Annotated in this window: 48 protein-coding genes and 2 pseudogenes (1 of these 50 running past the window's edge); 21 read left to right on the top strand and 29 right to left on the bottom strand. The window is 71.8% G+C overall.

Translation table 11 applies throughout. From position 1 onward, the window contains the following. Positions 1 to 539 precede the first annotated feature (539 nt). A complete protein-coding gene (locus IF37_RS0110345; protein WP_079165650.1) occupies positions 540 to 2,786 on the bottom strand; it encodes an MMPL family transporter in 2,247 nt (748 codons plus the stop codon). 406 nt (positions 2,787 to 3,192) lie between these two features. Here IF37_RS0110345 and IF37_RS0110350 point away from each other — a divergent pair, with 406 nt between their 5' ends. After that, positions 3,193 to 4,338 (top strand): sensor histidine kinase, encoded by a 1,146-nt coding sequence (locus tag IF37_RS0110350; protein ID WP_253915720.1) that lies wholly within the window; start codon positions 3,193 to 3,195, stop codon positions 4,336 to 4,338. A 3-nt stretch (positions 4,339 to 4,341) separates the two neighbouring features. Then, positions 4,342 to 5,058, top strand: coding sequence for a response regulator transcription factor (locus tag IF37_RS0110355; protein ID WP_030739610.1), 717 nt, complete (start codon positions 4,342 to 4,344; stop codon positions 5,056 to 5,058). A 122-nt stretch (positions 5,059 to 5,180) separates the two neighbouring features. Here IF37_RS0110355 and IF37_RS39220 read toward each other — a convergent pair. The 5 genes and pseudogenes from IF37_RS39220 to IF37_RS0110380 all read right to left on the bottom strand — a co-directional run. Beyond that, positions 5,181 to 5,546, bottom strand: a pseudogene (locus IF37_RS39220) (HAMP domain-containing protein); the annotation flags it as partial. 492 nt (positions 5,547 to 6,038) lie between these two features. Next, positions 6,039 to 6,371, bottom strand: a pseudogene (locus IF37_RS45645) (transcriptional regulator); the annotation flags it as partial. Between the two features lie 28 nt (positions 6,372 to 6,399). Further along, on the bottom strand, positions 6,400 to 6,975 hold the full coding sequence (locus IF37_RS0110370) for a TetR/AcrR family transcriptional regulator (RefSeq protein ID WP_030739614.1): 576 nt from the start codon (positions 6,973 to 6,975) through the stop codon (positions 6,400 to 6,402). 146 nt (positions 6,976 to 7,121) lie between these two features. Continuing rightward, the gene (locus IF37_RS0110375; protein ID WP_253915721.1) at positions 7,122 to 7,640 is read right to left on the bottom strand and encodes an ATP-binding protein; all 519 of its coding nucleotides are present in this window, start codon (positions 7,638 to 7,640) and stop codon (positions 7,122 to 7,124) included. Positions 7,641 to 8,015: 375 nt separating this feature from the next. Then, the gene (locus IF37_RS0110380; RefSeq protein WP_030739617.1) at positions 8,016 to 8,489 is read right to left on the bottom strand and encodes a nuclear transport factor 2 family protein; all 474 of its coding nucleotides are present in this window, start codon (positions 8,487 to 8,489) and stop codon (positions 8,016 to 8,018) included. A 1,091-nt stretch (positions 8,490 to 9,580) separates the two neighbouring features. On the opposite strand from IF37_RS0110380, the gene IF37_RS0110395 reads away from it, so the two are divergent. Continuing rightward, positions 9,581 to 9,997, top strand: a complete 417-nt coding sequence (locus IF37_RS0110395; protein ID WP_030739623.1) for a hypothetical protein — start codon at positions 9,581 to 9,583, stop codon at positions 9,995 to 9,997. Positions 9,998 to 10,202: 205 nt separating this feature from the next. On the opposite strand, the gene IF37_RS39230 is transcribed toward IF37_RS0110395, so the two are convergent. Together IF37_RS39230 and IF37_RS0110410 are read right to left on the bottom strand one after the other, a co-directional pair. Next, positions 10,203 to 10,457, bottom strand: coding sequence for a hypothetical protein (locus IF37_RS39230; protein ID WP_052845073.1), 255 nt, complete (start codon positions 10,455 to 10,457; stop codon positions 10,203 to 10,205). A gap of 1,324 nt (positions 10,458 to 11,781) precedes the next feature. After that, positions 11,782 to 12,420 carry a helix-turn-helix transcriptional regulator gene (locus tag IF37_RS0110410; RefSeq protein ID WP_030739629.1) on the bottom strand — a complete coding sequence of 213 codons (639 nt, stop codon included), beginning with the start codon at positions 12,418 to 12,420 and terminating at the stop codon, positions 11,782 to 11,784. A gap of 140 nt (positions 12,421 to 12,560) precedes the next feature. Between IF37_RS0110410 and IF37_RS0110415 the strand changes: the two genes are divergently transcribed. Continuing rightward, a complete protein-coding gene (locus IF37_RS0110415) occupies positions 12,561 to 13,547 on the top strand; it encodes an alpha/beta fold hydrolase (protein ID WP_030739631.1) in 987 nt (328 codons plus the stop codon). A gap of 429 nt (positions 13,548 to 13,976) precedes the next feature. Here the strand turns inward: IF37_RS0110415 and IF37_RS44430 are convergent, their stop codons facing one another. The 3 genes from IF37_RS44430 to IF37_RS0110435 form a co-directional block, all read right to left on the bottom strand. Further along, complete coding sequence (locus IF37_RS44430) at positions 13,977 to 14,120, bottom strand: hypothetical protein (protein WP_158727319.1); 144 nt, start codon at positions 14,118 to 14,120, stop codon at positions 13,977 to 13,979. A 420-nt stretch (positions 14,121 to 14,540) separates the two neighbouring features. Continuing rightward, positions 14,541 to 15,059 carry a hypothetical protein gene (locus IF37_RS40770; protein ID WP_052845075.1) on the bottom strand — a complete coding sequence of 173 codons (519 nt, stop codon included), beginning with the start codon at positions 15,057 to 15,059 and terminating at the stop codon, positions 14,541 to 14,543. A gap of 88 nt (positions 15,060 to 15,147) precedes the next feature. After that, the gene (locus IF37_RS0110435) at positions 15,148 to 16,293 is read right to left on the bottom strand and encodes a hypothetical protein (RefSeq protein ID WP_079165651.1); all 1,146 of its coding nucleotides are present in this window, start codon (positions 16,291 to 16,293) and stop codon (positions 15,148 to 15,150) included. A 182-nt stretch (positions 16,294 to 16,475) separates the two neighbouring features. Here IF37_RS0110435 and IF37_RS44435 point away from each other — a divergent pair, with 182 nt between their 5' ends. Beyond that, positions 16,476 to 16,622 (top strand): hypothetical protein, encoded by a 147-nt coding sequence (locus IF37_RS44435; RefSeq protein ID WP_158727320.1) that lies wholly within the window; start codon positions 16,476 to 16,478, stop codon positions 16,620 to 16,622. Between the two features lie 110 nt (positions 16,623 to 16,732). After that, positions 16,733 to 18,043: an SUKH-4 family immunity protein gene (locus IF37_RS0110445; RefSeq protein ID WP_030739639.1), complete on the top strand. Its 1,311-nt coding sequence runs from the start codon at positions 16,733 to 16,735 to the stop codon at positions 18,041 to 18,043. An 803-nt stretch (positions 18,044 to 18,846) separates the two neighbouring features. Here IF37_RS0110445 and IF37_RS0110455 read toward each other — a convergent pair. The 11 genes from IF37_RS0110455 to IF37_RS0110505 form a co-directional block, all read right to left on the bottom strand. Beyond that, positions 18,847 to 19,857 (bottom strand): aldo/keto reductase, encoded by a 1,011-nt coding sequence (locus tag IF37_RS0110455; protein ID WP_030739641.1) that lies wholly within the window; start codon positions 19,855 to 19,857, stop codon positions 18,847 to 18,849. 429 nt (positions 19,858 to 20,286) lie between these two features. Next, entirely contained in the window at positions 20,287 to 21,297 is a 1,011-nt protein-coding gene (locus tag IF37_RS0110460) for a medium chain dehydrogenase/reductase family protein (protein WP_253915722.1), read from the bottom strand. 76 nt (positions 21,298 to 21,373) lie between these two features. Beyond that, positions 21,374 to 22,681: an aspartate aminotransferase family protein gene (locus IF37_RS0110465; RefSeq protein WP_052845076.1), complete on the bottom strand. Its 1,308-nt coding sequence runs from the start codon at positions 22,679 to 22,681 to the stop codon at positions 21,374 to 21,376. Further along, on the bottom strand, positions 22,668 to 24,116 hold the full coding sequence (locus IF37_RS0110470) for a trehalose-6-phosphate synthase (RefSeq protein ID WP_030739647.1): 1,449 nt from the start codon (positions 24,114 to 24,116) through the stop codon (positions 22,668 to 22,670). The genes IF37_RS0110465 and IF37_RS0110470 overlap by 14 nt, the downstream gene beginning before the upstream one ends. Positions 24,117 to 24,136: 20 nt before the next feature. Further along, the gene (locus IF37_RS0110475) at positions 24,137 to 25,078 is read right to left on the bottom strand and encodes a sugar nucleotide-binding protein (protein ID WP_030739649.1); all 942 of its coding nucleotides are present in this window, start codon (positions 25,076 to 25,078) and stop codon (positions 24,137 to 24,139) included. A gap of 82 nt (positions 25,079 to 25,160) precedes the next feature. Then, entirely contained in the window at positions 25,161 to 26,318 is a 1,158-nt protein-coding gene (locus IF37_RS0110480; protein ID WP_030739651.1) for a sugar phosphate nucleotidyltransferase, read from the bottom strand. Next, positions 26,312 to 27,277 (bottom strand): sugar phosphate isomerase/epimerase, encoded by a 966-nt coding sequence (locus tag IF37_RS0110485; protein ID WP_030739653.1) that lies wholly within the window; start codon positions 27,275 to 27,277, stop codon positions 26,312 to 26,314. The genes IF37_RS0110480 and IF37_RS0110485 overlap by 7 nt, the downstream gene beginning before the upstream one ends. Beyond that, positions 27,274 to 28,356 carry a BadF/BadG/BcrA/BcrD ATPase family protein gene (locus tag IF37_RS0110490; RefSeq protein ID WP_030739655.1) on the bottom strand — a complete coding sequence of 361 codons (1,083 nt, stop codon included), beginning with the start codon at positions 28,354 to 28,356 and terminating at the stop codon, positions 27,274 to 27,276. The genes IF37_RS0110485 and IF37_RS0110490 overlap by 4 nt, the downstream gene beginning before the upstream one ends. Continuing rightward, positions 28,343 to 29,239, bottom strand: a complete 897-nt coding sequence (locus IF37_RS0110495) for a carbohydrate kinase family protein (RefSeq protein ID WP_030739658.1) — start codon at positions 29,237 to 29,239, stop codon at positions 28,343 to 28,345. The genes IF37_RS0110490 and IF37_RS0110495 overlap by 14 nt, the downstream gene beginning before the upstream one ends. Beyond that, positions 29,232 to 30,434: a 3-dehydroquinate synthase gene (gene aroB, locus IF37_RS0110500; protein ID WP_253915723.1), complete on the bottom strand. Its 1,203-nt coding sequence runs from the start codon at positions 30,432 to 30,434 to the stop codon at positions 29,232 to 29,234. Before aroB ends, IF37_RS0110495 begins: the two co-directional genes overlap by 8 nt. A gap of 240 nt (positions 30,435 to 30,674) precedes the next feature. Continuing rightward, entirely contained in the window at positions 30,675 to 32,531 is a 1,857-nt protein-coding gene (locus IF37_RS0110505) for a BTAD domain-containing putative transcriptional regulator (protein WP_052845077.1), read from the bottom strand. A 473-nt stretch (positions 32,532 to 33,004) separates the two neighbouring features. On the opposite strand from IF37_RS0110505, the gene IF37_RS0110510 reads away from it, so the two are divergent. The 7 genes from IF37_RS0110510 to IF37_RS46345 all read left to right on the top strand — a co-directional run bounded on the left by IF37_RS0110510 (position 33,005) and on the right by IF37_RS46345 (position 40,479). Further along, the gene (locus IF37_RS0110510; RefSeq protein ID WP_063886377.1) at positions 33,005 to 34,153 is read left to right on the top strand and encodes a hypothetical protein; all 1,149 of its coding nucleotides are present in this window, start codon (positions 33,005 to 33,007) and stop codon (positions 34,151 to 34,153) included. A 384-nt stretch (positions 34,154 to 34,537) separates the two neighbouring features. Beyond that, entirely contained in the window at positions 34,538 to 35,746 is a 1,209-nt protein-coding gene (locus IF37_RS40775; RefSeq protein ID WP_030739665.1) for a pitrilysin family protein, read from the top strand. Between the two features lie 8 nt (positions 35,747 to 35,754). Beyond that, entirely contained in the window at positions 35,755 to 36,597 is an 843-nt protein-coding gene (locus IF37_RS0110520) for a hypothetical protein (RefSeq protein ID WP_030739667.1), read from the top strand. After that, positions 36,594 to 37,577, top strand: a complete 984-nt coding sequence (locus IF37_RS0110525) for an ABC transporter ATP-binding protein (protein ID WP_030739669.1) — start codon at positions 36,594 to 36,596, stop codon at positions 37,575 to 37,577. The genes IF37_RS0110520 and IF37_RS0110525 overlap by 4 nt, the downstream gene beginning before the upstream one ends. Positions 37,578 to 37,621: 44 nt before the next feature. Next, the gene (locus IF37_RS0110530; RefSeq protein ID WP_052845079.1) at positions 37,622 to 38,407 is read left to right on the top strand and encodes an ABC transporter permease; all 786 of its coding nucleotides are present in this window, start codon (positions 37,622 to 37,624) and stop codon (positions 38,405 to 38,407) included. Beyond that, entirely contained in the window at positions 38,404 to 39,240 is an 837-nt protein-coding gene (locus IF37_RS0110535) for an ABC transporter permease (protein WP_030739673.1), read from the top strand. Before IF37_RS0110530 ends, IF37_RS0110535 begins: the two co-directional genes overlap by 4 nt. 105 nt (positions 39,241 to 39,345) lie before the next feature. Next, complete coding sequence (locus tag IF37_RS46345; protein ID WP_052845080.1) at positions 39,346 to 40,479, top strand: hypothetical protein; 1,134 nt, start codon at positions 39,346 to 39,348, stop codon at positions 40,477 to 40,479. 335 nt (positions 40,480 to 40,814) lie between these two features. On the opposite strand, the gene IF37_RS0110545 is transcribed toward IF37_RS46345, so the two are convergent. Further along, positions 40,815 to 41,750 (bottom strand): SDR family NAD(P)-dependent oxidoreductase, encoded by a 936-nt coding sequence (locus IF37_RS0110545; RefSeq protein ID WP_106981748.1) that lies wholly within the window; start codon positions 41,748 to 41,750, stop codon positions 40,815 to 40,817. A 14-nt stretch (positions 41,751 to 41,764) separates the two neighbouring features. Beyond that, a complete protein-coding gene (locus IF37_RS0110550) occupies positions 41,765 to 42,490 on the bottom strand; it encodes an SDR family oxidoreductase (RefSeq protein WP_030739677.1) in 726 nt (241 codons plus the stop codon). 130 nt (positions 42,491 to 42,620) lie between these two features. Between IF37_RS0110550 and IF37_RS0110555 the strand changes: the two genes are divergently transcribed. The 8 genes from IF37_RS0110555 (at position 42,621) to IF37_RS0110590 (ending at position 50,965) form a co-directional block, all read left to right on the top strand. Then, on the top strand, positions 42,621 to 43,562 hold the full coding sequence (locus tag IF37_RS0110555; RefSeq protein WP_052845081.1) for a LysR family transcriptional regulator: 942 nt from the start codon (positions 42,621 to 42,623) through the stop codon (positions 43,560 to 43,562). A gap of 156 nt (positions 43,563 to 43,718) precedes the next feature. Beyond that, positions 43,719 to 44,096 carry a hypothetical protein gene (locus IF37_RS0110560; RefSeq protein WP_030739679.1) on the top strand — a complete coding sequence of 126 codons (378 nt, stop codon included), beginning with the start codon at positions 43,719 to 43,721 and terminating at the stop codon, positions 44,094 to 44,096. 312 nt (positions 44,097 to 44,408) lie between these two features. Further along, on the top strand, positions 44,409 to 44,948 hold the full coding sequence (locus IF37_RS0110565; protein WP_030739680.1) for a GNAT family N-acetyltransferase: 540 nt from the start codon (positions 44,409 to 44,411) through the stop codon (positions 44,946 to 44,948). 75 nt (positions 44,949 to 45,023) lie between these two features. Beyond that, complete coding sequence (locus IF37_RS0110570) at positions 45,024 to 46,391, top strand: MFS transporter (RefSeq protein ID WP_253915724.1); 1,368 nt, start codon at positions 45,024 to 45,026, stop codon at positions 46,389 to 46,391. Between the two features lie 161 nt (positions 46,392 to 46,552). Next, positions 46,553 to 47,659, top strand: coding sequence for a hypothetical protein (locus IF37_RS0110575; protein WP_030739683.1), 1,107 nt, complete (start codon positions 46,553 to 46,555; stop codon positions 47,657 to 47,659). A gap of 143 nt (positions 47,660 to 47,802) precedes the next feature. Beyond that, positions 47,803 to 48,009, top strand: a complete 207-nt coding sequence (locus IF37_RS43495; protein WP_030739685.1) for a hypothetical protein — start codon at positions 47,803 to 47,805, stop codon at positions 48,007 to 48,009. Positions 48,010 to 48,477: 468 nt separating this feature from the next. Next, positions 48,478 to 50,283: an ATP-binding protein gene (locus tag IF37_RS0110585; protein WP_030739688.1), complete on the top strand. Its 1,806-nt coding sequence runs from the start codon at positions 48,478 to 48,480 to the stop codon at positions 50,281 to 50,283. Between the two features lie 157 nt (positions 50,284 to 50,440). Next, positions 50,441 to 50,965 (top strand): AAA family ATPase, encoded by a 525-nt coding sequence (locus IF37_RS0110590; RefSeq protein ID WP_030739690.1) that lies wholly within the window; start codon positions 50,441 to 50,443, stop codon positions 50,963 to 50,965. 529 nt (positions 50,966 to 51,494) lie between these two features. Here IF37_RS0110590 and IF37_RS40785 read toward each other — a convergent pair. The 5 genes from IF37_RS40785 to IF37_RS0110615 all read right to left on the bottom strand — a co-directional run. Then, positions 51,495 to 52,214 carry a terpene synthase family protein gene (locus IF37_RS40785; RefSeq protein ID WP_158727322.1) on the bottom strand — a complete coding sequence of 240 codons (720 nt, stop codon included), beginning with the start codon at positions 52,212 to 52,214 and terminating at the stop codon, positions 51,495 to 51,497. 478 nt (positions 52,215 to 52,692) lie between these two features. After that, complete coding sequence (locus IF37_RS0110600; protein ID WP_030739694.1) at positions 52,693 to 54,729, bottom strand: FAD-dependent oxidoreductase; 2,037 nt, start codon at positions 54,727 to 54,729, stop codon at positions 52,693 to 52,695. A gap of 47 nt (positions 54,730 to 54,776) precedes the next feature. After that, entirely contained in the window at positions 54,777 to 55,808 is a 1,032-nt protein-coding gene (locus tag IF37_RS0110605) for a Gfo/Idh/MocA family protein (protein WP_030739696.1), read from the bottom strand. Positions 55,809 to 55,837: 29 nt separating this feature from the next. Beyond that, the gene (locus IF37_RS0110610) at positions 55,838 to 56,962 is read right to left on the bottom strand and encodes an FAD-binding oxidoreductase (protein ID WP_030739698.1); all 1,125 of its coding nucleotides are present in this window, start codon (positions 56,960 to 56,962) and stop codon (positions 55,838 to 55,840) included. A 214-nt stretch (positions 56,963 to 57,176) separates the two neighbouring features. Next, positions 57,177 to 57,671: the final stretch of a LacI family DNA-binding transcriptional regulator gene (locus tag IF37_RS0110615; RefSeq protein WP_253915725.1), read on the bottom strand. It continues 633 nt past the right edge of the window; the window shows 495 of its 1,128 coding nt (coding positions 634-1,128); its start codon lies off the right edge, out of view; the stop codon is at positions 57,177 to 57,179.

Here is a 57,671-nt window from a genome sequence, read left to right on the forward strand (position 1 = left end):
TCCGCTGGGAGATCCGCGACGACATCCACGAAGGCTTCCTCACCCTGGCATGCGCACTCATCTGCTGGAGACGCCTGAAGTCATTGCGATAGGAGTTCTAAGGCCTGGTCACGGAGTGCCGCCCGGACCAGCCCGTGGCAGCCACGACTTCACCCGCGATATCTACGACAGCCCTCCCATCCGTCACCACCCGCACGGAATGGACGCCGGCCGACTCGCGGCCGGTGGACGCCGCTCCAGTCGGGGCCACTCAGTGGCCGGCCTCCCGGACCGTCCGAGCTGCTGCGGGCCGCCCGCCGTCGTGAGGGATCGGGGTGTGCGCGCCGGTCAGCGAGTCGCCTTTGCCTCTGCGCCGGTTCACCACGATCTCCGAGACGGGCGACGGGACCGTCAAGGAAGCTCTCACCATGTCACGTGCCCGGTTGCACGGGATCCTCGGGATTCGGAGAGAGAGGGTGGGACACGGGCCGGCAGCGGCGGGTGGTGCGCGGGGCCGCCCGTTTCGGACGGTCCCGCGCACGCACGGAGCAGGGCTGCGATCAGCTCATGCCGATCCGGTCGTGAGGGGCGAGGTGCTCCGGGTGTCCCGCCTCCCCGTGCCGGGCTCCGGGCTCGGACGGGCGCTGCCCGCGCCGGGCGGACCGGTCGGGCCGTACCGGCCACCACAGCCGGCGGCCGAGCAGGGCGGCGAGCGCCGGGACCAGCGCGATCGACAGCACGAACGCCGACAGCAGGATGCCGAGTGCCGTCGCGAAGCCGATCTGCTGGGTGGACTGCGACGGGTTCACCGCGAGGCTGCCGAAGGAGCCGGCGAGCACCAGTCCGGCGGTGGCCACGGCCGGGGCCGTGTGCCGCACGGCGCGGGCCACGGCGGGCCGGGCGGGACCCGGGCGCTCCATCTCCTCTCTGATCCTGTCGCTCATCAGGATGTTGTAGTCCGTGCCCAGCGCGACCACGAACAGGAACAGCACCAAGGGGAGGGTGAAGTCGACTCCGGGCTCGCCCCGCAGGTGCTGGAAGAAGAGGGTGGAGGCGCCGAGGGTGGCGGCGAAGCCGAGGCCGACGGAGATCATCAGCACGGCGGGCGCCAGCAGGCTGCGCAGCAGCACCAGCAGGATCACCGCGATCAGCGCGGCGGCCACGGGGAAAACGAGCCGCAGGTCCTTGGAGACGGCGGCGGAGACGTCCGCGAAGATCGCCGCGGTGCCGCCGACATGTGCCTCGGCGCCCGCGGGCGTGTTCCTCCCGACCGTGTCCCGCACCGGCCCGGTGACCAGGTCGCGCGCCCGTCGGCTCTGCGGGTCGGCCTCCAGGTAGAGGTCGATCCGGGCGGCGTCGCCTGTCTTGTCGAAGACGGCACGGCCGACCTGGCCGACGCCCTCGGTGCGGCGCAGTGCCTGGACGAGGGAGTCGACGCCCCGCCGGCCGAGGACGTCGCCGTTGCTGCTCGTGACGTAGACGCCGGTCGGGTCGGAGACCCCGGCGGGCAGGGCCCGGGAGATCTCGGCGGCGGTGGCGGCGGCCGGGGTGTCGGAGGAGCCGCCGCCCGTGCCGAAGTCCATCCTCATGCCGATCGTTCCGGCGGCCAGAGCTCCCAGCAGTGCGACCGCGCCCATCGTCACGGCGACCGGCCGCCGGGTGATCAGGTCGCCGAAGCGAGCGGCCGATCCCTCGCGGGGCGTGCGCTTCAGGGCGCGCGACGGCCAGAACATCCGGCGGCCCGTGGCCGCCAGCAGGGCGGGCATGAAGGTGAGACTGGCCAGCAGCATGACGAGGACGGAGACCGCGATGGCCGGGCCGAGCACCCGGAACTGCCCGAAGCCGGCCAGACCGAGGGTGGCGAAGGCGGCGACGATGGTGAGCGCCGCCGAGGTGATGGCGGAACCCACGCGTCCGGTCACCTCGCCCGCCACGTCGCGGGCGTTCCGTCCGGGTTGTGCGCGCAGACGCTCCCGGAAGCGGAACAGCAGGAAGAGGAAGTAGTCGATGCCGATGCCGAGGAGTACGACACTGATGAGCGACGGTGTGGAGGGGTCGAGTCTGATGCCGGTGAGCAGGGCCGCGCCGACCACGGCCCCGCCGGCCGCGCCGCCGACCAGGGAGACCGCGACCAGTGGCAGCAGCGCCGCCGCCAGGCTGCGGAACACCAGTACGTTCAGCAGGAGGATCAGGCCGACGGTGAGGATCGATGCCACCATGCCGGTGGTCTTCTCCGCGTCGGCGCTGTCGACCATGTCGGCCAGCCCGCCGGTGAATCCGGTGCGCAGTCCTTCCTTCTCGTACGCACGGGCCGCGCTGTCCCGGAATTCCCTGAAGACGCTCTGCAAACCGGGGTCGATGGAATTGCCGGACAGTCCGACCTGGAAGAGAACGAAAGCCCCGTGGGGTGCCTCCGTTCCGGCCCCTATTCTCGGCGTCTGCGAATAGTCCTCGGCCAGGAAGTCCGGCTCGTCCGCGGCCTTCGGCATCGTCACCCGCTGCTGCCCGAGCGCGGCGGCGGTGGCCCGCGCGCGCCGCTGGTCGGCGGCGCCGAGCGGCTTGCCGTCGGACCGTTTCACCAGCATGGTCACCGAGTTGGCGTCCGGTTTGACACCGAACTTCTCCTCGGCGGTCTTCAGGGCGGCCGCCGAGTCGTAGGTGTCGGGCAGGAAGCCGCCGATCTGACTTTCGGTGACGCGGTACATCAACGGCTGGCTGAGTACGGTGAGCCCGATGCCCAGCAGTATCCAGAGGGTGATGACCTTCCATGGATTTCTCGTGGAGAATCCGGTCAGGGCGCGAATCACGGGGGCTCCCGTTCGGTGCGGTCTCGGACAGTGCCCCTCAAGCGAACCAGCGGAATTCACGGATGCCGTCCGAGCGCGGGATGAGAAACGGCATGGGCCCCGGGGGCCGGGCGCCGCCGGGACCAGGACCATGGTCCTGGTCCGTGCCTCGGCCCCGGGTCGCACTCCGGGAGGGTGCGCCGCTGCCAGAATGACGGAAGGAACAGAGGACGGCAGCGACGAATGACCGCGGGACCGCGTCACGGCAGGACCGGGTGACCGCGGGTCGAATGACGGCACGGCGGACGCCTGGCCGGGCCGTCTCGGAAGCAGCAGCGAGAGGAAGACCATGCCGACGCCCCGTAACCCCTGGCCGACGCGTCGAGGTTTCGGACGGCCGTTCGGATCGCAGGGAGTCGCGGGGCTGGTGTGGACCCGCGACGACGCCCTGGTCACCGTCGGCGCCGCCGTGGTGGACCTCCTCGGTTACACGACGATCCCCGAACTCAGGGACGGGTCCGTCACGGTGGCCGGCCTGCTGCTGTCGGTGCTGTCCGCGCTGCCCCTGCTCTTCCGGCGCCGCCACCCGCTTCCGGTCATGGCCGCGGTCCTGGCGCTCGGTGCGCTGCTGAACCTGATCGTGCCGGCGGAGCAGCACTTCGGCGCGGTGCTGACGGTGGCCCTGTACTCCACCGCCCGCGCCTCCCGCCCGGTGCCGACGGCGGCCGCGGCCGCCGCGGCGGTGGCACTCTCCGTCTTCCCCCGCAAGTTCTCCCAGCTCACCTTCCTCAACGTGTTCGGCGCCTGTTTCGCCGCCGGTCTCGTCGTCGTCGCGGCCCTCGTGGTCAACAGCTGGCAGCGGAAGACCGAGGCCAACCGCCGGCTCCTCGCCGAACGCGCGGTGGCCGAGGAACGCAGGCGCATCGCACGGGAACTGCACGACATCATCGCCCACCACATCACCACCATGCAGCTCATGGCGGGCGGCGCCCGGGCCAACCTCGGGGACCCCGGTGTCGCGCGCGGGGCACTGATCACCCTGGAGGAGTCGGGGCGGCTCGCGCTGCGCGAGATGCGGCAACTCCTCGACGTACTGCGGGCGGACGACGCCGCCGCACCGGGCCCACAGGGCGTACCGGAGGCCCCGCAGCCCGGTGTGGCGGACCTCGACCGCCTGGTGAAGGAGTCCCGGCAGGCCGGGCAGCCCTCCGCCCTCACCGTCGTCGGCGACCCCGGCCCGCTGCCCCCGGTCGTCGGTCTCACCGTCTACCGGATCGTCCAGGAGGCACTGACCAACGCCCGCAAGCACGCCGGACCCACCGTCCCCACGGAGATTCACCTGGTCTGCCTGCCGGAACGGCTCACCCTCAGTGTCACCGACCGGGGCGCGTACGACGGTGCGGAGCCCGCCGAAGCGCTCCGCGGCGGCAGCGGATACGGTCTGACCGGTATGCGCGAACGCGTCGCCCTGCACGGCGGCACCCTGGAGGCCGGGCCGTTGCCCGGCGGCGGCTTCCGGGTCGCGGCGAGCCTGCCGCTGGAACCGCGCCCGAACGAGAACGAGGTGAGCTGACCGGTGCCCGACGCCGTGGCCGAGTCCCGTGACCCGATCCGCGTGCTGATCGCGGACGACCAGCCGCTCGTCCGCCGCGGCCTGGCCCTCATCCTCGGGCCGGACCCGGCCGTCACCGTGGTCGCCGAGGCCGAGAACGGCGAACAGGCCGTCGCCCTGGCCCGCGAACACCGTCCCGACGTGGTGGTGATGGACATCCGGATGCCGGTGCTGGACGGCGTGGCCGCCACCGAGCGGCTGGCGCGCGACCTCCCCGAGTGCCGGGTACTCGCCCTCAGCACCTTCGACCTGGACGAGTACGTGGTCTCCGCCCTGCGCGCGGGCGCCTGCGGCTTCCTGCCCAAGGACAGTTCTCCCGAGGAACTGGTCGCGGCGATCCGTACCGTCCGCACCGGTGAGGCCGTGGTCGCGCCGCGTCTGCTGACCCGGCTGATCTCCGCCTACGTCAGGACCGAGCTGTCCGCGCACCGGCCCCGGAGGCAGCCCACCGCGGAGCATGCCGACGGCCTCACCCCGCGCGAGAGGGAGGTCTGGCGGCTGCTGGCCACCGGGCTGGACAACGGGGAGATCGCCCGGACGATGGAGATCAGTGTCTCCACCGTGAAGAACTACATCACCAGCATCTTCGACAAGCTCGGCGTCCGGGACCGGGCCCAGGCGGTCATCGCGGCCTACGAGTCCGGTCTGGTGGAGGCCCGGCAGCCGGCCGAGACGGACTGACTCCCGCGGACGGCCCGGCCCGTACCCCGGCCGGGCCCGTACCCCGGCCGGGTTCCGGCCCGGCCCGCCGCCGAGTGGACGCGCCGGTGCTGTCGCCGCTCGGGTCCGCGAGAAGCGAGGCGCGGTTCGAAGTTTTCCAGGCGCAGGCACAGGGCCGTCAGCGGAGTCTTCAGCTGAGGTGACGCCTCGGAGGCGAAGGCCTGCTGAGTCTGCAGCAGGTGCTGGAGCCGGGTCGCGGTTCTCGTCAACGACGCGGTGAGACGGCGCAGTTCCGGAGGTCCCTGGCCGGCGGCCGGTGGATCGGTGATCCGGCCTCCGGCGAGTTGTGCGGTGGCGCGTTCGAGGGTCTGGAGCGGAGGGGTGACGGAGCGGGCGAGAGCGCAGCCGATCACGGAGACGGCGGCCAGGACGCCGAGCCCGGCAGCCGCGAGGACCAGCCAGGTGGCGTGGACCTTCGCCGTGATCGGCCCGAGGAGATAGGTGGTCCGCAACCCGATCGTCGGGATGCCTGTGACTCGCAGGACTACACGATGTGAGACCTGCCGGGCGTGACACGGCACTGCCCGTAGCGGAACCCTCGAGCCAGAGGTGGACACCAGGGCCGTACAGAACCACCTCTCAATCACCGAACGGCGCAGACCCCCGCGGGGGCCTGCGCCGTTCTTGGTCTCAACAAGCGCGCTCTTGTGACACCTATCGTGCTTCGGCTCAGCACCCACATCCAGATGGAGCCCATGACCACCCGTACGGATGGCAGCTGGTCGTCCGTGACGTCATGCCTGTCCCTGCGCGCTGACGTCAGCGGCAGGTGACGGCGTAGCCCGCGTCGTTGACGGCGTGGGTCCATACGTCGCGGTCGAACCACTTGGTGATGTTCGGCTGCACCTCGGTGATGGTGCGCATCCTGGCTTCCCAGCCGTGTCCGGCCGGGCCGCGACTGCCGTCGCAGCCGGTGCAGCCGTCCTCGCCGTGGATGTGGCCGGTCCGGACAGCCTCGGCTGCCCCAGCTTCGCTTCCTTCAGCGTCCACTCCCCCAGGGCCGGGAGGGACTTGGCGGGCACATCCAGGACCAGGCCGCCGGTGCAGTACGCCAGCACCTGCCCGTCGGTGTCGACGTCGACGACCGCGAGCGGCCCGTTCTCGAACCGCGGATCGGTGCCGCCCGCCGGGGTGCCGGCCGGGACCGCCTTCTTCGCACTCGGGCGGCGCGACATCGACGACGTCCTGGTGGTGCGTGCCGGACGCGGCGCGGCCGCCGGAGCGGCAGCGACATGGGCAGGGGCAGGGGCCTGGGTGAGTGCCCCTACGAACACCGGCCTGTGAGTGAAGGCGACGGCGTGCTCAGGCAGCGGTGACCGCGTCTGCGTGAGCGGCCCGCAGCAGGGTGCGGGCGGCGTCCTTGGCGTGACGCGCGGGCTCTGGAGACCCGGAGATGGCCGCTGTGGTCATCGCGCCCTCGGCGAGGGGAACGAGCTGGTCGGTCAGCCATGTGGGAGCGTCCGCGGCGGCCACGAGATCGGCGAGATAGCGCCGGAAGGCATCCTTGTGGGCCTTCGCGATGTCGGCCACGGCCTGGGACGTCGCCCCCAGTTCCCCGAAGGAGTTGATGAAGCCGCAGCCGCGGTAGTCCGGCTCGCTGAACCAGCGGTACAGCCAGTCGAAGACCGCCAGAATCCGCTGCGTAGGTGAGTCGTGGGCATCCACGTACCGAGCCAGATCATGGAGCCACCTCGCGTCCCGCCGCTTCAGGTACGCCTCGACCAGGGTGTCCTTGGAAGGGAAGATCTGGTACAGGCGCTTGAGGGGCACGCCGGAGGCGGTGCGGATCGCATCCATTCCCACCGACTGTATGCCTCGGCCGTAGAACAGTTCCTCGGCAGCGTCGAGGATCCGCTGCTCAGTCGTTTCGAGCTCCACTTCGATCACCCATTCCCGGAAACGAACGTTCTCTTACAGTACAGCGCTCCAGGTCGCAAGGTACATTCCCGGGCGCGGGCCGGACCGTCGCCGTAACGCAGCCTGCCCGGAGCGAGGCCGGGCAGGCTGCCCTCTGCACTGCCCTCTCAAGCGAGCACAAGGCCCGCCCGGGATGGCCCCGGCCGGTGCGTGGCGACGCGCACATCAGCGCGGTCCCGTCGGCGATGCCGTTCCTCAAGGGCACTGGTGCAGCGGTGGGGCGAGGGCGCCGTGGCGCCGGGGTCCGCAACCTCGATACGCACGGCGCGGCCTTCGAACGTGAGGCTCACGATCATGTCGGCCCGTCCGTGCTGGGCCGCGTTCCCCGCAAGCTCGCCGACGATCAGCAGGACGGAGTCCTGATCCTCCGGGACGACGTCCCATCGGGCCAGCAGGGACGCGGCGAAGTGGCGGGCGGTGTGTACCCACCGCTCCTCGGCGGGAAGGGCGATCATGCCGTGCCGGTGCATGCCCGTACGAGCATGGGCCAGCGCCGGGGCCACGGGGGCTGTCCGGGGCTGCTCGCCGGCCAAGGGCAGCGACATCGGAGGGGGTTGCGCTGCGGTGTGCGAGAGGGTCATGGGAACGCCCATCTGAACTTTCCGAGCCCACACCAGGAGGCTCATGTTCTGCAGCTTCTTTGCCCTCGGCCCTGGATTGGGTCGGCGTCAGGGCCGAGGCGGCGGTCCTGCGGCACTCGCGGCGGCCGAACCGGCAATCCGTCCGGCCAGCGGTGACAGCGCCGTGAGCCTCCAGCTGAGAACGATCGCTCCGTCGATTGAGATCAGCCTAGATCGTTCTCAGCGCAAGAGGGATACGCTGAACTGCCGAACTCTGGAGCAACGCCCCACGCTCACCGCAGGTGAGAGGGCCTTCAATGCCTGCGAGGGACTCCTGAGCCCACAGGCACGCGGCGGCCCCTGCCGCGGTACAGCCTCACGCACGAACGGCCCGCCGTAGATCCGGCGTCGGGCCCGGATCCACGGCGCGGGGGCGGCCGGTCAGAAGCCGAAATCGCTGAGGCCGGGGTGGTCGTCGGGACGGCGGCCCAGCGGCCAGAAGTACTTGCGCTCGGATTCGGCGATCGGGAGGGTGTTGATGGATGCGTGGCGGGTGTGCATCAGGCCGTGCTCGTCGTATTCCCAGTTCTCGTTGCCGTAGGAGCGGTACCAGTTCCCGGCGTCGTCGCGGTGCTCGTAGGCGAAGCGCACGGCGATGCGGTTGCCGTCGTAGGCCCACAGCTCCTTGATCAGCCGATAGTCGAGCTCGGCGGTCCACTTGCGGGTCAGCAACGCGACGATCGCCTCTCGGCCCGTGGCGAACTCCGAGCGGTTGCGCCACCGCGAGTCCACCGTGTAGCCCAGTGACACCTTCTGCGGGTCACGGGTGTTCCACGCGTCCTCGGCCAGTCGGACCTTCTCGATGGCGGTCTCCCGGGTGAACGGGGGCACCGGCGGGCGGGTCGTGTCGGTCATATCGACTCAGCTCCTTCGAACTCTGGGGCTCGCGAAGGTCCAGGGGCCCCTCGAAAGCCATCGGAGAACGATCGTTCTCGCGACATCCACTAGCGTAGAGAACGTTGGTTCTCCGTGCAAGGGGGCATAGACGCTGGACCAGGAAACGGCACGTGAGCGCGCGCTCGAAGCCGCCGAGGAGCTGTTCCACAGCCGGGGCTGGCTACCGGCACCGGCATGCTGGCGTGCAGCATCCCTGAGTACCTCTCCGGCCCGCTCGGAGCGCACCGCGCGGTGCTGCGGCTCAAGGGCGGCCCCGGCGACGAGCTCCTGCAATTCGCCTGGGACGTCACCACCGCCGGCTTCGTCCAGGTCGAGGCGACCGGACGCGAAGAGGCGATGGCCGCCTACCCGTTCGGCGCCCGGATGTCCTTCCAGGACTACCTCGCCCTGATCACCGGCCGCCTGCAAGTGTGGGACGTGGCCGGCGGGGCCATGGAGTGCTGGCACATCGGCCGCCCGCTGAACAGCCTCGTCTGCGCCTTCTTCGGCATCTACGGCGAACACACCAGCGCCCCGACCTCGCCGCTCTGTCCTACGCCACCATGGCTGCCAGCATCACCGCCCCGGCGGGCGCCCGGTGACCACCGCGCCGGCCACCGCCGCCGAGGCGCTGACGGGCCTGGCCCGCATCCGACCGGCCGGATGGCTCGCCACCCCGATGCCCACCGACCCCCTCGACCTGCTCGTGCGCGCCCGCCGGGTGCTCGCCGCCGCCCACCCGGGCGTGAACGGCAGGTTCAGCATGCTCAGCGCCCGCTACACCGCCGCGGTGTTCGCGGTGCACCGGCCGCCGCCGGAGGGCTCGCGGTGCTCAAGTTCCACGCCGGTCCGGCCGCGTATGCCGGGCAGACGCTGGCGTACGCGCTGCTGGCCGGCACCGCTCCCGTCGCCCGGCTGTACGCAGAGGACGACGAGTCGCTGTCGCTGCTGCTGGAGTACCTGCCGGAGGCGGCCGACTGGGGCGGGCCGCGGATGCCCGCGGTCCTGGACGTTCGCGTCGCCGCCGACCACACCGCCTCTCTGCGGCTGCCCGCGAGGCCGCCGAGGCGATGGCCGGCTTCACCCTCGCCGTCCTCCTCGACGCCGCGGCCCCTGCCTGGATCGCCGACCCAGGACCGTACGGCGAGGTGCCGGCCACGCACGCGGACGCCTACGTCCCCGACCTGGTGCCGCTGGGCCACCTCGACCTCAACCCCGAGCACATGCGTCGGCGCTCGGACGGCGAGGTGGTGCTGCTCGACGTGGAGAGCGTGCGCCCGGACGTGACCGGGCTGATCGACCTGGTCACCCTGCCCGCCGTCCTGCGACACGCCGGACACCAGACCAGCCCGGACCAGGTGCTGGGCCTGTACCTGGACGCCGCCGCGGCCCGGGGCGCCACCTGGACGGCCCGCTCGTTGAAGGCCGCCCTCCGCGCGTACGCGGCGGCCACCGGCCTGGAGAGTCTGCACGGCCTGGACCAGTGAACGGGTCGCGCAGCTGGGTGATCCGCCGGCCCGGCTCGACGGTCAGCGGGCCGCGGTGGTGAAGTACGGCGGGCGACGAAGCCGCTGGCGCAGGTAGTCACCACACGGGCGGGCTCATCGGGACGCCCGCCGGTGAACTGGCGAGGCTGGAGACCGTCTTCGGGAGACAACTGCCCTGCTCCTGCCCCCAGGGCGCAGAGCCAGGTCAGGTGGGGTTCAGTGGCGTGATGCCCGTACCTGCATACAGTTCGGGTTCCAGCGACAGGGGCGTGAGCGGCTCTCCCGCCTTCACCGCGTGCCAGGCGATCGCCGCGGCGTGTGCCACCGGCCAGTCCACCTTCACCCAGGTCATCGCGTCCACGGCGTGCGCGGCGGCGAAGGGCACGTTCTCCTCGAACCGCAGGGAGGCCGCGTGCCTGCCCGCGCCCGGGACCCGCCGTTCGGCGGCGAGGACGGACAAGGACGGGATGAGGACACGGCCGGTGCCGCGCGAGGCCCTACCGTCGGTAGAACTGCGGAGGCTGCGACTTGAGTGACACCGGGGACGAGGCGCGCTGTGAGGGATACGCACTGGCCCTGCGGGCCCGGGGACGACAGGTTGCCGATCGCCCGGTCATGTGCTTGTGGTGTCTGTGATCGGCTCGGCTGCGTGTGCGCCGTACGGGTGAGCGGTCGGGATCATGCGGCGCATGGCTCGGTGGGACGTACTGCGTACCCGGGTCCGCGTCCAGCGCGCCCGGCTCCATGAGCTCATGCCGGGCCCGCTCGATGTCGGCCTCCAGCGAGGTCCGGTCGTGGGCGGCGACGGCGGCGATATCGCTTGGGTCGTCCAGGTCGACCGACCAGGTTGCGGCGATGAGCCCGGCTTCCACGATCACTGTCTCGGTCCGGCGCCGGATATCGCACGCCTCGCGCAGGCCGGCCGACCGCTGAGGTCCGCAGTCCGCGCACGGCAGGGCCTGACGCACCGCGTCGGCGGCGGCCGCGGCCGCACGCTCGGCCTCCGCCCCCTTCCGGGCAACCACACGGGCCGCATCACGGGGCGGACCTGCTGCTCGCGGGCCTGCTCCCGCCGCCACACGAATTGCTCCCCCTCAGCGGCCGCCCGCTCCCGCAGCCGCTCCTCGAGGACCCGGCGGCGCTCGCCCGCTCCCAGCGCGGCGGCGAGGCCGCTCACCTGAATCAGGTGACACGGAAGGTTCATGGTTGACGCCTGACGGCGCCGCGACAAAACAGAAGTCCGACCCCGGTCGCGTGACGAAGTCCCGGCCGGGAAGATCGTGGCGGAGTCCGCCTTCGGCTGCTGGGTGAACCTGCTCGACAAAGACGGCACCCGCGGCGACGGCCCGTACCAAGAACGTCGACTACGACTCCACCCTGTGGCGCAAGGCCCTCCACAAGGCGTTCGCGAACAGCGGCGGCAAGCGGACCACCGTGTTCACCACCGCCAGTCATGTCCGCTCCCTCCGCAACCGCTCCGCCCACCACGAACCGCTGATCAACGGCGTCCCCCTCCCGGGCCGGACCGACCGCCGCGGCCGGACCCGCCGGCTCAACCAGACCGTCTCGTCGCCGGGCCCGGCCGAGGCGACGAAGGCGATGTGCGGGCAGCCGCGTAGCGCGAGGGCGATACGAACGGCGTCGTGCTCGGCGTCGAGCAGCGGGCCTCTGTCGTAGTCGATGGGTGAGCCGAAGCTCGGTAGTTGTCACCGGCAGAGCCGGATGACGTGGCGAATGAGACTTAATGCGGCAGCGTGGTGGTCACCGATAAGGCAGACGGCTTGTCACACATGCTCATCCCGCAGCCTTTCTCTCACCAGTCCGGACACCAGCGGCTGAGAGGTGCGCGGCCGGAGACGTTCTCCCTGGGGCCCGAACAAGATCAGATACTCGACCGGTCCGGCGGATCCGGCGTTCGCGACTCCGTGGGGGACGCGGGTGTCGAACTCGGCGACGTCCCCGGCAGTCAGAACGAGGTTCCGCTCACCGAGTGCGAGCCACAGCCGCCCGTACAGGACGCACAGCCACTCGTAGCCCTGATGGGAGACCTGACCGGGCCGCGCGGGCGGCCCTTCACCGGCAGGCAGGACATGCTTGTGGGCGTGCAGGCCGCCGACGTACCGGGTGAGCGGCAGTACCACCTTGCCGTCGCCGAAGCTCAGCGGCGCCGAGGCGCGCGGCTCGGCCACGGGAGCGGTTGCGGTACCGGCCAACTCGTCCAGTGAGACGCCGTACTCCTTCGCCAGCCGCAGCACCACCTCCAGGGTGGGTTTGCGCCGGCCGGTCTCGATCCGCGACAGCGTGCTCGATGAAATGCCGGTCGCACAACTGATACCGGCGAGCGTGGCGCCGTGCTGCTCGCGCGCGGCTCGGAGCCTGGGCCCCATCGCCGCCAACGTGCCGTCCACCCCGTCGACTGCCACCGTGACCGTTCCCTCCGACCTCGCCGCTGCACCGTCCGTCCTGCGAGTTTGCCAGGGTGGCAAGGCTGATCGCGTCGGGCGGGCGCCACGCCGCATGATCGATGGACAGCCGCGTCCGCCCACGAACCGAGGAGAAGCCCATGCGATCCGATCCGACCACCGCGCTCCGCCACCGAACCGTCGAGGCCCCGGCCGGACGCCTGCACCTGGTCGAGCAGGGCACCGGTCCGCTGGTCCTCCTCGTGCACGGCTTCCCCGAGTCCTGGTACTCCTGGCGCCGCCAGCTCCCGGCCCTCGCCGCGGCCGGGTACCGGACAGTGGCGATCGACGTACGCGGCTACGGCCGCTCCTCCAAGCCCGCCGCGACCGACGCCTACCGAATGCTCGACCTGGTGGAGGACAACGTCGCCGTCGTGCGCGCCCTCGGCGAGGAGAGCGCGGTGATCATCGGCCACGACTGGGGCTCCAACATCGCCGCCGCCTCCGCCCTCCTCCACCCTGAGATCGTCCGCGCCGTCGGCCTGCTGAGCGTCCCCTACGCGCCGCCCGGCGGCCCCCGCCCCAGCGACATCTTCGGCCAGATGGGCGGCCCTGAGCAGGAGTTCTACGTCTCCTACTTCCAGGAGCCCGGCCGTGCCGAGGCGGAGATCGAGCCCGACGTCCGGAGCTGGCTCGCGGGCTTCTACGCGGCCCTGTCCGCTGACACCATGCCCGCCGAGGGCGAGCCCGACCCGCAGTTCGTCACCCGGGGCGGCCGGCTGCGCGACCGTTTTCCCGCCGGTCCGCTCCCGGCCTGGCTGAGCGAGGAGGACCTCGACGTCTACGCCGGGGAGTTCGAGCGCACCGGCCTGACCGGTGCCCTCAACCGCTATCGCAACATGGATCGCGACTGGGAAGACCTCGCCCCGCACCGCGGAGCCCCGATCAAGCAGCCATCCCTGTTCATCGGCGGCGCCCTGGACGCCTCCACCACCTGGATGGCCGACGCCATCGACGCCTACCCCACCACTCTCCCCCGTCTGTCGGCCTCCCACCTCCTGGACGGCGGCGGCCACTGGATCCAGCAGGAACGCCCCGACGAGGTCAACAGCCTGCTGACCGACTGGCTCGCCACCATCCACGACTGAACCAGGCGGGCCACCTGGACAGCCGGGCGGTACGTTTCGGATGGACCAAACCGAGGACCGGCGCTCCTCCGGAACCCATCCCGCCGCGGTGACAGCTCCACGCACGTGCGGTGCTGCGCCGACAGCTCCACCGGGATCATCCGCGCCCTGCGGGCCCGAAGACAACCCCCGCGCCCGCGGGGGTGGCTCGCGTTCGGTGTGCCGTCGTCCCCGCGCCCGCGGAGGTAGCTTCTCCGCCTGGTCCAGGGCGCCGACGGAACTCGGACTCGCAGAGCGCCTGTATTCGCCGCATCGCTCCTCCCGACAGTGGCGAGGGGACCGGCCTTCATGGACGCGGGTGCAGGATGTGCGGGGCGCCGCCGTTCTTCTTCGCCGCCTCCCTGGCCGCGACCAGGTTTTGGCGTGCGAGGTCGACGCCGTTCAGCCCGGTCATGCAATCACCGTCCCGGCCGTGTCGCCGTCCGGCGGGCACGCGGCGAGCTCGGGCAGCCGGTCCGTCCACGGCGCGGACCCGGTCTGCTCGGTGCGGGCGACGACCTGCTCGCGCAGCCGCTCCAGCCGCGCCGCCGGCAAGCACCGCCCGGTACGCTCCCGGGCGGTGTCGGCGGCCTTCGTCGCGGCGGCGACGGCGTCCGCGACGGTCGGGTGGTGCCGGAGCCAGGGGCGGCCCTGCCGGGCCTTGTACGCCCGCCGGGCCTCGGCCTCGGCCTCCTCGGTAATACGGCGTTCAGTTTCCTGAGCGCCGTTGCCTCAACCGGTCAGCGGCGGGCTCTGGTGGAAGGGGTGCTACGCCTCGCAGGGGCTCTCCTCGGTTTCCCCCCGCCGTCGGCGCTCGGCCTGGTGTCGTGCCGGGCGGCAGCCGGGGCCCGGTGCCGCTCACGCTCGGCCCGCTCCAGCCGCCATGCGGCCCGTCGGCCCCGGCCCCACGCACGCCGCTCCCGGCGGAACTTCTTCGACCGCTCCGTCACCTACGGCGGCCTGCCCCTGCGCCACCTACTCCTCCCGGCTGCTCCAGTAGTGGGCGGTCGTGCTGGTCTGCTTGACCACGAGGGCGTCGCCTCGGGGTTCGGTCCACAGCTGGATCAGGTACTCCTCGGCCGGTTCGTCTTCTTCTCGTGGGTCGCCGTCGTCACGGTGCCGCCCGTACACGCGTAGCCGGTAGTCGCCGGGGGTGGGGATCGCCAGCTGTTGCGCCAGGTCGTCGCTGTCGCCGGCCGTGCCGAAGTCGATCATCGTCGATCGCCACATGACGGGCACCTCGGCGATGTCCTGCCAGTCGTCGGTGTCGCCCAGCGGGGGGATGGTGCTCCACAGCTCGACGGCGACGTGGACCAGGCCGATCTCTTGTCCGGTCAGGATGCGGGCACCGTCGCCGTCGGGGTCGGCGGCGACCAGTCCGCCGATCCACCGGTCGGGTTCGAACTCGGTGGTGCCGGCCTCGCCGACGAGGTCGACGGTGGTGGCGTCCACGTGCACGTGGCCGCACTCCTGCCGCAGGATGCCACTGGTCATACGCATAGTCCTTTCGCCATACGATCGCGGGCCTGTCACTCCGGATGACGGAGTGACAGGCCGCGTGTTCCTCTCGTGGTGCCGGGGGTCAGTCGCTGCCGCAGCCGACCGGCCCGCGCAGAGCCGGAGGAGCCACCGCCGTTGCGGACGGCTTGTTGATCACCTGTACCTGGAAGGCGTCATTCTCCAGGGTGCGCATCCCATTGAGGAACGCCTTGCGCAGCGACCCCTCCTTGCTGTTGTCGTCCCGGTCCAGGAAGTGGCAGGAGTAGTCGCTGTTCCTGGACGCGCCTTCGTAGGTCTGCGCGAAGGGGAACTCGTCACAGGTCAGGTCAGGTCGGCCCGGCGGGCGTGGCACGTCACGACCGCATGCCGTACGCCGATTGTCCCGCTGCAACGTCTGGTTGAACGTCCGGTGCAGATTCCATCCCGCCTTGGGCACACCCCACGGATGCTTGAGGTGGCGCTGCGCCCAGTCGACGTGCCAGGCCACCGCGTCCACGTCGGGGTCGGTGACGTCCAGCTGCCAGATCGCCGGAACGTCCGGATAGACGCAGCCGCCGTAACGGGCATCGGTGATCCGGCGGGTGTTGTCGCAGCGCGGCCTGAACACGTCGCCCAAGTAGGCCGATCCGTCGTCGAACCCCGGCGCCTTGAACCTGCCGTAGGGGACGATGCTGTCGCTGACCAGGTCCCGCCCAGGTGACGACATCCGGAACGTGAACGTGTGCGTCGTGTACGGGAACAACACCTGGGTGGCCGCGCCGACCGGGGTGGCGGTGGCGTGGCTGGTGGCCAGCTCGATCGTTCCGGACACCGCCCATGCCTCGGGCCGGGACGGGTTCGTCAGTCGCAGGGCGACCTTCTGCGTCCACTCGTAGCGGTTGCGCGGGTCCAGCTTGGCGGTCGCCTTGCTGTACAAGGTCGCGGACCCCGATGGCTGGCCGTTCGTCAGGAACTGCACGGGAATACGCCAGTTGCTGCACGAAGACAGCCGGTCGTGGTTCGTGGTGTTGACGCCGCAGTTCACGGCGCGCAGGCCGGGGTCACGACTGACATCCTGCCTGTTCAGGTTGTGGATCTTCTGCGGCTTCCCGAGCACGATCCGCTTGCCGGATTCCTGGCCGGGGGCGGGTTGATGATTGTCGGCGTGGGCCGGTCCGGTCAGGGTGACCGGGATCAGGATGGCCGCGCCGATCACGGCCAGGATCCCCAGTGGTGTTCTTCTGGTCATGCGGGCGTTGCTTCCTTCCCAGGCGGTTGGACGCGAACCCCGCCAGCCGATCAGCAGGCCACCCGCAGGTCAACACTTTGACGACCAACTTGCCGCAATCAGCCCATAGTTGACACACGCTACACAGATACGGAGGCCGGTCCTACGCCCGGATTCCGCCGGGGATCAGGCGCCATGAGCGCATGCCCACAACGATCAGCGCCTCGGAGTTCGCTGCTCAGCCGTGGGTGACGGCAGACCGTCGGCCGCCACACGACGGCCTGGAGGCGAGCGGCTTCTGCTGCTTCCTCGTGTGCGACGTCGTCGGCGTGGCAGTTCAGGCACAGTGACGGGCCTCCGGCCGTCCAAGCGCCGCCACGCCAGTCCGCCGGCCGCGCTCGATGCGCGCTTTGACACCGGGCAGCACGACCGCATCACCGCCGGCTGGCAGCATGGCCGCATGACTGACGATCTTGACGGCGTACTGGCGGATCCCGCGCGGCTGCCGACCGCCGATCGTGCGGCGCTGCGCGACCATCTCTCCCACGGCGACCGGGCCCGTGGTGTCGGGGGTGAGGTCTTCCTGCAAGCCGAGGCGATCTTCGGGGGCGCGGAGGTGACGCCCGCGGAGTTCGCATCCTGGCTGCACTTCGCGGCGAAGGCCACCGGTCACGACGCGTACGCCGACCGGATCGCGGCGGCCGGTCCCGGCATGCCGTGGCGGACGGTGTGGGCGTGGTGGCGGCCGGCCCACTGGTTCCCGGTCCACCCGAGTCTGAACGGCGACTACTTCCGGGTGCGCCGGTGTATGGCCGGGGACCGGGAACTCGTCGAGGTGACCGACCAGCGTGGCCCTCTCTGGCTCGACGCGGCGACCGGCCAGCGGGCGGAGGGCGTGGACGAAGCGGCACTGGCCGACGCGCCGATCGCGACCGGGGTCGCCGAGGCACCCGCGCTGTACGACCTGGACCTGTTCCTGCCGGAGGAGTGGGAGGGCGCCGTGGCCTTCGCGACGGACGGCGGCCGAACCCGGCATCTTGTCGAGAGTGTGCACGGCATAGCGGTCGTGGAAACGGACGCCGACGCGCTGCGGGACTGGCCGCGTGGTGCGGGCCTCGATCCCACGTCGGCGGAGGAACCACCGCCAGGACCGGCCCCCGCCGTGCGACGGCCGACGGGTCCGCTGACCGCGGCCCGGGTCGACGACGCCTTCGGCGGTGCACGGCACGTCGTGCGCATCGCCGAGAGCGACCTGCCCGAGGGGTTCACCCACGCGGGCAGCAGGCGGTACCTGCGGGACGTCGGTCTGCCCGCCTGGTGGGTGTGCCACAGCGCCCAGTACGAGACCCACCCGCTTGACGCCGTGCGCCCACCGGCACAGGACGCCCTGCCGGACGAGTGCCTGCCCGACGGGGTGGCCGCCACCGACCTGATCGCCTTCGGCGCCACCGAGTACGGCGAGCTGTACCTCCACCGTCACGACGGCACGGTGCACATCCGGAGCCGCCTGACCCGCGGTGCCGACGAGGTACTGGTGCCGCTCGCCCCGGCCCTCGACGTCTTCACCCGTGCCCTGGAGGCCGTCGACCGCTACCGCAACGCCTGCTGGCACCCGTACCCGGTCGAAGGCGGCCAGGAAGACGTGACGGAGCTGTTCCTGACGGAGCTGGCGGAACTCGCCCCGGACCTGTCCGACCCGGACACTGCGACAGGCAGGGTGTGGAGCTGGCTTTACGCCGGCATCACAGAGCTGGGCGTGGACGGCTACTGAGCCGGTACGGCCGCACAACCGGGTGGCGCCGGCTGCCTCCTCCGCTCGTAAACCACCGCGGAAACGATCAAAGGTCCGTTCGAGGAGAGGCAGCTGGCGCGGCCGGTGAAGATGTGTACGCCGTACAGGCCGGCGCTGCTTCCCGTCGGGACATCGGCCTCGAAGTCCGGCAGGGTGACGATGTCCCTCTCCCCTCGTGTTTCCCGGTGGTCAGGGATCGCCGCGACCGCCCCGGCCCTGCGTCGTGCGCGCGGGGCCGGGGCGGGCCCCCGGCTGGTGGACGCCGCTCGGTGGAATGGACGCCGGCCGACTCGCGGCCGGTGGACTCCGCTCCCGGGCGCCGCGCGCTCGGAGCCGGCCCCGCCAGGCCGTGACAGACGCGGGCAGCAGCAGACCCCTCGACGGGCATGCCGGCGGGCGGGCAGACGCCCCGGCCCGCTTGCCACGCCCCTTGGCACAGGCTTGGCGAGGTCCTTGGCGACCGGTCGGCCCCGTACAAGTCGTGGGCGGGCCAGGGGCCGTCAGGCTCTCGCCGTGACTCCGCGCGGTGTGCCGGGGCTGGTTGGGAGAGCGTCGTGGCTGGTCCGTCGGTTCAGGCGATTACCTCCGGCCGCTGTCTGGTGGCGGGGGTCAGCGGCGGGATGGATCGCGTGACGGACCTGGTGTTCCGCCGTGCTCACCGCGCGGGCGGGCAGCGCTCAGATCATGCAGTTGCGCGCGACCGCCCTCAAGCACCGCCGGGCCGGCCACAGGGCTGTGAAGGCCGGGGCCGAGGACTCGTAGAAGGCCCGGCGGTAGCCCGACTACCGGGAGCCCGCCACAGGCTGCCGCTTGTAGAAGGACTCCTCCAGGTAGGCGGCCTCGTGCGGCTGGTAGGGCTCCTCCAGGTAGGCGGCCTCGTCTCCGTCGAGTTCGACGTCCACCCCGGCGACCGCGTCGGCCAGCTGGGCCGGCTTGGTGACCCCGACGATGGGCGAGGTCACCACCGGGTTGCGCATGACCCAGGCCAGGGCGACCTGGGCCGGGGACAGACCCCGCTTGCCCGCGATCTCGTGGACGCGCTCGGCCACTGCCTGGTCCCCGTCGCGGTAGAGGATCTTGCCGCCCGGGTCTGTTGCGGCACGCGCCGTGGCGGTGTCCCGGACCCGCGTCAGCCTGCCCCGCGCCAGCGGGCTCCACGGGATCACGCCGATGCCCTGGTCGGCGCAGAGCGGGAGCATCTCCCGCTCCGCTTCCCGGTGGATGAGGTTGTAGTGGTCCTGCATCGACACGAACCGCGTCCAGCCGTTCAGGTCAGCCAGGTACAGGGCCTTGGCGAACTGCCAGGCGTACATGGAAGAGGCGCCGATGTAGCGGACCTTCCCGGACCTGACCGCGTCGTGCAGCGCCTCAAGGGTTTCCTCGATCGGAGTGCCGTAGTCCCAGCGGTGGATCTGGTACAGGTCGATGTAGTCGGTACCCAGTCGCCTCAGGGAGGCGTCGAGTTCGGCGAAGATCGCCTTGCGAGACAGCCCGGCGCCGTTCGGGCCGGGGCGCATGCGCATCCAGACCTTGGTGGAGAGAACGACCTCCTCGCGCCGGGCGAAGTCCTTGACCGCCTGACCGACGATCTCCTCGCTGCTTCCGGCGCTGTACCCATTGGCCGTGTCGAGGAAGTTGACGCCGGCCTCAAGGGCCTGCTTGATGACCTCCCGGCCGGCGTCCGCGCCCAGCGACCAGGGCTCACCGCCCCGGTTCGGCTCGCCGAAGCTCATGCAACCGAGGGTGATGGCGGAGACTTCCAGTCCGGTCGTTCCGAGTTTGATGTATCGCATACTTCGGAACCTAGGAGTTGGATTGCGCTCCAACGCAAATGCGGCGCCTCCCTCTTCCCGCCGGCGGCCGCAGTCGCCGGCGTCCCGGTGATTCCCCGAAACAGTACTTCAAACCTCAGAAGAGGATTCAGGTGATGCCGGGTATTCAACCGGCGGCCAGGTCCGGGGCGAGCCGGACGAGGATCGCAAACGGCCGTGACACGGCGAGCGCATCGCGGGAGGCAACGCCCTCAAGGACGTTGCTTCCCGGCACGACCGGACCACCGCGGATGGGTCATCGAGCGCCGCACGGTGCACCGGCTCACCGGATCCCGGCGATCCCGCCCCCGCCAGGAGCGCGACCCCCCCAGCTACCTGGCCTCGTCCGGACTCGCCACAACCAGCTGCTGCTACGAGCGCCTCTTCCACCTCACCACGTGAGACACGGTCTCAGCGCACCATGCGAGGCGCCGGACGCACGAGGACCTTGCCCTGCGGAGGGGTGACGGAGCCCGACAGGATCGCGAGCAAGCCGGGCAGGTCGACCTCCGCGCGGACGGCGGCCTCGGCGGCCAGCGGCGCGGCGCGGTCCGCGAGGGCGGCGACCGCGGCCCCGAAGTCCGCCTCGGTGGTGCCGTAGCTGCCCGCCAGCCGGACCGGCCGGCCCTCAAGGGAACACGTCATCACCGATTCCGAGCGGCGCACCGCGTCCAGGTCGCAGTCCAGACCGGGGTGGCGGTCCCCGGGAGCCGTACCACCGTAGAGGACCAGCAGGCCGTCCGGTGCGAGCACGCGCAGGGCCACCTCCAGCACAGCGGGCAGGAGGAAGCTCGTCGCCGCGACGACGATGTCGGCGCTGCGGTCGGGAAGCAGGTCGAAGGGGAGGACGGGGGCGTCGAGCACGCCGGTTCGCCGCACCTCCGCCACGCGTTCACGCCCCCTGTTGCCGAGCGCCACCACGGCGCCGGCGCGGTGGGCGAGCGAGGCGATGAGCAGCCCGGCGGTGCCCGCGCCCAGCACGGTTACCCGGGCACCCGCAAGGCCGCCGGCGCGGCGGTCGGTCACACTCAGGCAGTGGGCCGCGCAGGCCAGTGGTTCCGCGAAGACCAGGCGCTCTGCCGACAGGCCGTCCGGGACCGCGTGGAACGCCCGCCGCAGCAGCTCCGGCCGCCCCGCGGCCCACATGCGCTCGGCGAACCCGGTGCCGCGTTCCACCGGCACGTTCGGATCGAGCACCACCCTGGTGCCCTCCGCGAGACCGGGGACGGTGGACGTGTCGATCCTGGCGACGATCTCGTGTCCGAACTGGCTCGGTCCGTGGCGGACGCCCGCGACCTCCTTCAGGTCCGAGCGGCACAGCCCGGCCAGTTCGATGTCCACCAGGACGGAAGACTCCCCGACGGGGCGGGACGGAGCCGAGGCGAGCAGACGTGGCCCGCTCTCCTCCAGGGTCAGCCGCATGCCGCTGTCCCCGGAGCGGTGCGCCGCACGCGGTGCCGAAGCGGCTGCCGGAAGTCGGCCCGTGGCATGCGGACGTTCACTCGACCGCATCCAGTGCCTCGGCGAAGCGGTCGGCGATCAGGTGGGCCTCGGCGGGCGTGAGGACCAGGGGCGGGCGCAGCTCGATGGTGCTGCCCGCCCCGTGCTCCGAGACACGGGTGAGCACACCGCGGTCCTGTAGCGCCCGCTGGTAGGCGCCCGCTCGTCCGACTGCCGCACCGCCGTCCGGCTCCACGAGTTCCACACCGAGCATGAGTCCCACTCCTCGTACGTCGCCGATGACGGGGTGGTCCGTCTGGAGGTCGCGCAGTCTGCCGAGCAGGGTGTCACCGCTGGCCCTGACGTTCTCCAGAAAGCCGGGGCGCTGGACGATCTCCAGGGTGGCCAGGGCCGCGGCGGCCGCCAGGGTGTGGCTGCCGTAGGTGAAGCCGTGCAGGCCGCGGTCCCAGTCGGCCATGCGTTCCTCGGTGAGGATGGCGGCCATCGGCAGTCCGCTGCCGGTGAGCCCCTTGGCGAGGGTCATCATGTGGGGCTGGACGCCGAAGTGATCGGCCGCGAACATCCGTCCCGTGCGGCCGAGCCCGGTCTGGATCTCGTCGAAGACGAGCACGATCTCGTGCTCGTCGCAGAAGCGGCGCAACTCCGGCAGGTAGCCCGCGGGCGGAACGATGTTCCCGCCGGCGCCGCTGATCGGCTCGATCACCACACAGGCGACGCTGCCGGAGCTCGCGTACCTGATGAAGTCCTCGATCCGCTCGACGCAGAGCATGCCGCAGGTGTCCGGTGTCTGCCGGTAGAAGCAGCGGAAGCAGTAGGGACCGGGCACGTGCAGGCCGCCGGGGTAGCGGTAGGGGAAGGGGGCGCGCATCTTCGTCGTGCCGTTGAGGCTCGCCGTGGCGATGCTCTGCCCGAGGTGGGCGCGGAAGGGCACGATGACGTCGCGGCGCCCGGTGTGGAGCTGGGCCATCTTGATCGCGCCCTCGTTGGCGGTGGAGCCGCTGGAACTGCGCAGGTTCACCCGGGTGAGGTTGGGCGGGCTGATGGCGGCGAGTTCCTGCATGACCCGGTTGGTGGGCTCGGTCTGGAAGGAGGAACTGGCGAAGACGAGCCGCTCGGTCTGCTCCCGGACGGCTGCCATCACCTCGGGGTGATTGTGGCCCAGCAGCAGGTTGAAGGTGCCGGAGACGCAGTCGAGGTATTCGCGTCCCTCGCTGTCCCAGGCGCGTATGCCCTCCCCCGCGACGAGCGTCACCTCGCCGAGCTGGAACTGTGCCGCCTCCTGCGGGGCGGGGAGCCGCCGGGAGGCCGCGGCGGACACCGTCCCGGACAGGTCAGTGGTGGTCATGGCGTGCTCCGTGGTCGGCGACGAGGCCGTCGAGCTGGGCTCGCACCCACGACTCCAGGGTGTAGGGGGCGGCGGCTCGCCTGCGGTCGGCCGCGGACCGCGCCCGTTCGGCCGGGTCCTGGCCGAGGGCCGCGGTGATCGCGTCGGCCTGGGCGGACAGGTCGAAGGGGTTCACCGTGCGGCAGTAATCGCCCAGGACCTCGGCGGCACCGCACATCTCGGAGAGGATGACGTCGGCGTCCCGCTCGTTGACCAGGGGGGCCTCGAACGTGCTGAGGTTCTGGCCGTCGACGGTGGAGTTGAACATCAGCAGGTCCGCGCGGCGGAAGCAGGCGATGGTGTGGTTCACGTCGTTGTCGGTGTGCATGCGTACGGTGTCCGGGCCGAGTTCGTCGTTGGCCTCGGTGACGGCGGTCTCGACGCGGCGCACGTACTCCGCGTTCGCCGGCACGTACAACCGGTTGGGGTTCATCCGGACGAGCATCCGTACCCCGGTGAGGTCGCTCGACCGCGCGGCGAGGACGAAGGCCCTGACCGCGCGCTCGGCGTTCTTGATGGGGTCGGTCCGGCCGCTGTGCACGATCAACCGGTGGCCTTCCGCCCATTCCGCGACGCCTTCGGGGAGTTCCGGCTGCCGGCCCTCCAGGGTGAGCGGGCTGTAGCCGAGCGGCATGGTTCGGAGCCGGGTGCGGTGGCCGTCCAGCTCGACGGTCATCGCCTCGCGATCGACGACGGCGCCGGGTATCAGGTCCGCCACGCAGTCGAGGAAGTTCCGGCACCAGCGGTCGGCGAAGAAGCCGATGGTGGTGGCCGGGAGCATGGCGCGGACGATGCCGGTGCGCGCCTCCTCGGGCAGCACCCGCCAGTAGTCCGGGGAGGGCCACGGGATGTGGACGAAGAGCAGGATGGGCGCGTCCGGCCGGTGTTCGCGCAGCAGCGCGGGCACCTTGACCAGTTGGTAGTCGTGCACGAGGAACACCGGGTCGGCGGAGGCCGCCGAACTCTTGAGTATCTCGTCGGCGAAGTCACGGGTGAAGTGGTCGAAATCCGCCCAGGCTTCACGTGTGCCGTGGTCGAACGAGGGCTGATTCCAGCGGTCCCACCCGTAGTTGTTCGCCGCCCACAGCAGATCCGCGGTGACATGGTTCTGTACGTTGCGGAACACCCGCTCGTCGTGCTGGATGAGCCGGACCCGGATTTCGCGGCCGGAGTGCAGCCGCATGGTGACGCCGCGGGGGTTGGCCTGTGCCGCACGCCGGTCGTCGGCGGAGTCGGCACTGGCGATCCAGGAGACGTTGAGCACGCCCGCCTGTTCGGCCACCACGTTGCCGGTGCCACCGGGGGCGAGCCAGGCCCTCGGCTCCCCGGTGGCGGGGTCGGTGTCGTAGGAGAGGGCCGCGCGCTTGCTGGCGAGGAAGACGTCGCTTGCGGTCATGGGCTCTGCCTTTCGGGCCGTCAGGCCGATATCAGCGCATCGGTGGAGTCGAGGACGTCGGCGGGCGGGTGAGGGAGGAGTTCGGGCAGCCGGTTCGCGAGTTCGCTGTGCAGGCACGCGTTGCGGGGCCGGCAGGCGTAGCCGGTGTCGACGCGGGGCGCGGGTCTCACCAGGGCGGGGTCGGCGCCCAGCGCCTGAGCGATGTGCCGGGCCCAGTCCGCCCGGCCGATACGGCGGGGCCCGCCGAGGTGCAGGAGCCCCGTACGTCCCGCGCCCAGCAGTGACACCGTCCAGCGCGCGACATCGTCCACCAGTACGGGGGTGTTCCAGTGGTCGTCGGGCACGAGCAGCGGCTCGCCGCGGCGCAGCGCGTCGATGCTGCTGGTGAGGAAGTTGGGGCGGGCTCCGGTGTCACCCGAGCCGTAGACGAGGCTGACCCGCAGGACCAGGGCGGCCGGGGTCGCCAGCAGTTCCTGCTCGGCGGCGAGCTTGGCGCGGCCGTAGGCGTTGGCCGGCCGCGGAACGTCGGACTCCCCGTGGCTCTCGGCGTGTCCGGTGAAGACGTTGTCGGTGGAGATCAGCAGAACCGGCCGTCCGTCCAGCGCCGCCGCGATGTTGCGCGCCCCGCCGCGGTGGGCGGTCAGCGCCTCCTCGTGATGTGCCTCGCACCAGGTGATGTCGGAGGGACCGTGGACGACCACGACGGCGTCGGGAGCGACGCGTCCGACCAGCGCCGCCACGTCCCGGGGCGACTCGACGTCGACCTGGTGCCAGCCTGCGCGGCGGCTTTCGGCGGTCAGCGGCGGCCGACGGGAGCTGACGGCCACCTGGCCCCCCAGGGCGTGCAGCCGCGCGGCGATGTGTCCGGCGAGGTAACCCGCTCCGAAGACCAGTACCTTTTCCGGGACGACGGGGACCTCCTGCGGGCGGTGCGGGCCGGGGGGTGAGGCCGCTCCGAGCATGTTCTTCCTCTCATGTGAGTGACCCGGGGCCGAGAGCCCCGACGGCCCGCCCGCGTAGGGCGCCCGGCCGTCGGGCTGTCCGTCAGCCGGACCCGACGGCACGGAGACCGGCCAGACCCTCCCGGTCGTGGCCGAGGTGTTCGCCGCCGAGGACGAGGGTGCCGGCGGCCCGTACGCCCGGCCCCACAACGGCTCCCGGCAGCACGACCGAGCGCTCGACCGTCGCCCCCGCGGCCACGCGGGAGCCGGGATGCAGGACGCTGTCGGTGACGACGGCACCGTCCTCGACCACGACATCGGCCGGGCCGGCTCCGCCGCCGGCCGCCGTGGGGCCGCCGAGCAGCCCCAGGCGGGGCTCGAAGCGTGGCGGGGCCGACGCGAGCGTGAGCGGCAGGTCCTCGGCGGCGAAAGGTCTCGGTGGTGCCAGCAGCCGCAATTGCTGCTGGTGGTAGCGCTCCACCGTGCCGATGTCGGCCCAGTACGACTCGGCCGGGAAGGCCCGCACGTCTCGGCCGCCGGCGATCATCGCCGGCAGGACATCACGGCTGATGTCGTGCTGCCAGCCGTCGGGGCCGGTGGCGGCCAGGCCGGCCAGCACTTCCCTCAGCGCGTCGGCCCGGAAGAGGCAGAACGCCGTGAACACCAGGTCGGAAGTGGGCACTTCGGGTTTCTCGATCAGGGACCGCACGCGCAGCCGGTCGTCCACCTCGACCATGCCGAACAGCCGGACCCAGCGCCGGTCGATCGCCTGGACGCCGATGGTGCAGTCGGCACCGGATCGGCGGTGGGCCTCCAGCATCGGGCCGTAGTCCATGCGGTAGACGTGGTCCGCGTGCAGCACCAGGATGTCCGTGGCCCCCGGCGCGAACAGGTACGGCGCGTTGGCGAGGAGCGCGTCCGCGGTGCCGCGCTCCGGAGGCCGGGCCGGGAGGAGTTCCCCGGCCTCCGGCAGGCCTCGTTCGCGGATCAGGCTCTCGTGCGCGCCGAAGTGCACGCGCAGACCCGCACGGTCGTCCCAGTGCTCCAGCACGTGCGCGGCCAGCTCGGTCTCGCGGTGCAGGGACAGCAGCACCGCCTCGCCCACCCCGGAGGCGGCGGCGTTCGCCAGGCTGAAGTCGACCAGCCGGCAGGACGCCGCGTAGGGGACCATCGGTTTGCAGGTGTCCGCGGTGAGAGGACCCATCCGCTGGCCGAGGCCGCCCGCCAGCAGCGCCGCGCGCACACCGTCGAGGGTCACCATGTCCGGCCCCCGGCCGGGCCCGCCGGGACCAGGCCGCGCAGGGCCGTGAGGGAGAGCGCCACACCCTGGTCGGTGGGCACCAGCGCGTCCTCGTGCTCCACGTACAACACCCCCTGGTATCCCTCGTCGAGCAGTGTGCTGACGATCGCCGCCCAGGGCAGGTCGCCCGTCCCCAGGGCGCGGAAGCGGATGGCCGGTCCCGGGCCGTACCTCGACCAGCCCGCTCCCCTGGGTTCACCGGACCGCCGCCAGACCTGGAGGTCCTTGGCATGGACGGCGGCCAGCGCCGGCCCCCAGCCGGTCACCGCGGCCACGGGGTCGTGGCCGACCGCGGCGAGGTTGGCCGGATCGACGCACAGTCCTGTGCCGGGAGCCGCGGCGAGCAGCGCTCGCGCACTGGCGGGATCGTAGGCGGTCTGCTTGGGATGGGGCTCGGTGAGCACGCGGACACCCAGGTCGGCGGCGAGGGCGAGCAGGGGCAGGGCCGCCTCGGCCCATGCCTCCACGTTGTCCTGCCAGGTGACGTCGCTGCCCCACCACGACAACCAGCGGCCCAGGTCCGGTACGCCCAGCATCAACCGGACGTGCGGGGCTCCGAGCGCGGCGGCCAGGCGTATGGCGTGCTCGGCCGCAGCCGTTCCGTGGCGCCGCTTCTCCTCGGCGCTGCCGCGCAGGACGGGATCGGTGTGCGGACCGTGGGGGCCCAGTACCAGTTGGGTGTCACGGCTGTTGCTGACGCAGCCGGCGACCAGCCCGTACCGGTCGAGCAGCGCGCGCAGCCCGTCGTCGTCCGGACCGCGCGATCCGGTCGGGGGAACCAGCCCCAGGGTGGAGTCGGTCGGCAGGTCCACCACCCGCACACCGTGCCGGGCGGCCGTGGCCAGCGCGGCTTCCAGCCCGGCCGGGGCCAGGGCGGCCAGGCACAGGCCGAGCGTGATGCCCTCGCCCGAGGAGGTCATGAGACGCCTCCCGCGGGCACCCGGGCGGGCAACTCGACGGCATGGCCGCCGCCGGGGCCGGGCGGGGCGCCGGCCTGCCGCCACCCTGCGAGTGCTTCCAGCACCACGGCGGCGGAATCCTCGGGCACGACCGGCCGACCGGTCATGCCCAGCGCCGCCAGGCGGGAGGTGAGCGCCTCGGCGAAGGGCGGACAGCCGAGGAACACCCCGCCGACCAGCACGGCCCGCCAGGTGCCGGTGAGGCCGGCTCCGTCCCGTCCGGCCCGCGCCGCGTCGGTGAGGTCGTCCAGCGCCGTCTCGACGATGCGCGCCGCCGCCTGGTCGCCGTCGAGCCAGCCACGGCACACCGCAGGGGCGAGTGCGGCGACGGCTCGCTTGGGGAAGGGGTCGGCGGCGAGTCTTCTGGCCAGCGTCCGGACGTCCTCGTCACCGCCGCCCCGGGCGCGATCGGTGGCCGGGTCGGCCGCTTGGGCGCACAGACGTGCCCCCAGCCCGGTGGGTGTACCGCGCCCGTCCGACGCCCGGACGGCGGCGCGCAGTCCGGCGAGGCCGAGCGCGAAGCCGCTGCCCTCGTCGCTGCCCAGGTATTCGCAGCCGCCCACCGACGCGTGGGAGCCGGGGTGCCCGTTGCTCGCCACCACCGCCGATCCGGTACCGCAGACCACCACCAGACCACGGCCTCGCAGCGGGGGCGCGTACAGCGGGGGCGCGGTGTCCCGGGAGACGACGACGGTGCCGGTGAGACCGGCCCGCGCGGCGACGGCGGCAACTCGCGCGGCCTGCTGAGCGGTGTCGCCGTCGGCGAACGACGCGGTGGCGATCCAGCCGTTCGCGGGTGCTCCGCCCAGATGGCGGGCGGCTCGTCCGAGCAGCTCGGCGAGGGCGCCGTCCGCCGTCTCGGTGTCCACCGAGGCCGGGTTGGCGGTGCCGCCCTCCCAGCGGGTGCCGTCGTCGAACAGCAGCCGGGTGCGGCTGCCGCCGGCGTCCACGGCCCACAGACGCGTCCCGGCGCGGGCGCCGCCCGGCCCGGACGGCTCCGCGGGCGTCGTCGTGACGGATGTGCCGTCAGTCGAGCGCACCGGTCAGCTCCTTCTCGCCGATGAACGACGTGTGGGTGCCCGGGGTCTGAACGGCGTGCGCGCCGCCCAGGGAACCGGCCGCCGCGCACTCGTCCCAGGCCCGGTCGCGGAGCCACGCCCACAGGAACGCCGCCACGTAGCTGTCGCCGGCGCCGTTGGTGTCGATGACGCGCTCGGGCGGCACCTCCACGGCGGGGAAGTGCCTCGACGGCTCGCCCCGGACCGCGACGAAGCTTCCGTTGCCGCCGTCCATGACGACCACGGCGCGGGCCCGGCCGTGCTCAAACACGTGTGCGGTGACGGCTTCCCGCCGGTCGCCGAGATCGCTGGCGGACATGAACACCAGGTCGGCTCCGAAAGCGAAGTCCTGCCGGTACGGGTCCCGGCCGTCCCAGCTGTGCAGGTCCGTGGAGGTGGTCAGCCCGGCGGCGACCGCGTCGGCCAGCGCGTGCCGGCTCCAGTCGACCAGCGAGGCGTGTACGTGCCGGGCCCGGCCCATGGGGGTCAGCCACAGGTCGGACGGCGGCGCGTCGCCGGCGGGCTGCCTGCCGTCGTACAGCGACAGCCGGCGTCCGCCGGGATCCACGAGGTTGACACTGCGCCGGGTGCCGGCCGGGTGGACGCGGTGGTCGAAGGGGAGCCCCGCCTGCCGGTAGTGGTCGCGGATCATACGGCCCCGGCTGTCGTCGCCGATGGTGTCGACGAGGTGGACACCCAGTCCGAGGCGGTGCAGTCCCATGGCGACCCCGTTGCCGGTGTGGGCGACGTACTCGTGCATGGGCGGTACCTTGACGGTGTCGGACTCGGGCAGCGGCAGGTGGGGCACGTTGACGATGGTGTCGACTCCGACACCTCCGACCACCAGGACGTCGATGTCAGACACGTGTCTTCCTCCGTGCGCCCTCGCCGCTTCCGGCCGCGCTCTCCCGGGTGCCGGTGAGCGATGCGCGGATCTCCTCGTCGGAGACGTCGTCGGTGATCAGGGTCTCCCCTAGTGCGACAGGCAGGACGAAGTAAAGGTGGCCATCGCGGATCTTACGGATCTGGGAGAGGGCCGAGACGATGGTGGCGGGGTCCGGGACGGCCGCCAGGTCGTCGAGCTCGACGGGCAGCCCCACGCGCCGCAGCAATCCGATGATGCGCTCGTGGGTGCCGGGGTCCAGCAGGCCGCGCCGGGCCGCGATACGGGTGGCGCAGGCCATGCCGAAACCCACGGCCTCACCGTGGAGCACCGGCCCGTACCCGGTGACGGTCTCCACCGCGTGGCCGATGGTGTGCCCGAAGTTCAGCGGCCGGCGCAGCTCGGTCTCGTAGGGGTCACGGGCGATCAGCCGGGTCTTGATCAGGCTCGCGCCGCGGACCAGCCGCGCGGTCGGCTCCGGTTCCACGTCCAGGATCGCCGCGTGCTGCCGTTCGATGAGCTCGAACAGGGGCGGTGACGAGATGATGCCCTTCTTGACGGCTTCCGCGAGCCCGGCACGTGTCTCGCGGCGGGCGAGCGAGGCGAGGTAACCGACGTTCGAGACGACGGCCATCGGCTGGTGGAAGCTGCCGACGAGGTTCTTGGCGCTGGGATGGTCGACGGCCACCTTGCCGCCGAGGGAGGCGTCCACCTGCGCCAGCAGGGTGGTCGGCACGTTGCAGTACGGGACGCCACGCATATAGGCGCTGGCCACCCAGCCCACGGTGTCGATGACGACGCCGCCGCCCATGGCCACGATGACGTCGCGCCGGGCGAGTTCCGTCTCGGCGAGCCAGTCCAGCAGACTGATCGCCGTGGCGATGCTCTTGCTCCCCTCACCGGCCGGGAAGGAGGTGCGCTGCACCCGGACACCGGCGCCGCGCAGCCGGTCGGCCAGCCGCCAGGCGTGCAGTTGTGCCACGGTGTCATCGGTGATCAGGGCGACCCGGCGGTTCCCGATGCGGTCGAGGAGGACGTCAAGCGCCGCGGACTCGTCCTCGCACACGTCGACGGGGTAGTGGTCGGACCGCTTCGCCGATCCGACGATCGACGTGCCGGGTTCCACGGCGAGTTCCATCTGATCGGTGATGCGGATGTCTCCGGGTACGAAAGTCACGGATCTGCCTTCTCGTCGTACGGGACCCGGCACGTCGAGCCCGAGGGGCTGGGCGGGCGCGGCGGGTGGGGGTCGTGAGGGGCATGAGGGTGTGAGCGGCCCGTCCGCCGGACCGCTCCGGGAGTCGTGTGGAAGTCAGGGAGCGGTGCCCGGCTCCTTCGGCAGGCTACGCGGGGGCGGACGGCACCCGATCTTCAGCCGTTATCGGGGGACTCTTCGGCCCATGGGGCGGCGGGGCCGTCAGGCGGCGGCACCGGGCCACGACGTGTCCGCGTGCCCGCGTTGGACGGAGGTGTGCCGCGCGAACTGCCGCAGCAGGTCCGGGATCGTGTAGCTGCCGGCACCGGCCGGCTCCAGCAGCGAGGCGTCGACGAGCCCTTCCAACAGCATCTTGGCGCGTTCACGGGGCAGGGACAGCGAGGTCGCGACGGACGCCGGGGTGATCTCGGCGGCCATCAGGGCCAGACGCCTCCAGATGTCCGACCTCTCGGGGCCGAGCAGGCGGACACTCCGTTCGAACGAGGCGGTCACCGCCTCCCACTGTCCGAAGCGGAATCCCGCTGAGCCGCACACCTGGGGGAGCAGGGTCTCGAGCGACCAATGGGGCCGGCCCGCGAGCCAGTCGCCCACCGTGCGCAGGATGAGCGGGAGCCGGCCGCACGCCTGGGCCAGGGCCTCGGCCGCGCTCAACTCGGCGCGGACCCGGTCCTGTCCGAGGACGGACGTGAGGAGGTCGAGCGCCTCTCCGGAGGAGCCCGGCCGCAGGGTGGTCCGCCGGGTGACCGGCAGGCCCTGGAGCCGCGCGGTGCTGGTCACCAGCGCGGCGCACCGGGAACTGCCGGGCAGCAGCGGTTGCACCTGCGCGGCGCCATGGGCCTGGTCGAGGACGATCAGCAGCTGGCGGTCGTCGGTCATCGAGCGGAACAGCGCGGAAAGGTCACTCGTCCGGTCGGGAAGATGGGACCGGGGTATCCCGAGGGACAGCAGGAATCCGGTCAGTACGACGGCGGGATCGGCGGCGGTGCCACCCGGGCTCAGGTCGGCGTACAGGACACCGGCCGGGAACGCGTGCCGCACCTGGTGAGCGGCGTGCACCGCGAGCGTGGACTTGCCCGAGCCGGGAGGGCCGTCGACGACCACGACCGTCGGTGCCGCCGACTGACGGCGCAGCAAGGCACCCGACACCAGGGCGAGTTCCCGTTTCTTGCCCACGAAGTCGGCCACGGAACACGGAAGTTGCTGTGGCACCGGCCAGGCCGCCTCGGGTGCCGGCTGCTCCGACGCCTCGCCGGTCAGGATGCTCTGGTGCAGCCGGGTCAGCGCCGGTTCCGGATCGAGACCGTGTCCCTGCGCCAGCGCCCTGCGCAGGCGGTCGAAGACGGCGAGTGCCTCGGCCTGCCGACCGGTGGCCTGCAACGCTTCCATCAGCAGCCGATGGCCGCGCTGGCGCAGGGGGTTGGCCGTGGTGAGCAGCGTGAGCTCGGGTACGACGAAGGACGCCTTGCCCAGCGCGAGCCGGACTTCGCAGCGCTCTTCGACGAGTGCGTTGTACATCTCGGTGAGCCGGGTTCGCTCCCGCTTCGCGAAGTCGCCCGGGATCTGGGCGAGCGGATCCCCGCTCCAACGCTCCAGGGCCTCCTGGAACAGGGCGTCCGCCTCGGCGTAGCGGCCCTCCTTCTTGGCCTCCGCGGCCCGCACGGCGAGCGCCTCGATGATGTCGACATCCGTCAGCGGCTTGGAGAGTGCGAGCCGGTAGCCGTCGCCGTGGGACCTCAGTACGTCCCTGGTCGCGCCGTGCGATGCGAAGAACCGGCGCCACTTCCAGGCGTGGGTGCGGACCGTGGCGACGGCGGTGTCCGGTGGCTCGTCACCCCAGATGCCGTCGACCAGTTCGGCCAGCGTTCCGGCCCTCCCCGGCCGGAAGAGGAGCACGGCGAGAAACGCCTGGGCCTGCGGGGAGCCGAACGACTGCGTCTCGTCATCCACCTGCACCCTCATGTGGCCGAGGACGTGAAAGCGCAGGCTTGCCACAGGCGGCACCTGCGTGGTGTTCGTGGTCGTGACGGTGCCGCCCTCGGTGACAGCTCGTGTCGTCATCGAACCTCCTGCTGTGCGTGATCGCCGGATGTCCCCGCGCCGGTGAAAATACGCGGACCATCCGGTCGGTGCCCTGGAACAATGCACGGTCATGCGCGGCGCGAGGCAGCACGTGACGCGCTTGGCGGAGGATGCTTCCGTCGGCAGGCCGAAATGCGTCGGGAACACTATTCAGGCGCAAACCCATCAGCAAATGGCCGGAACCGATCTCGTACCGGATCTGTCAGGCCGCCAATTTCCCCTTTCGGCGGAACGCGTGCACATGGTGTGCGCTGCCGAGCGGGCCGATCGCCGAATGTGCGAGTGCGCGGCCGCGTGCCACGTGCCCGACCGGCACGGGTGAGTGCGCCACCCTGCGGTAACCGCCGAATATCACATGCTTATCGGACGGTGGGTGCGGCGTGCCTACCCTGACCCCGGGGCCTGTCCCGGCTCCCGCACGGCCGGCACGAAGGAGCACAGTGCAGCCCACCTTGACAGCGTGCCGACTGGAGGCGGCCGAGGCCGCCGCCGTCGTCACCACGGACCTCCCGTCGGTGACCGACTGGGTGACTCGCTACTTCACCCCATGGTGGGACGTCCGGGTCGGCGAGGTGGACACCGCGAACCCGGCCGGGACGACATCGACTTCCACCCAGGCGCCGGTGACGATCCACGCGGCTGTCCGGCCCGACGCCCACGCCGCGTGGACCGAACAGGTCTTCTCGGCGGAACCTGCCGCGATCGACTACGTCAAACAGCGCACGTTCACCCGGCGTGCGGACGACGGCAGCCTCCTGGTGGTGACCCCGGAGGAGCAGCTCGCCTACCGGGTCGCCCCCGGCCTGATCGAGATCGCCGGCCTGCGCCCGGAGGCGTTGCGCATTCCTGCCGCACGGGTGGCCCGGGCCGTGGTGTGGGGCGGACTGGAGCGTGCCGGATGGACCCTGCTGCACGCATCGGCCCTGGTGGGCCGAGACCAGTCCGTGCTGTCCTTCGGGGCCAAGGGTGCGGGCAAGACCACCACGGCATTGCTCGGTGCCCGCCGCCTGGGTCTGCGTCTCCTCGCCAACGACCGCGTCTTCGCCCGCGTCGAGGACGGCCGTGTACGACTGATCACCTGGGCTGCGGTCACCTCGGTCGGACTCGGACTCCTGGACGGACTCGGCCTGTACGACGACGTGCGCGCCCGCCTGCTCGGCGGTGAGGAGTTCCACCCGGCCCAACACCCTTCCGTGGTGGCCGCGCTGCGCGCGGACAGCCGGCGGCCGGTCCACGACGACACCGGCCGCGAGATGAAGCTGCTGGTCGCCCCCGACCGGCTCCGTACGTGGCTCGGTGTGGAACCGGTCGGTACGGCCGAACTCGGAATGGTCCTCTTCCCGGCCGTCGCCGAGGGCGCGTCGGCCGCCCTCGCCCGGCACACGTACCGGATCGGTGGTTCGGACATGTTCACCGAGGCGACCGAGGACTCGTACCCGGACGTCTTCGGCCTCCGTCGCGCACCGGCCGGTGTCCGGGAAAGGGCCCGGAACACGCTCCTGTCCGCACTGGCCGGCTATCCGGCCGGCGCGGTCCGCCTGGGATACCGACTTGAGGACAATGTGCCGGTACTCGCCCATGCCCTGGAACCGATCCGCTAGCACTTCGGGCGGAGGTCCTTTCCCGGCGGAGGAGATCAACTTTCTCCTCCGCTCCGCGCGTTGTCCGGAAATTCCGCGGCGCGCGCACGGGCTAAATCATGCCGTCCGTCGATTTCCCGCCTATTAGCCGCATAGCAGGCACTTATCGCCGATGGTGGAATACCGCTTAGGCTCAGTCCGCCAGTAAGTCCACCGAGTTGGGAGAATGTCATGGAGCGCAACCGCATCTCGACCCTCCGTCCGCGCCTGGACAAGGTGAAGGTCGCCAAGGGCTGACGCCCTCGGTACCCGGTGCCGGCGCGGTCACGCGCCGGCACCGGCAACGCCCGGCAGGGCTCACGGAGCGCTGCCGGGTACAGCACCCCAAGCCGGAAAGGGCTGACCGTGTCGCTGTCCACACCGTCCCTCCCGGGCCGGGTCAGGATCCGGACGGTTGTCGACGACCGTCTGCACACCACCAGCGCCTGCATGGGAATCCGTTACGGATCGCGCGACGACCCGGACGGTCTCGGCGGCTGCGCCCACCTGTTGGAACACCTGCTGATGTCGGCACCCCTGCGTGAGGGTGCCTCGTTCTGCGAGTACGTCGAGCGGCTCGGTGGTGAGTCGAACGCGCAGACCGGACTGGAGACGATGCTCGTACACGCCCAAGTCCTGCCGCAGGACGCCGGCGAGACGGTCGAGCGGATGCTGGACGCGGTGCTGCGCCCCCGGTTGTCCCGTCAACTCCTCGACGCGGAGCGGTCGGTGGTGAAGCAGGAACTGCTCGCCGCCGCCGCGGACCCCAGCGACACCGTCCAGGACGCCTTCCTCGCGGCGCTCTTCCCCGGCCACCCCCTGGGCCGCCCGGTGGGCGGTACCGCGCCCGGCCTGGACCGGCTGGACCTCGACGCGGTGATCGAGCAGCACGCCGCCACCCTGGTCACCGCGCCGATCACCCTGGTGGTGGTCGGCCCCGAACTCCCGTCCGGCCTGGCGGACACCGCCGCTCCCACCACGCCGGCGCCGACGGCTCCCGCACCGGTCCCGGCGCACGTCCCCCTGCCACCGGTCGGCGGATCCGATCCTCCGCCGCCTCCGGGGGACGACTTTCACTGGATGGTCATGGGAGCCCGTTCGCCGCGGGCCGACGTTCCCGACCGCGCCGCCTACGGCGTGCTCGCGGCCCTCCTCGGGTCCAGTTCCGCCTCGTTGCTCTACCGGACCGTCCGCAACGAGCACGGCCTTTCGTACTCCTTCCAGGCGTGGGACCGCGGTTACCGGGAGGCCGGCGCCTGGCGGATCCTCATCGGCGCCGGACCCGCCGAGGCGGACCGGGTGCGCAAGCTGGTCGAGCGCCTGCTCGGCGATGTCGCGGCCGGCCGCTTCACCGAGGCCGACATCGACGCCGCCCGTCGGCAGGCCACCATGCGGCTCGTCGTGGACCGCGACAACCCCCTCGAATACGCGCGCCGGCTCGCGGAGTCCTCCTGCACCCGGCCCGACCGCACTATCGACGAGGAGTGCGCCCTGATCGACGGTGTCGCTCCGGAGGCGGTCGCAGCCGCCGCCGGACAGGTCGTGGACGACCTCGTCTTCGTGCACCGTTCCTAGGAGACGCCATGGACACCGATACGGACCCCGCGTTCCTGCGCTCGATGGACGCGCAGGGGCTTCTGCTGGTGATCGACGGTCGACGATGTGTCGCCGGCACCTCCACGGACGACCTCACCGGCACCACGCGGCTGCTCGTCGAGCACGCCGACGCCGATCTGCTGAGCGGCACACGTGCTCCGGTGCTGTGGCGCACCCTGCTCGACCGCTTCCCCGACACGTCCGAGGTGCTGTTGCGGGTGGAGGCCGAAACGCGGCTGCCCGACCCGTGGCAGCGCTACAGCAGCTACCTGGTGCTGGACGACACCACCGGAGCGGAGGCCGCACCGCCGGACGGGCCCCCCTTCCCGGTGCGCGCCGAGTCGCGGCACCGGGACCGTGTCGCGGGCTGGGTCGCGGACGCCCTGCGGGCGGCCGATGACGTCCAGGGCCGCCCGCACGACGTGCGGAACACCGCCGAGGCCGCCCGGCGGCTCCTGGACAGCCCGTCCTGCGTGTCCTTCGTCGTGGAGGCGGCAGGCGCCCCCGTCGGCCATGCCACGCTTTTGAGCGACGCGCACGACGACACGACCGGGCGCGACTTCGTCGAGCTCTTCGACGTGCTCGTCGAGGACGTGCCCGGCGCCTCCCACCACCGCGGCGCACTGGTGGCCGCCGCCGTCTCGTACGCCCGGGAGGCGGGCCGCCCGCTGCTCGGCAACGTCACCCACGGCCGCGACCGTCGCGCCGGTGCCGTCGGAGGGGACGTCGGCGCCCCCGTCGTGGACCTGCTGCGCGGGCGCGGCTGGCGGGTGGACCACGTCTACTGGACCGCCCCCACCACGCGGCTCGCCGAAGCGGTGCGGGCATGAGGCAGGACGAACGCGACGCGATCGGACCCGCTGTCGAGGTCCGCGGGTTGCGGCGGGAATACCGTCCCGCACGGCGCGGCGCGGGGCGGACCGCCATCGCGCTCGACGGACTGGACCTGGTCGTCCCGCGTGGCGAGGTGCACGGGCTGCTCGGACCGAACGGCGCCGGCAAGACCACCCTGTGCAAGATCCTCTCCACGGTCCTGCTGGCCACCGGCGGCACCGCCCGGGTCTGCGGCCACGACGTGGCCGCAGACCCTCAGGCGGTCCGGTCCCTGATCGGCATCGTCTTCGGTGGGGATCGCGGATTGTACGGACGGGTGTCCGCACGGCAGAACCTTCGCCTGTGGGGCGCGCTGCACGGCCTCGGCGGTGCGGAGCTGCGCCGCCGGGTGGACGAACTCCTGGAGCGCGTCGGGCTGGCCGGCCGCCGGGACGACCGGGTGGACGGCTTCTCCCGCGGGATGAAGCAGCGTCTGCACCTGGCCCGCGGCCTGGTGGGCGATCCCGAGGTGGTGATCCTGGACGAACCGACCACCGGGATGGACCCGGTCGCCGCGCGTGACTTCCGGGACCTGGTCGGCGAGTTGCGCGCCGAGCGTCGTACGGTGCTGCTCACCACCCATGACATGGCCGAAGCCGAGGCGGTGTGCGACCGGGTGACCCTGCTCGACCGCGGTGTGGTGATCGCCGAAGGGAATCCCGCCGCGCTCGCACGCGAGTTGCACACGCACCTGGAGGTCCGCGCGGAGGGCGTCTCCGCGCCGACGACGGCGCGGGTGGCCGCGATGCCGGGTGTGCTCCGAGCGGCCCTGGACGGCGACGGGGTGTTCTCGGCCACCGTGGCCGCGGACGGGGCGGCCGATGTGCTGCGTCTGCTGCTCGGCGCCGGCGCCGCCGGTGTCGGTACCGCCCTGCCCAGTCTTGAGGACGCCTACCTGCGTCTGGTCGAGGACCGCGGCATGATGGTGGGCCGGTGAGGCCGGCCGGGCCGGGGCGGCTCCCCCGGACACCGGACCGACGCATGCGGTCGGCCGGCCGGCCGACCCTGATCGCGCGCATGTTCGGGTTCCAGTTGCTGCTGACGCTGCGCACCCCCACCACCGTCCAGGTCCTGGTCTCCGCGCCGCTCTACACGGTGATGTTCCTGTCCGTCACCGGGCACGCGGGACGGCACGACCTCACCGCCTTCGCGGTGCTCGCCCCGGTCCTCATGTCGTTGTGGTCGATGTCGTTGTTCGCCGCCGGAGAACTCGTGACCGGCGAGCGTGACCGCGGCACCCTGGAAGGCATGCTCGCCACGCCCTCCGCATACCACCTGGTGGTCGTGGCCCGCATCCTCGCCGTCGTGACCCTGTCCACGGTCAGTTTCGCCGAGTCGTGGCTGGTCGCGAGGGTGGCGTTCGGGCTCACCGTCGGCATCGCACGTCCCGCGCTCTTCGTCGCCGCCGTCCTGGTCTCGGGCTTGGCGATGGCCGGCACCGCCAGCGTGCTGGCCGCGCTGTTCGTGCTGGCGCCGTCCGCACGGATCCTCCAGAACTCCCTGAGCTTCCCCTTCTACCTGCTGAGCGGGGTCCTGGTGCCGCTGGACCGGCTTCCGCACTGGCTGCACCCGATCGCCCGTCTGGTGTTCCTGTCGTGGAGCGCGGACCTGCTGCGGTCGGGTCTGGGCGTTTCTCCCTCGTCCGGTACGGCTCCGGCGTTCGCGGCGGTGGCCGTCCTCGGCACGGTGGGCTTCGCCGTGGGCGGTGTGCTGTTCCGGGTGGTACTGCACCGGGTCCGCCACGAGGGAACGCTGGCCCGCACATGACCGGTACGTCCTCGGTGCCCAGCCCGTCCGCCTCCCGGCTGCTCACCGCCGGCCGCGTGGTGTGGTACAGCGCCGCCAACGCCCTGGCCGACTTCCGCGCCACCTACTCCTGGTATTCGTGGACTTTCGGCTGGCTCACCCGGCTCCTCAGCCAGGTCGCCTTCTTCGCGGTCATCGGTGTCGCCCTGGACTCCGCGAGGACCACCCGCTACCTCTTCGTGGGCAACGCGCTGATGCTGTGCGTCATCGAGGCCACCACGGTGATCGTGTCGAGTGCCTGGGAGCGGACCCAGGGCACGCTCACACTTCTCGCGGCATCCCCGGCGAGCACGACCTGGGTGCTGTTCGGCCGGGGATTGCAGTGGCCGGTGAGCGGGGTGGCGACCTCCCTCGTGGCCCTTCTGGGCCTCGGCCCGCCGTTCGGAGTGCACTGGCGGGCCACCGATCTGCCGCCGCTGGTGGCGGCAATATGTCTGACCGCCGCCGCCTCCTACGCCTTCGGGCTCTTCCTGGCGGCCTTCGCGCTGAACATGCCGTCGGCCCGCAACCTCCTGTACAACGGCACGTATCTGGTGATGATGTGTGTGTGCGGGGTGCAGGTGCCGCGCGGTTACTGGCCGCCGTGGATCCGCGCGGTCGCCGCCGTGCTGCCTGCCTCGTACGGGGTGGACGCGGTGCGGGCGGTGGCGGCGCGGCAGAGCGCGGGCGCCGTCGTCAGGCCGTTGGTCCTGCTCGCGGCGACCGGCGCCGGTTGGCTGCTCATCGCCTTCGTGGCCGTGCGCGCAGTGATGGGGTGGGCCAGACGCCGTAACACCCTCGACTTCTCGTCCTGAGCCCGGGCAACGGTCCGCGTCCTGCCCCGCCCTCCGAGCCACCGCGTCCTCGCCCGCCCGGCCGGTCACCCCACCCGCACGAGACACCTTCAGGGAGAAACGCACATGGCATCGCCCACCGCCCCGGCGGTCGATCTCGATCTCCTCCGCGAGCTGTTCCTGCTCGAACCGCACAAACCGGCCGCCTCCGTGCTGCGCCGGGCCAGAGCCGCCGGGGGCCAACTGGTGCCCTTGGTGCTGTCCGTGGCGGAGCGTGAGGGGACAGCCATGGGTTCGGGCACGCGCGCGGAGCTGGTCCGCATGCGCGCACGTTCCGGCATCTACGACGACATCGCGAGGAGGGTGTCGGCGGTGCCGGGGGCACGGGTGGTGAAGGGTCCGTCCCTCGCGGCGCACTACCCTCCGGGTGTGCTGCGTCCGTCGGGAGACCTCGACGTGGTCGTGGAGGGGGAGCAGACGCTGTGGGCGGTCGCCGACCAGGTGCTGGCGGACTGGCCGGTGGCCGAGATCAACCTGGCCATCCAGCGTCTGAAGGGTGACTGGCACCTCGTCCTCGTCCTCAACTGGCCCTCGCGGGAGGAGCCGCTGGGCGACCCCGAGTTCAACGTGGAGATCTCGACGCTCGCCTTCTCCGGCGAACCGGGCGGTGTGCCGCCCCGGATCGCCCTGCCGCCCGACGGCGTGGTGGCCGACATCCTCATGCTGGCCGAGGAACGTTTCCAGCGCCCTTTCGGTCTGAAGGACAGCCTGGACCTGGCACTGGTCCTGGCCGGCGACCGGGCCCCCGCGGCCAGGCCGCTCGCCGATCAGGCCGCGGCGCTGCGGCTCGCGCCCGAACTGCTGGAACTGTGCGAACGCACGAGGGCCTGGCCGTCGCTGGCGGCGTCGGTCCCCTCCCGGCTCCTCGACGCTCTGCAACAGCCCTCGGTGCAGGAGTTACGCCGTCGGGCGACGGGAGAGAAGCCCCTCCCCCGCGAGTTCCTGCCGCCGGACGCTGCCGCGGCACTCGGCCGCGCGGCACTGCGCGCGCTCACCACGGGACTGCCCGTCCACGGGATGCTCCTGGGCCGCCGAACGCCGTCGATGGTGCCCACGGCGGGGCTGCGCTTCCGCTCCTTCTCGCGCGGCACCCTGATCCGCACTCCGGTCGCGGACTTCCTCATGGTGACCGAGGAAGTGGTCGACCCGGACCAGTACGCGGCGGCGCTGGCCGAGCTGCCCGATGTCTTCCCGCTCTGACGGCGGGGCGGGGTCAATAAGGAATATTTTTTGATAAAAGCGGATATAAAACCCAGGTCGGGGCCTGGGACGGCCGCGACGGCTCCGCACCCCGGGAGCAGGGCCTCATCGACCGTCGGTGCGGATCGCTTCGAGGATGGGAGCGCCTCCGCCACCTCCGGAAACCCCGCCCGGAGATCGGCTGTCGTCGGCCCCGGCCGGGTGTCGCAGCCGGAGGGGCAGGCGATGCTCCTGTTCCTGGCCCCGGACGCCGCGAGCGACAGCGACAGCGCGATCCCGCCCGTCGACGACGGCCGGGCCGCGGTCCGGAACGGCGGGCGCTCACGACGAGGGTGTCAGCCGGTGACCCCGAGCTGGCTCAGCAGGGTCTCGTTGTCCTCGATGTGCCAGTCCTCGACGATCTTGTCGGCGCCGACGTGCTGGATGTCGATGGCGTTGAAGCGGACCTCCTGGCCCTTGCCCCGGACGCCGTCGAAGGTACCGGTGAAGTGGCCGCGGAAGACGAGCCGGGCGGTGATCTTGTCGCCTGTGATCAAAAGGTCGGCCAGTTCGCAGGTCAGGTCGGGGACGGCGGTGCGGAAGTTCTTCGAGGCGAACGCCGGGCCGGCCGGTCCCTGCGGGCGGCCGCCGGGCAGGGTGTTGTCCGTGAAGTGCGGGCTGACGGCGGCGTCGAGGTACTTCTGCTGCCCGGTGTTCCAGAAGGTGTACAGCTGCTGGGCCAGGTGCACCTCCTGGGAGGCGCGCCGCCTTCCGATCGAGCGGTCCACGGTCAGCGCCGCGGGCTGGACCAGACCGGGCGTGCGGTCGATGAGACTGCGCGGCGACTCCTGTGTGCTCGGCTCGCCGGTCTGGCGGTGGTAGTCCATGGCACCGACGGCCACACCGGCGCCGACCGTGAGCACTGCCGTGCCGGCGAAGGCGGCGGTGATGAGGATGATACGGGTCAGCTTGTGCATGAGCGGATTCCTTGTGCTGTGCTTGATCGGGCTGTCGTAGCTGTGAAGGGGCTGGGAGCCTGTGCGTGTCCGGCGGTCGGCGGGCCCACTGACCGGGGCGAGCACCTCCTGCACCACCCGCTGGGCCGCGCCGTGTTCGGTGAGGTCGCTTGCCAGGCCACTCACCTGCGGGCCGAGGGCTTCGACGCCCTCGGGGTGGCGGGCCACGGCGACGGCGACGGCACCTTCGGCCGTCGGCGCGCCCACCGTGGCCTCGCCGATGCCGGCGGACGCGCCGGTCACCACCACGACCGAGTCTTCGAGTCGAAGGTCCATCGGCTGGCCTCCCTTCAGGCGAGGCGGCCGCCGCCGTCGACGTGCAGCACGGTGCCGGTGACGTACGGGTTGTCGATGGCGTAGAACACGGCCTTGATCAGGTCGTCGGGGGTGCCGACGCGGCGGGCGGGGTTGCGTTCGGCGACCTGGCGCAGGAACGGCTCCTTGTCCGCGCCCAGTCCGTCCCAGGACCCGCTGTCGACGATGCCCGGCGAGACGGCGTTGACCCGCACCGGTGCGATCTCGACCGCGAGTGCCTGGACCAGGAAGGCCAGCGCGCCGTTGGTGGTGGCCATCACGGTCCGCGACGGGGCCGGACGCCACGCGGCCACACCGGAGAAGAAGGTGAACGAGCCGGCATGGGCGACCTGGCCGCCCAGGTGCTTGGCCAGTAGCAGGGGGCCGACCACCTTGGCGGCGAACGCCCTGTGTACGTCCGCGAGTTCGAGTTCCCTCAGCGGGCCGTTGGCCGGCATGGCCGCGGTGGAGATCAGGTGGTCGAAGCGGCCGACCCGCTGGGAGAGGGCCGCGATCGTGGTCTCGTCGGCGAGGTCGACCGGTATCACCTCGGACGGTCCGGACAGCTCGTCGGCGGTCCGCTCGAGCCTGCGCGGATCGGGACCGGCCAGGACGAGGTCGGCCCCGGCGGCGGACGCGGCCTGGGCGAGCAGGCAGCCGGTGCGGGAACCCGCGCCCACCACGACCAGGCGTTGCCCCTCAAGGAACGCGGAACGGGACATGGGAGTACTCCTTCGAGGTGTCGGGGAGCAACCGCCGCGCTGCTGCCCGCGGCGGTCACACCACGACCTTCTCCCGGAGCCGACGGATGAGTCCAAGTCTTGTTTTCACCTGGAGCGATAAGATTTCCTCATGGCAACGCTGCGGCAGCTCGAATACCTGGTGACCGTCGTCGACACCGGTTCCTTCACCCGCGCGGCCGAGCGACTGCATGTCACCCAACCCGCTCTCTCCCACCAGATCCGCGCACTGGAGAACGCTGTCGGGGGCCCGCTGCTCGAACGCCTCCCGCGTTCGGTACGCCTGACTCCCATGGGTCGCGCGGTCCTGCCGCACGCCCGCGCCGCGCTCGCCGAGGCCGAGCGCCTGCACACCGTCGCCCGTCGCAGCACCGGACTGGACGAAGGCGAGCTGGAGGTCGCGACCGTCTACTCGGTCAGTCTCGGCATCCTCCCGCCCGTCCTGCGCGTCTGGCGCCGGCGGCATCCGGGGGTACGGATCCGGCTGCACGAATACCCGAACGCCGCCCAGCTCCAGGCAGCCATGGCCGCCGGCAGGGCGGACCTCGCCGTCGGCCCCGCGCCGGCCGACTGGGAGGGACCGACTCGCGAACTCGGCGTGGAGGAGTTCGCCGTCGTCCTGCCCACCGATGATCCACTGGCCGACAGCCCGACCCGCACCGTCGCCCTCGCCTCGCTCGCCGACCGCGCCTGGGTCCACTACTCACCCGGCAACGGCCTCGCCGACTTGCTCGACCGCGTCTGCCTGCGGGCCGGCTTCCGGCCCGAGGCCGCCATCCGCGCCGAACAGACGTCCGCCGTCCCGCTGCTCGCCGCCGCGGGCCTCGGCCCCGCCCTCGTCCCCGCCAACGTCATCCCGGCCCACTTCGACGGTGCCGCACTCCGCCCGGACCCGCCCATCCGTCGAACCCTCACGGCCTACACGCGCACCCGCCCCGACCCGCTGACCGTCGCCTTCACCGACCACCTCGCCCGGCAAGCCCGCCTCAACCCCCTTCACTTCCCGGCTCCCGTCCCGGAATGGACGGATGGTCCCGACCCTGCGCAGACGTGATGCAGCCAGGCACCCGCCGGTCGACGCTTCCGGAGCCGGAGCGGGGCCCCGGCGGTCGCCGGCGTACCCGATCGGCCGGTGGGTCCGAAGAGTTCGCAGTCGATCGGAAGACGGCTCGCGGAAGAGCGCACGCGAAGCGGCTGGTATTACTGGGGCATGCAGGAAGAGATTGCACGCTCCGCGATCGACACGTTCATCTCCGCGTTCAACGCCTCGGAGGACAGCTATGTGACTGCCCTGCTCTCCCAGGCTCTGACCTCAGACGTGGTCTTCTGGGGGCCGTTGGGTCGCAGCGAAGGAATCGCGGCGGTCGAGCGGTTCGTGCTGGACATCCGACGCCACCCGGCCGGGACCGGCACGATGGTGCGCTGCTCGGCGGTGGACATGCCTGACGAGTGGGCCCGGTACCAGTGGGTCTTCACCACGCCGGATGGAGGTCCCCGCCTGGCGGGAACGGACGTCGTCCATCTGCGGCGGAGCCTCATCGACCAGGTCATCGTCTTCGCGGGGGAGATCGAACCGTCCGCCTCCTGAACCGTCCTTCCGTCGCTGTCCTTCTCCTGAACCCGCCCCCTTCGGCGCTCGGGGGCTGCGGTCCAGGTAGGCGTCCAGGCAGGCGACGGCGTCACGGCAGAGATGGATCGTCGGGCTTCCGGGGCCGCTTCCGGACCGGCTGCCACCGCAGGAGGTCATCGTCTCGTCCTCCCTCGATCGCCCAGGGGCACTCCTTGTCCGTGGTCTGGCGGCCGTCGGTAGCGGACCTGGTCAAGACATCTCAGGGGGACAAGAAGTCAAGAGGGACCGCGAGTCTTGATCGCCACTGGGGCCGCTGATTGGCTGGCCGGCATGAATGGTCTCGGACCCGTTGCCTGGCCGCCTGCACCGATCCATACCGAGAGGCTCGTGTTGCGTGAGCCCGATGCCCGGGACCGTGCGGCGTTCATCGCGCTGCACGCCTCGTCTGAGGTGCACACCTACCTCGGCGGGCCCCGCCCGCGCGACGAGCTTGAGCGCGACGTGCCCGAGGTGCCCGGGCGGTGGCCCGGGAGTTTCGTCGTCGAGCTCGATGGGGCGATGATCGGCCAGATCCTGCTCAGGAGGGCAACGGAGCACCTTTGCCCGGCTGCCGTGGGGAAGGTCGATCTCGGCTACCTGTTCCTGCCGCGGGCGTGGGGATTCGGGTATGCCGCCGAGGCGTGCGCGGCGGCATTGGACTGGCTCGAAGACGTCCTTCCGGGCGAGCCGGTGGTGCTCGCCACCCAGACCGCCAACGTCCGTTCGCTGCGCCTCGCGGCGAAGCTGGGGTTCAGCGAAGTGGAGCGGTTCCGGGCCTGGGACGCCGATCAGTGGCTCGGTCTGCGGGCCCCGGTCACGTCCTCTGATTGAGTTCGCGCTCGACAGCTTGGCGGCACCGCTGTCCCCGGGCGAGCGGAAGCGGACCGGGGCATCACCCGGTTCGCGGTGAACGTCATCCCGGACCCGACCACGCGAACACGCCGACGCCCCGAAGGCGATGCGCGACGAGTGCCTGATGCCGGCCTACGCCCATCTACCCCGTCACCGGCTGCGCGGTACCTCCGCGATGATCAGTGCGGCGTCGACCAGGACCGGGTCAACCTCGGTACGGCCGCGCTGACCATGAACGCGGACCTCGGCATCAGCACCGCGGCCTTCGGCTTCGCCACCGGGATGTTCTCGGCGAGGTACATCGCCTTGCAGATTCCCGGCAACCTGGTACTCAACAGACTCGGCCCACAGCGCTGGCTCGGCCTTCTGACCATCGCCTGGGGCGTGGTCGCCATGCTGACGAGCCTGGTCCAGGGCGAGCGAAGCCTGGTCGTGGTCAGGATCGCCCTGGGCGCCGTCGAGGCGGGGCTCCTGCCTGGCATGTTCATGTACCTGACGATATGGTTCCCGCCGAGGATGCGCGGGCGCATCACCGCCGTCGTCTGCCTCCCGTTCTACGCGATCCTCGGCACTCCGCCGTCCGCGTACATCATCCAGTACGCCGACGGCATGAGCGGCCTGGCCGGATGGCGGTGGATGTTCCTCCTCGAAGGGGCACCGACGATCCTCATCGGACTGCTCCTGCTGCGCTTCCTGACCGATTCCCCCGCGACGGCCACCTGGCTGTCGGCCGAGGAGAAGGCGGCCCTGCTGCGGATCACCGCGGCGCAGCAGACCGACGAGAAGCCGAGGACCGGCCTGCGTGACATCCCGGAGTGGCTCCGCGACCTCCGCCTGGTCACCCTCTCGATGGCCGTCGGCCTCCTGTGGGTCGGATTCGCCGCCATCACCTCCTTCCTCCCACTGATCATCGCCGGCTTCGCCGAGCACACCCATACGAGACTCAGCCTGGTGCAGACGGGCCTGCTGTCCGGCCTCGTCCACGTCCCGGCGGCCCTGGTCGCCCTCGTCTGGGACTCCAGTTCCGACCGGCGCGACGAACGCGTGAAGCACGTGGTCGGGGGAACGCTGCTCGCCGCGGCCGGGACCGTCCTGGCCGTCAACGCCTCCAACCTGTGGGTGACCCTGCTCGGTACGGTCCTGCTCACCTCCGGCATCTACGCCGCCCTCTTCGACTCTGCCAGGAGACCGGGTTCGGACAGTACGAAGGCGGCTGGTTCCCCCACCTCGGCATCGACAACCGCATCGTTTTCCCGAGACGATCCCCTGCTGGCGACAAGGACTGCCCAACGTCTTCCTGGTCGAGGACCCCACCCTGCGCCCGGCCGCTCAGCCGCGCTCCGGGGAGCGGAAGACGCCGCAGGGGATCGCCTGGATGGAAGTCGGCGGTACCGAGGAGGACATGCGCGCCTGGCTCGGTGACGGGGCCCTCGACCTGCCCCTGAAGTACAACGGCGAACGCCCCGGCGTGTACGCCGTGGCCGTCGCCACGGTTGTGCTTCGATCCGCGGTCGATCCAAAACATGTTGGCCGGTCTGTCACGGAGGTGCGACGATGTCTCCTGGCTCTGCAGCGGAGGGCATTTGTACGTTTTCGTGTGTGGGGGATGCGGCGCCGAGCTGACCACCCCGCTGTCCCAGGTCGCCCTGCCGACCCACGCTCATCAGAAGTACGGGAACGGACTCCAGCTCCCGGTACTCATGGAGGCGGGAACGTTCGCCGAGGACCCGGAGCCCTGGGGGCCGCCGTGGCGGGGATGGGAGGAGATCCATCCGGAAGAGGCGGCGGCCCGCGGCATCTACGCGCCGGTTCACGCGCTCTCCTACGGCGCCCCCGGCTCGTTCGTCATCGCGCCCGGCGACGCCCGTGGCACCGTGCTCATCCCGGAGATGGCCGGCGGCTACTGTTGCGGCCTTGACGGCGCGGACGGCCCCAACATGGCCTGCGAGGCGTGCGGCCTGCCCGTGGCGACTCGAATCGACGACTGCTCGCTCTGGCAGGCGGTGCGGCTCGCGCCCGACGCCGTGTGCCGCCTGAGCGTCGGCGACGCCGACTCCGTGCCACTGACCTGGACGGAACTGGTGGAGGAAGGGAAGTCCACGCCTCCGTTCGAGCCGATCGCCACACGGGGCTCGCGGCTCGGGACGAACCACTTCTGGTCGTGGAGCCCACAGTGGGAGGCCGCGGTCGGCCGGGCGCTCGCCCATCTGCTGGCAGCCTTTCGAGGCCGGCCGGTGACCGTCCCGGACGGTCTGAGCAAGGAAGTGTTCCAACGCGCACTCGACGCCCTGCTGCCTGCCGGACCGATGGCACGGCGCGCCGTCCTGGCCGGACCGGGACGGCCGATCGCCGACAGGGACGTGGACATCCTCCTGGTGCCGACCCACCCGCAGACCGGACAGACGTGGGCCCCGGCCGATCCGGGCACCTCGGCCTACCGGGTGCCTCTGCCGTTCGGGGTGTGGCTGTGGCTGGCCTTCCCCAAACCACACCTGCCACTTCCCGCGTCGGGTGGCATGCCCGACGGCGTCCTCCGCGACGACCCACCCGCGCCGCGCCCCCGGTACTCGTTCCGGGCCGACCCGGGCGCCTTTCAGCACACCCTGGTCCGGCTGCCGGCCGTCCGCAGTCCGTGGCTGCGCACGATTCCCGGGAACCTCACCCGGCACATGCGCGCCGGACTCTTCTAGCAGACCGGCCCCCAAGGCGCCGTACTCGAACGGCACCGGACAGCAGTGCCTCCTGAAGTGGCGAACCTCTGCTGTTCGTTCTCATGAACGTAACCAGCCGGGGCAGTGAAGACCGGCGTCCACCGCACCGCGATGATCGGGTCATGACCGACCGCCGCCCGCTGGGCACCGGACCCGCCACCGCCGACGCGTCCCGAACACCAGACACCGACCCGCCGACGCCGCGCGCCCAGCTCGCCGCCGAACGCCTGCCCACCGACCCCGCCGTCCCGGCCACCACCGGTCCGGTGCCCCGCCCGGCCGCCGGGCGCCGCACCCTCGGGGCCGGCCCCGCCGCGCCTGGGCAGTGACCGCGGCCGGGCCCGGCTCGGGGACGACCCGGGCCCGCGGCTCGTCAAGGTCGGGCAGCCGGATGCTGGGCTGGGAGGGGAGAAGGCCGGCCTGGGCAGCACGGATGTGCGCGGAGTCCCCGGGGCAGGGAAGCCGTCGGCATCCCCATGGTGTCCTTCCGGCGCCGAACGCGCGCTGCCGGGGACGACCGCGCCGACGGTGGTGGTGCAGAGCGCGACATCGACAGCCCCGGCCCTGACCTCGATCGACCAGGAACATGAGCGGCTTTCGGACGGAATCGCCCACAGCGGCATTCCCTGGCCGGCGGGCCGTTGCCGTGCCGGACGTACCGGGTGATCATGAGGGCCTGGGGCAGGCGCGGGGCGGGGAGACATGCTGTGGGCTTGGGCACGGAGGGTCGCCGGGGTGCGGAGCGGGGTGGCTGGGACGATCCTGGGCCCGGGAAAGGGCTGCGGAGATCGGCGGACGTGCTCCACTGGGGCGGCATGGTCTGCGTCGTCGTCGGGTGGGTCGGGCTCTGCGTGCGGATGGCCATGCCCCGTGAGTGGGAGGGGCCGTGGTGGCAGCCCGCCGCCCTGATCGGTGCAGGGGCAGCGGCAGCCGCCGGAGCTGAGGCGGTCGAACGGCGCATCCTGCGGTTCAAGCGCTTCCACGCCTACCGGGAGTTGCTGGAGGACCCGGCCCCGCACCCGGCCGAGCCGGGCGCGGACTCCAGCGTCTTCCGGCTGCTGTCACCGCTGCACAGCCCCGTACCCTTCCGCGACCGTGACGACGAGCTGGCCCTGCTGCGGCGCTGGTGCGAGGACGATACGGACCCGCACCCGATCATGCTGCTCGCCGGTGACCGCGGCGTCGGTAGATCACGGCTGGCGCTGGAACTCGTGCGGGCGCTCGGCGATGCGTGGACCGCCGGGCGGTTGCTGCGCAGCCCCGGGCAGTTGTTCCCGGCGTTACGCGACCGGGCCAGGCCCGCGCTGGTCGTGGTGGACGATGCCGACCTGCGCTCCGACGTCGACAGCCATCTGCACTCGCTGGTCCGCGCGGACGTCGTCCCGCTGCTCTTGAAGTTCGGTACGCGTCCGCACGGCACGACGCCGGTGCGCCTGCTGTTCGTCGTCCGGCACGCCGAACGCTTCCGTGCCGTGGTCGGCCAGGAGCTGGAGTACTCCAGAGGCGACCCCGACGTGCTCCGCCTCCTCGCAGACGCGCCCGTACTGAATCTCGCGCCACCGGTGCTCGACCGGGCCGCCCTGGCCGAGCGCCACGCGGAGGCATTGGCCGCCTTCACCGCGGCCCTCGCAGACGCCGCGGGCACCGAACGGGCGGACGGCACCGAGGCGGCACACGCCGGTTCCTCCCCGGGCACTGCCCCGGTCCGGCCCGAGCGGGCTCCCCTCCGGACCCCCCTCGATCTGCACGCACAGGCCCTCGTCACGGCGCTGACCGGTGAGCCGGTGTCCGCGGCCCCCCGGCGCTTCGAGGAAGTCGCCGGTGTCCTCTTCGAACGGGAGCGCCGGCGCTGGCGGCGCAGTGCCGCGTCGTTCACCGGGCCGGGCGTTCCCGCACTGCCCCGACTGCCCGACCATCCCGGCCTGCCCGAACGCGTCATGCTGGCCCTGCTGTCGACCGGTCATCGGGAGTACGTCACCGCCTCACACACCCTCGAACGGCTCCCCGAGTTCGCGGGGCTGGAGGAGGAACGGATCCGGTCGGCGGCGCACGCCTGGGTGACCTGGGCCCTCGCGCTGCACGGCGGGACGCACCCGGCCACCCGCATGGCGGAACCCTGGATCGGACCGGAGACCTTCACCCACTGGTTGCTGACAACACGGCTGCGCGCCGAACCGGAACTGTTCGACCGTCTATGGACGGGGCTGAACGCACGCCGGTCCGAGCACCTGACGGGCGTGCTCTGCCGGGCCTGCGAGGACTTCCCCGCGGCGGGTGAGATCCTGCAACGGTACGTCGCGAACCACCCGTTGGCACACGGCTATGACGCCGTGCGCGGCGCCAGGGTGCTCGCCCGTCCCGAGCGGGTGGACCCCTGGATCGCCGAAGGTCTGCGCAAGCCGGAGCCTGGGTCCAGCCTCGCTCTCAGCGCCCCGGTCTCCCGCGACTTGTACAACCTGGCGCGGCAGGCCCTGCCCGAGGTGGTGCCACGGTCCCACGCCGTGCTGGTCCGCGCGTACCAGCGCACCCGCCGGGCCGAGGAGATGCAGGAGCGACAGCGCCGGAGGGAACTGCGGCGCCGGGGGCGCGGTTCGCACCCCTGACCGCGCCGCGACCGTGCTGTCCGCCGGCCCGGCACTACGCGCCGTCTGGACCCGGGAGCGACACGACGTGCTCCGACTGGCTCTGAGACACGCCGAAGCCATACCGGATTTTCAACTCTGCCTGTCCCCGCGACCGCACGACGCTAGCGTCAAGTCCATGATCGTATGGCTCAACGGGACCCACGGCGCAGGCAAGACGACGACCAGTGCGCTCGTCCGGCAACTGATGCCGGACTCGCGGGTGTTCGATGCCGAGAAGGTCGGCGAGACACTCATGGACATCGAGCCGGGACTGCCCGAGACGGACAACTTCCAGCACTGGCCGCCATGGCGGCCCCTCGTGGTCGAGACCGCCCGACGCATCCTCGACTACACCGGCGGCACCCTGGTGATGCCCATGACCGTCCTGGTCGAGCAGTACTGGCGCGAGATCAGCTCGGGCTTCGCCCAGCACGCCATTCCGGTCCGGCATTTCGTCCTCCATGCCGACCAGGACACCCTCCGCGCACGCATCGCGGGCGACACCGTTCTCGGCCCCAACTCCCCGTTCCGTCTCCGCTACCTCGAGCCCTACGCAGAGGCGGCCCGCACGTGGCTGCACGCCGAGGCCGAGGTCGTCGACACCACGCACCTCACCCCCGCCCAGGCCGCCCAGCAGATCGCAGAGGCCGTCAAGAGCTGAGACCTTCCGGCGCCGCACCTCGCTCACACACCCATCAGGCATGCACCGGCTGCCGAGGGCTGTCAGAGGTCCAAGCTGAGCGCGGCCGGCCTTACATGGTCGATGAGCCCGTGGTTGCCGGGGGCAGACCTTTCGCAGCGGCTCGCACAAGGTGCCAGGCAGGGTGCGGGGACTCGCCCTCCTCGATCGAGCCGCTCGTGCGGTCGCTGCGGAAGGTGGACGGGCCCGCGTCCGGCGGAACAGCGGTGCCTGGCGTACGGGTTCGGGGGCGCCCGACCGGGCCGGGCAGGGTGATCCTGTCCGGCCCCGCTGTCGTCGGGTCAGCCGAAGTCGAGCGTCTCCTGTGCGAAGTCGGCCGGGGCCGGCCGAGGCAGGGGCGGCGGTGCGCCGTCCAGGGGGGTGGTCTTCCGGCGCTCGGTCAGCTCGTCGACCCGTTCTTCGGTTGGCGGCCCTGTTCCATCGTGACCCTGTCCCTTCAGCGCTTGGGTGGCATCCGACGGAGCCGGCGCCGATCGTCCGGCGCCGAGGCTCACGCGGCGCGGTGGTGAGATGCCGAGTAGCGGACTGATTCCATGACCCAGCGGGCATGTGCCGCGACCATGGTGCGCAGGGTTGTCATGGTGTCGGTCATGGCCTGGGCCTGTTCGGCGGACAGGCCACGGGCCTGGGCCCGCAAGGCGTGTTCGTAGCCTGGAAGGTCGTCGATACGCTGGGCGATCTGCTGTTCCACCAAGGCTACGGCGACGTCCCGATCACAGCCGAGGGCTTGAGCCAGGACGAGGACGTAGTTGTCGTGGTTGCCGCTCGCCATCTCGGAGGGGAGGGAGACGATGTCGTTGCGCCAAGCCGTGATCTGGTTGGACGCGGTGGTCAGATAGCGCCAGGCGAGGCTCCGGGTGAGCTCGGCGGGAACCTCGCGCGGGTGGACGGTTTCGATGAGGTCCCACATGAACATGCCGTTCGACCACAGGCGCAGGTCCATGAAGGTGGCCAGTGACGGTGTGCGGCGTTCGGCTCGCAACACCGCCTCCCAGGCCATCGCCTGGCCGTGGAGGGCGAGGTGCCGGGTGAAACGATGCAACCAGGCGCTGGACATGCGGTCGGTGAGCGGCCGCCACTGCTCCTGGACAGCGCGTACGAGGGGGTCGTCCGACGTGGGGACATGTCCGGCGAGGGCGGCTTCGATCCGCTCGTACAGGTCATGTATGTCCTGCGGCCGGGAAGAGTCGTGTTCGCTGCGGTCAAGCATGACCAACTGCTTTCGTAGGAGCGCTTGAGCGGAGAACAGTGTTCGCGATAGGACAGACTTGTGCGGGTAGTTGCGGGTGTACATGCGAGTGAAGCAAGGGAGCATGTGAATCCGGCAGTGCTTACCCCAAGTCACCTGTTGGGAAACGCAGTTCACGCTCCTTGGGAAACGCATCCCTCAGCGCGTTCGGTCAGTGATGCGAATCGGAGGGTCGGCAGTAGGCGGCGACTGCGTCCAGGATTTCGTCGCCGGTCTTCGCGCGGACGAAGGGCCTGGGGTGTTCGTTCCAGTCGGTGAGCCAGGCTCGGATGTCGCGTTCGAGGCTCCTAGCCGTAGCTGAGGGAACCGACGGATGGTGGCCCCGGCTGCCGCGGCGCTCGACCGGAGTCCGGCGCATGCTCAACACCACGCTGTCCTCGGCGGTCCCGGCGGGCCGTCCCCATCGCGCCGGTCGGTAGGCCCCGGCGCGATGGGGTTCTCACAGGGACCCGCACAGCCGCCTGGCGTCGAGGAGCGCGGCGTGGACGTTGCGGTGGGCCACCGCGTCACCGATGCGGAACAGCTGGTAGGTCCCGCCCTCATGGGTCATCCGGTCCTGTGGCCTGCCCTCGGCCAGCGCGGTCACGTCGGTCTCGCCGAGGTTGCGGGAGCCCGCCCGCAGCCGGTGGTACAGGTCGTCGGCCGGGGTGGTGCCGTGTTCGACGACGACTTGGTCGACCGTCCGCTCGCACACCGCGTCGGTGTAGGCGTTGGCCAGCGTGGCCACCAGTGCGCCGCCCTCGCGGCGGACCGCGCGCAGGAGATGGTCCGGGGTCAGCACGGTGCCGTGTGCGTACAGGGCGCGCAGGTAGTCCGGGTAGAGGGTGCCGGTCACATCGGCGCCGACCGTCCGGTCGGGGGTGACGAGCTCCACGTGCGCGCCGGCGGTGGCCAGGTACTCGGCGGCGGTCAGTGCCTGCTCCCCGCCGTGATCGTCGAAGATCAGGACCCGGTGGCCGGACCGGGGCCTGCGGCCGAGTACGTCCCAGGTCGAGTCGACCAGTTCCTCCCCGCTCTGGCCCACGGCGGTGTTCGGGAGCCCGCCGGTGGCCACCACCACGACGTCGGGCCGCAGAGCCAGGACGTCGGCGGGCTCCGCGAGGCAACCGCGTCGGACGGTCACTCCCAGGTGCTGCACCTCCTTGGCCAGCCAGTGGACGATGCCGGCCTTTTCGGCGTGCCGTGGGGTGCGCGCGGCGAGGATCACCTGCCCGCCGAGCCGGTCGGCGGCCTCCAGCAGCGTGACCTGGTGACCGCGTGCCGCGCAGACGCGGGCGGCCTCCAGCCCCGCCGGACCGCCGCCGACCACGACCACCCGCTTGCCGGCCGGTGCGGGGCCGACCAACTGTGGGATCGCCTCCTCCCGGCCGGTGGCGGGGTTGTGCAGGCAGAAGGTCTCGACGCGGGAGGCGCAGTAGGTGGCGCCGACGCAGGGGCGGATGCGCTCCTCCTGTCCGGCGAGGAGTTTGGCCACGATGTGCGGGTCGGCGATGTGCGCCCGGGTCATGCCGACCATGTCGGCGTGACCGCCGTCGATGGCGTGCCGGGCGGTGGGCAGGTCGGCGATCCGGCCGGCGTGGAAGATCGGGATGCCGCCGGCCGCCTCGCGGATCGCGGCCGCCACCGGGAGGTGGGCGCCCAGCGGCCTGCCGAAGACGGGGATGACCTCGGCCAGTTCGCGGTCGGTGTTGCCGGAGCCGTAGACGACGGACAGGAAGTCGAGCTTGCCGGTGCCGGCCATGGCCGTGGCGATCTCGGCGCAGTCGGCGGCTGTGAGGCCGTCGGCCACGCCCTCGTCGCCGGGGACGCGCATGCCGACGACGAAGTCGTCGCCGACCTGTCTGCGGATCTCTTCGAGCACCAGGTGGCCGAAGCGCAGCCGGTTCCGCAGGGTTCCGCCGAACTCGTCCGTGCGGTGGTTGGTGCGCGGCGACCAGAACTGGTCGATCAGGTGGCCGGCCATGGCCGCGATCTCGATGCCGTCCAGGCCGCCCTCGCGTGCCCTTCGCGCGGCCGTGCCGTAGGCCGTGACGATCCGGTCGATGTCGAAGCGCTCGATCTGCTTGGGGAAGCTGCGGTGGGCCCGCTCGCGCACCGGGGACGGGCCGAGGGCGGGCAGCCACTGGTCGATGTCCCACTTGGAGCGCCGGCCCAGGTGGGTGAGCTGGGTCATGATGGCGGTCCCGTGCCGGTGCACCCGGCCGGCGATGGAGCGGTAGAACGGCAGGATGGCGTCGTCCCCGGCGTTGATCTGGTCGAAGACGTTGGCGGAGTCCGCCGCGACGTTGCTCGAACCCCCGATGATCGTCAGGGCGATGCCGCCCTTGGCCTTCTCCTCGTGGTACAGCTCGTACCGCAGGCCCGGCACTCCGCCGTCAAGGTAGCCGGACGGCGCGTGCCCGGTGCTGAAGATCCGGTTCTTGAGGGTCAGGTGGTTGATCCGCAGGGGTTGCAGGACGGGGTCGTTGACACGCACGGGGCTGGACTCCTTCACCGGCTCGATGGGGGGAATGGGTTCGGGGGTCAGGGCAGGCGTACGGCCTGGCCGGTGTGGGCGCTGGTACGGGCGGCGTCCAGCACGGTGGCGGTCTCCACCGCGTCCCATGGATCGACGGGCACCGCACCGGTGCCGCGGACCGCCGCGGCGAAGGCGGGGTAGAACAGGTCCCACGCGCCGCGGACGGACGGCACGGGTTCGGCGTGCGCTCCGCGCAGCACCTGTCCCCAGTGGCCCTCGGGCTCGGTCCCCCAGCGGTCGCCCTCCGACGCCGGGCGGGCGCCCGCGACCAGCAGCGCCTCCTGCCCGTCCATCCGGTCGACGACGTAGGTGCCCGCGGTGCCGGTGGCCCGGATGCGTGGACCCGGGGCGCCCTGGCGCCAGCTTCCCCACAGGTGTGACTGCACGCCGCTGTGGTGCGTCAGCGTGATGAAGACGTCGTCGTCGAGGCCGCCCGCGTCGTCGCGGTGGTGTGTCTGCGCGTACACCCGCTGAACGGGCCCGGACAGTACGAGGGCGTGGTCGACCAGATGACTGCCGAAGTCGAGCAGGGTGCCGCCGCCCGCGGCGGGCGGGCCCGGCTCGGGCTCGAAGCGTTCGAAGCGTGACTCGTACCGGATCAGCGTGCCCAGCCTCCCGTCGTCGACCAGCTGCCGCAGTGTGCGGAAGTCCGAGTCCCAGCGGCGGTTCTGATAGACCGTCAGCAGAACACCGAGCCGGTCCGCCAGCCGTACCGTCTCCCGTGCCGACTCCGCGTCGAGCGCGAACGGCTTGTCGCAGACCACCGCCAGGCCCAGCGTCAGCGCCTGCCGCGCCAGTGTCACGTGGGTGGCCGCCGGCGTGGAGATCGCGACCGCCTCGGCGCCGGCCCGGGCCAGCTCGTCGAGCGAGGCGTACGTCGGCCGGTCCAGGTCTCGGGCGACCCGGGCGCGGCGCTCGGGCGAAGTGGTGACCACCCCGAGGAACGCGCAGTCCCGCGCGGAGGCGATCAGCGGCGCGTGGAAGTACCGGCCGCCGAAGCCGTAACCGACCAGACCGATGCGTACGGGCGTGGTCATGCGTTGTCCTTCCTGTGGTGGGGCGGTGGTCAGCGGAAGCGGCCGGGCCGGAACGCGGCCACCAGCGGGCTGCGCTCGCCGGTGGTGATCTCGTCGGCGAGCAGTTCGCCGGCGATGAGGGCGAGGGTCGCGCCGCTGTGCGTGAACGCGACGAACAGGCCGGGGACCTGGTCGAGTTCGCCGAGGACCGGCTCGCCGTCGCCGGGGATCGGCTTGCGGCCCACGCCGTAGGAGTCCAGTTCCAGCCGCGGGCCGCCGGCCAGCACCGCCGTGGCCTCGCGCAGCAACTGCTCGACGGTGGAGTCCTTGACCTCGTAGCCGCCGTCCCCGTGGTCGATCACCTCGGCCGCCGATTCGTCGGAGTCCATCACCAGCGCCCCGCCCGGGGCGGGCCGCAGCGCCACACGCGGGGTGTTCAGCGTGGCGCGCAGGGCCGTGTCGACCGGCTTGGTGCGCACCAGCAGCGCCTGTGGCGTCGCGTCCGGGATCCGGACCCCGTAGGGGCGCACCATGCGCGGTACGTCGGCGCCCGTCGCCAGCAGCACCGCGTCGACGTCGATCCGCTCCCCCGCGCCCGTGCGCACCGCTACCGCCCGGCCGCCTTCGACGACCACGTCGGCGGCGCCGCCACCGGCGCGGATCACTCCCCCGGCCTCGGTGAACACACCGGCGAGGTGCCGGACGAGCGCGACCAGATCCACCCAGCCCTCACCGGGGTTGAAGATGGCGCCCTCCTCGGGGACCGCGGCCGGGTTCACGCCGGGCGCCCACCGCGGGACCTCGTCCCGGGTCAGCCACACGGCGTCGTAGCCGTTGCGCCGCATGTGCTCGAACGCCGCGCGGTGCGTGTCCTCGCCCGGCGCCGCCCAGGTCAGTCCGCCGTCGAACCTCAGGAAGTCGGAGGACGGGACGCGGGCGGCGAAGGTGCGGTAGCGGTCGATGCCCAGGACCCGCAGGTGGTGGTAGGCCTCGGAGCGCATGCCGCCGAAGGAGTTGAGCCAGGACAGCGAGCGGCCCGACGCCCCGTCGGCCAGTTCGGACTCGGTGACCAGGACGACCTGTGCTCCGCGGAGGGCGAGCCGCGTCGCGGTCGCCACCCCGATGACCCCGCCGCCCAGGACGGCGACGCGGGGACGGGAAAGGGAAGTACGCATGGAGAAACCTCTCGGTGTTCGGGACAAGGGCATGGACGGGACGCCCGGGGCACGGCGCTTGCTCGCGGGCCGGGTGCGGTGCCCCGAAGGTGTTCCGGCCGATGCCGCGGGTGCGGTGGATCAGCCGGGGGGTGCGGTACGGGGATCAGCCGGGGTCAGGGTGCGGTGGATCGGCCGGGGGTGCGGTACGGGGATCAGGCGGGGTCGGAGCGGCTCAGCCGGAATGCTCGCGCACGCCGTGGCGGTGCTCGGCGGTGCTGGAGCGGACGACCAGTTCGGTCGGCAGCACGATCCGCTCGGCCGGGCGGTCGTCGCCCTTGATCCGCTCGAAGAGGCGCACCGCGGCGGCGCGGCCCATGTCCAGCGGTGACTGGGCCACCACGGTGAGCGGCGGATCGACGAGCGTGGTCCAGTCCAGGTCGTCGAAGCCGACCAGGGAGACGTCCGCGGGGATCGCCAGTCCACGCCGACGTGCCGCCATGAACAGGCCCTGCGTGGTGACGTTGTCGGTGGCGAAGACGGCCGTGGGCGGCTCTGGCTGCGTCAGCAGGGCCTCCGCCCTCCGCTGGGCCTGTGCCGCGTCGCTGAGCGGCGTGTACTGGATCAGGTCGGCCGAGGAGGTCGCCCGGTGGTCGTCCACGGCCGCCAGGTAGCCCCGGATACGGTCGATGGACGGGCGGGCGGCGCCCCGGACCGTCAGCCGCCCGGT

The organism is Streptomyces sp. NRRL S-31 (genome assembly GCF_000718775.1).
In the GTDB taxonomy this organism is placed as follows: Bacteria; Actinomycetota; Actinomycetes; order Streptomycetales; family Streptomycetaceae; genus Streptomyces.

Excerpts from the sequence above, each read along its gene's own strand:
- IF37_RS0110535 (WP_030739673.1), top strand. The coding sequence starts at position 38,404 with ATGACCGGTACGTCCTCGGTGCCCAGCCCGTCCGCCTCCCGGCTGCTC.
- IF37_RS0110545 (WP_106981748.1), bottom strand. The coding sequence starts at position 41,750 with ATGGACCTTCGACTCGAAGACTCGGTCGTGGTGGTGACCGGCGCGTCC.
- IF37_RS0110550 (WP_030739677.1), bottom strand. The coding sequence starts at position 42,490 with ATGTCCCGTTCCGCGTTCCTTGAGGGGCAACGCCTGGTCGTGGTGGGC.
- IF37_RS0110520 (WP_030739667.1), top strand. The coding sequence starts at position 35,755 with ATGGACACCGATACGGACCCCGCGTTCCTGCGCTCGATGGACGCGCAG.
- IF37_RS44435 (WP_158727320.1), top strand. The coding sequence starts at position 16,476 with ATGCCCACAACGATCAGCGCCTCGGAGTTCGCTGCTCAGCCGTGGGTG.
- IF37_RS0110465 (WP_052845076.1), bottom strand. The coding sequence starts at position 22,681 with ATGACCACCACTGACCTGTCCGGGACGGTGTCCGCCGCGGCCTCCCGG.
- IF37_RS0110590 (WP_030739690.1), top strand. The coding sequence starts at position 50,441 with ATGATCGTATGGCTCAACGGGACCCACGGCGCAGGCAAGACGACGACC.
- IF37_RS0110530 (WP_052845079.1), top strand. The coding sequence starts at position 37,622 with ATGCGGTCGGCCGGCCGGCCGACCCTGATCGCGCGCATGTTCGGGTTC.
- IF37_RS0110470 (WP_030739647.1), bottom strand. The coding sequence starts at position 24,116 with ATGACCGCAAGCGACGTCTTCCTCGCCAGCAAGCGCGCGGCCCTCTCC.
- IF37_RS0110395 (WP_030739623.1), top strand. The coding sequence starts at position 9,581 with ATGGCCGGCTTCACCCTCGCCGTCCTCCTCGACGCCGCGGCCCCTGCC.
- IF37_RS0110555 (WP_052845081.1), top strand. The coding sequence starts at position 42,621 with ATGGCAACGCTGCGGCAGCTCGAATACCTGGTGACCGTCGTCGACACC.
- IF37_RS0110445 (WP_030739639.1), top strand. The coding sequence starts at position 16,733 with ATGACTGACGATCTTGACGGCGTACTGGCGGATCCCGCGCGGCTGCCG.
- IF37_RS0110380 (WP_030739617.1), bottom strand. The coding sequence starts at position 8,489 with ATGACCGACACGACCCGCCCGCCGGTGCCCCCGTTCACCCGGGAGACC.
- IF37_RS0110415 (WP_030739631.1), top strand. The coding sequence starts at position 12,561 with ATGCGATCCGATCCGACCACCGCGCTCCGCCACCGAACCGTCGAGGCC.
- IF37_RS0110460 (WP_253915722.1), bottom strand. The coding sequence starts at position 21,297 with ATGCGGCTGACCCTGGAGGAGAGCGGGCCACGTCTGCTCGCCTCGGCT.
- IF37_RS46345 (WP_052845080.1), top strand. The coding sequence starts at position 39,346 with ATGGCATCGCCCACCGCCCCGGCGGTCGATCTCGATCTCCTCCGCGAG.
- IF37_RS40785 (WP_158727322.1), bottom strand. The coding sequence starts at position 52,214 with ATGCTTGACCGCAGCGAACACGACTCTTCCCGGCCGCAGGACATACAT.
- IF37_RS0110505 (WP_052845077.1), bottom strand. The coding sequence starts at position 32,531 with ATGACGACACGAGCTGTCACCGAGGGCGGCACCGTCACGACCACGAAC.
- IF37_RS43495 (WP_030739685.1), top strand. The coding sequence starts at position 47,803 with ATGACCGACCGCCGCCCGCTGGGCACCGGACCCGCCACCGCCGACGCG.
- IF37_RS0110435 (WP_079165651.1), bottom strand. The coding sequence starts at position 16,293 with ATGACCAGAAGAACACCACTGGGGATCCTGGCCGTGATCGGCGCGGCC.
- IF37_RS0110375 (WP_253915721.1), bottom strand. The coding sequence starts at position 7,640 with ATGAGCCTCCTGGTGTGGGCTCGGAAAGTTCAGATGGGCGTTCCCATG.
- IF37_RS0110610 (WP_030739698.1), bottom strand. The coding sequence starts at position 56,962 with ATGCGTACTTCCCTTTCCCGTCCCCGCGTCGCCGTCCTGGGCGGCGGG.
- IF37_RS0110560 (WP_030739679.1), top strand. The coding sequence starts at position 43,719 with ATGCAGGAAGAGATTGCACGCTCCGCGATCGACACGTTCATCTCCGCG.
- IF37_RS0110485 (WP_030739653.1), bottom strand. The coding sequence starts at position 27,277 with ATGACCTCCTCGGGCGAGGGCATCACGCTCGGCCTGTGCCTGGCCGCC.
- IF37_RS0110480 (WP_030739651.1), bottom strand. The coding sequence starts at position 26,318 with ATGGTGACCCTCGACGGTGTGCGCGCGGCGCTGCTGGCGGGCGGCCTC.
- IF37_RS0110455 (WP_030739641.1), bottom strand. The coding sequence starts at position 19,857 with ATGCGATACATCAAACTCGGAACGACCGGACTGGAAGTCTCCGCCATC.
- IF37_RS0110525 (WP_030739669.1), top strand. The coding sequence starts at position 36,594 with ATGAGGCAGGACGAACGCGACGCGATCGGACCCGCTGTCGAGGTCCGC.
- IF37_RS40770 (WP_052845075.1), bottom strand. The coding sequence starts at position 15,059 with ATGACCAGTGGCATCCTGCGGCAGGAGTGCGGCCACGTGCACGTGGAC.
- IF37_RS0110475 (WP_030739649.1), bottom strand. The coding sequence starts at position 25,078 with ATGCTCGGAGCGGCCTCACCCCCCGGCCCGCACCGCCCGCAGGAGGTC.
- IF37_RS0110565 (WP_030739680.1), top strand. The coding sequence starts at position 44,409 with ATGAATGGTCTCGGACCCGTTGCCTGGCCGCCTGCACCGATCCATACC.
- IF37_RS0110605 (WP_030739696.1), bottom strand. The coding sequence starts at position 55,808 with ATGACCACGCCCGTACGCATCGGTCTGGTCGGTTACGGCTTCGGCGGC.